General features: G+C 70.3%; 48 protein-coding genes and 1 pseudogene (1 of these 49 running past the window's edge). 33 read left to right on the forward strand and 16 right to left on the reverse strand.

Annotated elements, in window-relative coordinates; all coding sequences use genetic code 11:
* Positions 1-16: the 3' portion of a DeoR/GlpR family DNA-binding transcription regulator gene (locus tag ITI46_RS00280; RefSeq protein ID WP_209237041.1), read on the forward strand. It extends 791 nt beyond the left edge of the window; 16 of the gene's 807 nt are visible here — the last part of the coding sequence; its start codon lies beyond the left edge, outside the window; its stop codon occupies positions 14-16.
* A gap of 14 nt (positions 17-30) precedes the next feature.
* On the opposite strand, the gene ITI46_RS00285 is transcribed toward ITI46_RS00280, so the two are convergent.
* A complete protein-coding gene (locus ITI46_RS00285) occupies positions 31-921 on the reverse strand; it encodes a LysR family transcriptional regulator (protein WP_209237042.1) in 891 nt (296 codons plus the stop codon).
* 155 nt (positions 922-1076) lie between these two features.
* On the opposite strand from ITI46_RS00285, the gene ITI46_RS00290 reads away from it, so the two are divergent.
* The 5 genes from ITI46_RS00290 to ITI46_RS00310 all read left to right on the forward strand — a co-directional run bounded on the left by ITI46_RS00290 (position 1077) and on the right by ITI46_RS00310 (position 5299).
* On the forward strand, positions 1077-1526 hold the full coding sequence (locus ITI46_RS00290) for a nuclear transport factor 2 family protein (protein ID WP_209237043.1): 450 nt from the start codon (positions 1077-1079) through the stop codon (positions 1524-1526).
* A 58-nt stretch (positions 1527-1584) separates the two neighbouring features.
* Positions 1585-1959, forward strand: a complete 375-nt coding sequence (locus tag ITI46_RS00295) for a DoxX family protein (protein WP_209237044.1) — start codon at positions 1585-1587, stop codon at positions 1957-1959.
* Positions 1960-2289: 330 nt separating this feature from the next.
* Positions 2290-3594, forward strand: a complete 1305-nt coding sequence (locus ITI46_RS00300; RefSeq protein WP_209237045.1) for a cation:proton antiporter — start codon at positions 2290-2292, stop codon at positions 3592-3594.
* 133 nt (positions 3595-3727) lie between these two features.
* Positions 3728-4672, forward strand: a complete 945-nt coding sequence (locus tag ITI46_RS00305) for a LysR family transcriptional regulator (RefSeq protein ID WP_209237046.1) — start codon at positions 3728-3730, stop codon at positions 4670-4672.
* Between the two features lie 84 nt (positions 4673-4756).
* Positions 4757-5299, forward strand: coding sequence for a DapH/DapD/GlmU-related protein (locus ITI46_RS00310; protein WP_209237047.1), 543 nt, complete (start codon positions 4757-4759; stop codon positions 5297-5299).
* 132 nt (positions 5300-5431) lie between these two features.
* On the opposite strand, the gene ITI46_RS00315 is transcribed toward ITI46_RS00310, so the two are convergent.
* From ITI46_RS00315 to ITI46_RS00335, 5 genes are all read right to left on the reverse strand, one after another.
* Positions 5432-6322 carry a carbohydrate ABC transporter permease gene (locus tag ITI46_RS00315; RefSeq protein ID WP_209237048.1) on the reverse strand — a complete coding sequence of 297 codons (891 nt, stop codon included), beginning with the start codon at positions 6320-6322 and terminating at the stop codon, positions 5432-5434.
* Positions 6319-7713: an ABC transporter permease gene (locus ITI46_RS00320; RefSeq protein ID WP_209237049.1), complete on the reverse strand. Its 1395-nt coding sequence runs from the start codon at positions 7711-7713 to the stop codon at positions 6319-6321. Before ITI46_RS00320 ends, ITI46_RS00315 begins: the two co-directional genes overlap by 4 nt.
* Positions 7714-7725: 12 nt before the next feature.
* Positions 7726-9063, reverse strand: coding sequence for an ABC transporter substrate-binding protein (locus tag ITI46_RS00325; RefSeq protein WP_209237050.1), 1338 nt, complete (start codon positions 9061-9063; stop codon positions 7726-7728).
* Positions 9060-10730: a glycoside hydrolase family 13 protein gene (locus tag ITI46_RS00330; RefSeq protein ID WP_209237051.1), complete on the reverse strand. Its 1671-nt coding sequence runs from the start codon at positions 10728-10730 to the stop codon at positions 9060-9062. The genes ITI46_RS00325 and ITI46_RS00330 overlap by 4 nt, the downstream gene beginning before the upstream one ends.
* A 258-nt stretch (positions 10731-10988) precedes the next feature.
* Complete coding sequence (locus tag ITI46_RS00335) at positions 10989-12284, reverse strand: ABC transporter substrate-binding protein (protein WP_209237052.1); 1296 nt, start codon at positions 12282-12284, stop codon at positions 10989-10991.
* A 176-nt stretch (positions 12285-12460) separates the two neighbouring features.
* Here ITI46_RS00335 and ITI46_RS00340 point away from each other — a divergent pair, with 176 nt between their 5' ends.
* The 4 genes and pseudogenes from ITI46_RS00340 to ITI46_RS34455 form a co-directional block, all read left to right on the forward strand.
* Positions 12461-12985, forward strand: coding sequence for a PadR family transcriptional regulator (locus tag ITI46_RS00340; RefSeq protein ID WP_209237053.1), 525 nt, complete (start codon positions 12461-12463; stop codon positions 12983-12985).
* On the forward strand, positions 12982-13794 hold the full coding sequence (locus tag ITI46_RS00345; RefSeq protein ID WP_209237054.1) for an ABC transporter ATP-binding protein: 813 nt from the start codon (positions 12982-12984) through the stop codon (positions 13792-13794). Before ITI46_RS00340 ends, ITI46_RS00345 begins: the two co-directional genes overlap by 4 nt.
* 13 nt (positions 13795-13807) lie before the next feature.
* Positions 13808-16195: an FtsX-like permease family protein gene (locus ITI46_RS00350; RefSeq protein ID WP_247745233.1), complete on the forward strand. Its 2388-nt coding sequence runs from the start codon at positions 13808-13810 to the stop codon at positions 16193-16195.
* Between the two features lie 18 nt (positions 16196-16213).
* Positions 16214-16415 (forward strand): annotated as a pseudogene (locus ITI46_RS34455) (thioesterase family protein); the annotation flags it as partial.
* 6 nt (positions 16416-16421) lie between these two features.
* Here ITI46_RS34455 and ITI46_RS00355 read toward each other — a convergent pair.
* The 4 genes from ITI46_RS00355 to ITI46_RS00370 form a co-directional block, all read right to left on the reverse strand.
* Positions 16422-17264, reverse strand: a complete 843-nt coding sequence (locus ITI46_RS00355) for a hypothetical protein (RefSeq protein WP_209237056.1) — start codon at positions 17262-17264, stop codon at positions 16422-16424.
* Positions 17265-17548: 284 nt separating this feature from the next.
* On the reverse strand, positions 17549-18925 hold the full coding sequence (locus ITI46_RS00360; protein ID WP_247745234.1) for an MFS transporter: 1377 nt from the start codon (positions 18923-18925) through the stop codon (positions 17549-17551).
* Positions 18926-19052: 127 nt separating this feature from the next.
* Positions 19053-20489: a sensor histidine kinase gene (locus tag ITI46_RS00365; protein WP_209237057.1), complete on the reverse strand. Its 1437-nt coding sequence runs from the start codon at positions 20487-20489 to the stop codon at positions 19053-19055.
* A 2-nt stretch (positions 20490-20491) separates the two neighbouring features.
* A complete protein-coding gene (locus tag ITI46_RS00370; protein ID WP_209237058.1) occupies positions 20492-21181 on the reverse strand; it encodes a response regulator transcription factor in 690 nt (229 codons plus the stop codon).
* 175 nt (positions 21182-21356) lie between these two features.
* Between ITI46_RS00370 and ITI46_RS00375 the strand changes: the two genes are divergently transcribed.
* From ITI46_RS00375 to ITI46_RS00385, 3 genes are all read left to right on the forward strand, one after another.
* Positions 21357-22325 carry a GtrA family protein gene (locus ITI46_RS00375; protein ID WP_247745235.1) on the forward strand — a complete coding sequence of 323 codons (969 nt, stop codon included), beginning with the start codon at positions 21357-21359 and terminating at the stop codon, positions 22323-22325.
* Positions 22322-23665, forward strand: a complete 1344-nt coding sequence (locus ITI46_RS00380; protein WP_209237060.1) for a glycosyltransferase family 4 protein — start codon at positions 22322-22324, stop codon at positions 23663-23665. The genes ITI46_RS00375 and ITI46_RS00380 overlap by 4 nt, the downstream gene beginning before the upstream one ends.
* Positions 23666-23742: 77 nt before the next feature.
* Complete coding sequence (locus tag ITI46_RS00385; protein WP_247745236.1) at positions 23743-25236, forward strand: hypothetical protein; 1494 nt, start codon at positions 23743-23745, stop codon at positions 25234-25236.
* 79 nt (positions 25237-25315) lie between these two features.
* Here the strand turns inward: ITI46_RS00385 and ITI46_RS00390 are convergent, their stop codons facing one another.
* Positions 25316-25657, reverse strand: coding sequence for a hypothetical protein (locus tag ITI46_RS00390; RefSeq protein WP_209237061.1), 342 nt, complete (start codon positions 25655-25657; stop codon positions 25316-25318).
* Between the two features lie 290 nt (positions 25658-25947).
* On the opposite strand from ITI46_RS00390, the gene ITI46_RS00395 reads away from it, so the two are divergent.
* Entirely contained in the window at positions 25948-26472 is a 525-nt protein-coding gene (locus tag ITI46_RS00395; RefSeq protein WP_209237062.1) for a hypothetical protein, read from the forward strand.
* Positions 26473-26488: 16 nt separating this feature from the next.
* Positions 26489-27736 (forward strand): DUF6973 domain-containing protein, encoded by a 1248-nt coding sequence (locus ITI46_RS00400; RefSeq protein WP_209237063.1) that lies wholly within the window; start codon positions 26489-26491, stop codon positions 27734-27736.
* Between the two features lie 66 nt (positions 27737-27802).
* On the opposite strand, the gene ITI46_RS00405 is transcribed toward ITI46_RS00400, so the two are convergent.
* Positions 27803-29530, reverse strand: coding sequence for a BCCT family transporter (locus ITI46_RS00405; RefSeq protein WP_209237064.1), 1728 nt, complete (start codon positions 29528-29530; stop codon positions 27803-27805).
* A 217-nt stretch (positions 29531-29747) separates the two neighbouring features.
* Between ITI46_RS00405 and ITI46_RS00410 the strand changes: the two genes are divergently transcribed.
* The 3 genes from ITI46_RS00410 (at position 29748) to ITI46_RS00420 (ending at position 33526) form a co-directional block, all read left to right on the forward strand.
* A complete protein-coding gene (locus tag ITI46_RS00410; protein WP_209237065.1) occupies positions 29748-30116 on the forward strand; it encodes a bifunctional 3-phenylpropionate/cinnamic acid dioxygenase ferredoxin subunit in 369 nt (122 codons plus the stop codon).
* A gap of 13 nt (positions 30117-30129) precedes the next feature.
* The gene (folP, locus tag ITI46_RS00415; protein WP_307807998.1) at positions 30130-31050 is read left to right on the forward strand and encodes a dihydropteroate synthase; all 921 of its coding nucleotides are present in this window, start codon (positions 30130-30132) and stop codon (positions 31048-31050) included.
* Positions 31051-31150: 100 nt separating this feature from the next.
* Complete coding sequence (locus ITI46_RS00420) at positions 31151-33526, forward strand: FdhF/YdeP family oxidoreductase (protein WP_209237066.1); 2376 nt, start codon at positions 31151-31153, stop codon at positions 33524-33526.
* On the opposite strand, the gene ITI46_RS00425 is transcribed toward ITI46_RS00420, so the two are convergent.
* Positions 33514-34308 carry an IclR family transcriptional regulator gene (locus tag ITI46_RS00425; RefSeq protein WP_247745237.1) on the reverse strand — a complete coding sequence of 265 codons (795 nt, stop codon included), beginning with the start codon at positions 34306-34308 and terminating at the stop codon, positions 33514-33516. The genes ITI46_RS00420 and ITI46_RS00425 overlap by 13 nt on opposite strands.
* 181 nt (positions 34309-34489) lie before the next feature.
* On the reverse strand, positions 34490-35362 hold the full coding sequence (gene purU / locus ITI46_RS00430; protein WP_209237067.1) for a formyltetrahydrofolate deformylase: 873 nt from the start codon (positions 35360-35362) through the stop codon (positions 34490-34492).
* A 298-nt stretch (positions 35363-35660) separates the two neighbouring features.
* Here purU and ITI46_RS00435 point away from each other — a divergent pair, with 298 nt between their 5' ends.
* The 11 genes from ITI46_RS00435 to mshA all read left to right on the forward strand — a co-directional run bounded on the left by ITI46_RS00435 (position 35661) and on the right by mshA (position 51126).
* On the forward strand, positions 35661-38099 hold the full coding sequence (locus tag ITI46_RS00435) for a GcvT family protein (RefSeq protein WP_209237068.1): 2439 nt from the start codon (positions 35661-35663) through the stop codon (positions 38097-38099).
* A 15-nt stretch (positions 38100-38114) separates the two neighbouring features.
* A complete protein-coding gene (locus ITI46_RS00440) occupies positions 38115-38981 on the forward strand; it encodes a bifunctional methylenetetrahydrofolate dehydrogenase/methenyltetrahydrofolate cyclohydrolase (RefSeq protein ID WP_209237069.1) in 867 nt (288 codons plus the stop codon).
* Positions 38982-39154: 173 nt separating this feature from the next.
* Entirely contained in the window at positions 39155-40240 is a 1086-nt protein-coding gene (locus tag ITI46_RS00445) for an S-(hydroxymethyl)mycothiol dehydrogenase (protein ID WP_209237070.1), read from the forward strand.
* Positions 40237-40866, forward strand: a complete 630-nt coding sequence (locus tag ITI46_RS00450) for an MBL fold metallo-hydrolase (protein WP_209237071.1) — start codon at positions 40237-40239, stop codon at positions 40864-40866. Before ITI46_RS00445 ends, ITI46_RS00450 begins: the two co-directional genes overlap by 4 nt.
* An 83-nt stretch (positions 40867-40949) precedes the next feature.
* On the forward strand, positions 40950-42080 hold the full coding sequence (locus tag ITI46_RS00455; protein ID WP_209237072.1) for an aromatic ring-hydroxylating oxygenase subunit alpha: 1131 nt from the start codon (positions 40950-40952) through the stop codon (positions 42078-42080).
* Between the two features lie 145 nt (positions 42081-42225).
* Entirely contained in the window at positions 42226-45021 is a 2796-nt protein-coding gene (locus ITI46_RS00460; RefSeq protein WP_209237073.1) for a SpoIIE family protein phosphatase, read from the forward strand.
* Between the two features lie 321 nt (positions 45022-45342).
* Positions 45343-45666 carry a bifunctional 3-phenylpropionate/cinnamic acid dioxygenase ferredoxin subunit gene (locus ITI46_RS00465; RefSeq protein ID WP_209237074.1) on the forward strand — a complete coding sequence of 108 codons (324 nt, stop codon included), beginning with the start codon at positions 45343-45345 and terminating at the stop codon, positions 45664-45666.
* On the forward strand, positions 45663-46847 hold the full coding sequence (locus tag ITI46_RS00470) for an NAD(P)/FAD-dependent oxidoreductase (protein WP_209237075.1): 1185 nt from the start codon (positions 45663-45665) through the stop codon (positions 46845-46847). Before ITI46_RS00465 ends, ITI46_RS00470 begins: the two co-directional genes overlap by 4 nt.
* A gap of 58 nt (positions 46848-46905) precedes the next feature.
* Positions 46906-48165 carry a serine hydroxymethyltransferase gene (gene glyA / locus ITI46_RS00475; protein WP_209237076.1) on the forward strand — a complete coding sequence of 420 codons (1260 nt, stop codon included), beginning with the start codon at positions 46906-46908 and terminating at the stop codon, positions 48163-48165.
* 68 nt (positions 48166-48233) lie between these two features.
* Complete coding sequence (locus tag ITI46_RS00480) at positions 48234-49616, forward strand: L-serine ammonia-lyase (RefSeq protein WP_209237077.1); 1383 nt, start codon at positions 48234-48236, stop codon at positions 49614-49616.
* Positions 49617-49731: 115 nt separating this feature from the next.
* Positions 49732-51126 (forward strand): D-inositol-3-phosphate glycosyltransferase, encoded by a 1395-nt coding sequence (mshA, locus tag ITI46_RS00485; protein WP_372451818.1) that lies wholly within the window; start codon positions 49732-49734, stop codon positions 51124-51126.
* A gap of 67 nt (positions 51127-51193) precedes the next feature.
* On the opposite strand, the gene ITI46_RS00490 is transcribed toward mshA, so the two are convergent.
* Entirely contained in the window at positions 51194-52003 is an 810-nt protein-coding gene (locus ITI46_RS00490) for an AraC family transcriptional regulator (protein ID WP_209237096.1), read from the reverse strand.
* A 162-nt stretch (positions 52004-52165) separates the two neighbouring features.
* Here ITI46_RS00490 and ITI46_RS00495 point away from each other — a divergent pair, with 162 nt between their 5' ends.
* The 4 genes from ITI46_RS00495 (at position 52166) to ITI46_RS00510 (ending at position 56323) form a co-directional block, all read left to right on the forward strand.
* On the forward strand, positions 52166-53029 hold the full coding sequence (locus ITI46_RS00495) for an alpha/beta fold hydrolase (protein WP_209237078.1): 864 nt from the start codon (positions 52166-52168) through the stop codon (positions 53027-53029).
* 107 nt (positions 53030-53136) lie between these two features.
* On the forward strand, positions 53137-53838 hold the full coding sequence (locus tag ITI46_RS00500; RefSeq protein ID WP_209237079.1) for a Clp protease N-terminal domain-containing protein: 702 nt from the start codon (positions 53137-53139) through the stop codon (positions 53836-53838).
* A gap of 190 nt (positions 53839-54028) precedes the next feature.
* The gene (locus ITI46_RS00505; RefSeq protein WP_209237080.1) at positions 54029-54445 is read left to right on the forward strand and encodes a hypothetical protein; all 417 of its coding nucleotides are present in this window, start codon (positions 54029-54031) and stop codon (positions 54443-54445) included.
* Between the two features lie 228 nt (positions 54446-54673).
* Positions 54674-56323 carry a serine/threonine-protein kinase gene (locus tag ITI46_RS00510; protein WP_209237081.1) on the forward strand — a complete coding sequence of 550 codons (1650 nt, stop codon included), beginning with the start codon at positions 54674-54676 and terminating at the stop codon, positions 56321-56323.
* A gap of 318 nt (positions 56324-56641) precedes the next feature.
* Here the strand turns inward: ITI46_RS00510 and ITI46_RS00515 are convergent, their stop codons facing one another.
* A complete protein-coding gene (locus ITI46_RS00515; RefSeq protein WP_209237082.1) occupies positions 56642-56986 on the reverse strand; it encodes a hypothetical protein in 345 nt (114 codons plus the stop codon).
* Positions 56987-57671: the final 685 nt, after the last annotated feature.

Here is a 57671-nt window from a genome sequence, read left to right on the forward strand (position 1 = left end):
GGCGGCGGCAGGGTGATGCCGCGAATCGCGTCACAGCGTGATGGGGCCGAGCGCGGCGGCGGTCTGGGCCAGGGCGCGGATGAGGGGGCTGTCGGCGGTGGTCCGCCAGGTCAGGGCCCATTGGAGGGCGGGGGCGTCGTGGATGGGCAGGAAGACGATGCCGGGCGGTTTGTTGTAGCGGGCCGCGATCTCGCCCAGCGGGTGGACGCACTGCCCGGAGGCGACCAGGGGGAGGATTTCATGGAAGGTCCGCGCTGCCGGGCCGCGTGGGACGAGGCGTCCACTCGGTGTGCGTACGGGAACCATGGACGCGACCCAGTATTCGGGGGCATCGGGGCCGAGGTCGACGACGTGGTTGTCGGCGAGATCCTCCAGGGACGCGGTGCCCCGCTCGGCCAGTGGATGGTGTGCTGACACGGCCAGTACGCGCCCTCCGGTGAGCACGGTGGGGCCGACAGTGAGGTCGGGTTCGGCGACGGGCAGCCACAGGACATTGATGTCGTTGTCCCCGGTGCGCAGGGCCGTGAACGGGTCGCTGCCGTTGACTTCGTTGAACTGCACGCCGCTGCCGGGGTAGCGGGCGCGGAACGCGTCGATGAGCGGGCGCAGTTCGTGCCCCGCATGGCCGAAGACGCCCAGCCGAAGGGTCTTGCCCGCACCCGGGCCGGCTGCTTCCGCGCGGGCGAGACCCTCACGGAGGAGGTCGACGGCCTGCTGCAGGTCTTCGCGCAGCCGCCGGCCGACCGGGGTCAGGGTCACGCGTCGGCTGGTCCGCTCGAACAGGGCCACGCCCAGGCGCCGCTCCTGCTTGCCGATGGCCTGACTGACGCGGGCCTGGGACACATGGAGCCGTTCGGCGGTGCGGCCGAAGTGCAGTTCCTCGGCGAGCGTCAGGAAGATCTCGATGTCGCGCAGCTCCACGAATAACTCCCGCGTTATGGATCGGTCCCCGAAGCTTACCTTGTTACCCCGCTGACCTGCGTCGATGCTGGACACGCCAGCAGCTGACAGGCCCCACATGCGCCTGATCGGCACACCGATGAAGCAGAGACGAAGCAGATGGGGCAGGGGAGCCGATGAGTACCAGCACCATGCAGGCCGTCGCCGACCGCATCGAGATCGAGGCGCTGCGCGCGGAGATCACCGACGCGGTGATGATGCGCGATTTCGACCGCTTCGCTTCGCTGTTCACGCCCGACGGCGCGATGCGGTGGCCCCACATCGGCAAGGAGTTCATCGGCCGGGAGGAGATCCGCGCCGGGATCGAGTGGGGGCAGGGGCTCTGGGAGTTCTTCGTCCAGCAGGTCCATCAGGGCGTCATCCGGCTGGATGGCGACTCCGCGGTCGGCCGTACCCATATCCAGGAGTTCGGGCGGCTGCGCGACGGCGGCTCGCACTCCAACTACGCGCTGTATCACGACCAGTACGAGCGCACCCCCGGTGGCTGGAAATTCAGCCAGCGGGTCTATGAGGTCCGATACGCCGACTCCACCCCGCTGACGGGCGTAGGTCCTGATCACCCGTAACGGACACCGGGACCGGGACACCAATCCACCTTCGACCAATTCCTCTCAGGAGAAGCACATGGACCTCGCACTGTGGATCGCAGCGGGACTGCTGGCTGCGGTCGCCCTGCTCGGCGGTTCGACCAAGACGTTCATCCCCAAGGAGAAGCTGGCCGCGCAGCACGGTGGTGAGTGGACGCAAAATGCCGGCGTCGGATTCGTCAAGACCCTTGGGATCCTCGAACTGCTGGCCGCGGTGGGTCTGATCCTGCCCGCCGCACTCGACATCGCCCCGGTGATGGTGCCGGTGACCGCACTGTGCTGGATTCTGCTGATGGTCGGCGCGATGATCACCCACCGCCGCCTTGGCCAGTCCAAGCTCGTGCTGGTCAACTCGGTCTACCTCGCCCTCGCGGTCTTCATCGCGGGAGGACATCTCCTGGGCACCAACTAGCCTTCGTTGCTTGCACGTTGAGAAAGACAGGGGTGGACCGGCGGCGGTTCACGGATACGCTTCGAGCGCTTTCGGGCGCGCAGGGAGCAGACCTTCGAGCTGCCTCCCGGAATGGCGAACGGGGCAGCGGCAGCGAAACGATCGCGCTATTTCGAGTGACCCCGCCGGGAGGAATATCTCGGTATTTCATGGGCAAAAGGGCGAAGCGCCCGAAGCGCTGCTCTATGACATATGCGTCAGAAGTAGTCCTGTGTCACCGGCTGGCGGCGCGGGCGGGCGCGCTTACCGTCTGCGACCTGCGTGGCCGTCACGGAGGGGACTCGTACGTCCATGCTTCTCGCCCATGCGCCCTCGTCCGTCGTCGTCTTCGGGGATGTCGCTGTCATCCTGTTGTGCGGAATCGCATTCGTTCCCCTGTGCCGACGGCTGCGCCAGCCGGTCATCGTCGGCGAGATCGCCGTCGGCATCCTGCTCGGGCCCAGCGTTCTGGGACAGTTGCCCGGCGACCTGCCCGGCCTGCTCTTCCCTGACGAAGTCCGCCCCTACCTGGGGGTCATCGCCGATATCGGCATCGTCTTCTTCCTGTTCGCCGCGGGCTGGGAACTCGACCTGGGTGCCCTGCGTGGACGTGGGCGTGCCGTCGTGGCCGTCTCCGCTTCCTCCATGGGGCTGCCTCTGCTGTGCGTGGCCGCAACCGGCTATGCGGTCCAGGCCATCCACCCGGCCCTCCCCGGTCCCGGCGTCCCTCCGCTCGTCTTCTCGCTCTTCGTCGGCACCGCGCTGTCCATCACGGCCTTCTCCGTGCTCGCCCGCGTCCTGCACGAGACTGGACTGCACACCACACCGGTCGGCACAACGGCCATCGCCGCGGCGGGACTGGGCGAGATCTTCGCCTGGTGCGGCGTCACCGCCGTCACTGCCCTGGGCAGCACCGGCGGTACGGACCAGCTCGCCCGCACCGCCGCCGAACTCGTCGGCTATGTGCTCGTCATGGCCTTCCTCGTCCGCCCCCTGCTGCGCCGCCTCGCCGCACGGATGGATCTCGTCCAGCACCACTCTCTCGCTCTGGCCACCGTCTGCGCCGGGCTGTTCCTCTCCGCGAGCGCCACCGCCTGGATCGGCGTCCACGCGGCTCTGGGCGCCTTCGCCTTCGGGGTGGCCATGCCTCGCCTGGACGCCGCCACCCGGGTCGGGCTCGTCGCGCCCCTCCAGCAGCTGGGGTCCGTCCTGCTGGCCGCCTTCTTCGTGGTCACCGGCCTCTCCGCCGACCTGACAACTCTCAGCGGTGTGGGCATGCTCAGTGCGGGCCTGCTCCTGATCGCGGCCTGGGTGAGCAAGTTCGCGGGGGCAGCCCTTGCTCACCGTTGGTCCGGCGGCAGCTGGCGAGAAGCGGGAGCGGTCGGCGTTCTGCTCAACTGCCGTGGGGTGACAGAACTCGTCGTCCTGGTCATCGGCCGCCAGGCCGGCCTGATCGGCGACAAGCTGTTCACCATTCTCGTTCTGATCGCGCTCCTCACCACCGCCGCCGTGACCCCTCTCACCCGCCTGCTCAAGCCCCACGCCGACACGCGTCACCAGCCACCGACCGTCCCCGCACCCCGGTCGCGCCGCGAGCAGCCCTCCGGCTCCGCCTGAGCGGAGGGGCGGCTACTCGCAACCAACAACCGACGGTTGACCGCCTGCCCGTCCAGGCCGCACTGAAGCGCTGGTCGAACAACCGATCCTCAGCGAGCCACAACGATCGGTTGGGCACTCCTACGATGAGCCAGTGGACACCGAGGCATTGCGATCGTTCGTCCGGGCGGCCGAGCTCGGACAGTTCCAGCATGCTGCCGATGAGCTGGGCGTGACACAGCAGGCCGTATCCAAGAGGATCGCCGCCCTGGAGCGCGAGCTGGAGACCCGCCTGTTCACACGTACTGCGCGAGGGGTTGAGCCGACGCTCGACGGTCAGGCGTTTCTCTCTCACGCGCGGAGCATCGTCGCGAGTGCCGACCGTGCCGTCGCGGCGGTCAGGCCGGGCTCCCGGGCCCTGCGGATCGACGTTCTCGGCCTGCGAAGCGCACAGGCCGTCGTCATGCACGACTACTGGCGGTCGCATCCGCACATCGATCTCGACGTGGTGACGCTGAGGGTGAACGACCCACGCGCGGCGGTCGCCGCCGTCGAAGCGGGCGACGTCGATGCCTCGTTCCGTACCGTCACAGACCCGGCCGCCCTGCCGCCCGGCGTGCAAATGATCCATGCCTTCGACTCCCCGCTGGAACTACTCGTCGGCCCGGGACATCCGCTCGCCTCCGCGCGCAGCCTGACGCCACCGCAGCTGCGCAAGCACCGGATATGGGTACCGGGTATCGCGCCCCGCAGCGAATGGGGAGAGTTCTACGATCAGCTCGCCACCGAGTTCGACCTGCGCATCGACGCGGCAGGCCCGCATTTCGGAGACGAAGTGCTCCTGGAGACCCTTGCGGAGTCGGCGGACGTGGCCACATTCGTCGGGGCACGGGACCGGTACATCTGGCCTGCCAATTACGACCTGCGCCGCATCCCTGTTGCAGACCCGACTCCCGCGTACCCGCTCTCGCTCATCCTCCCCGGAACGAATCCACATCCGGAACTCCGCAAAATCATCACTCACCTCGGAACCCTGCCAAAGCTCCCCGAGCCGGCCTGGCGCCCGTCGTGGGCAATTCCCGACCCTCCCCGAAGCTGACTCGGCCGGCTGCCGGCTGCAACCGCCCTCAGCAGCCCCGCGAGTCCCGTCAATTACCGCTACACCACCAGGAAGGGTCGGGGAATGTCCAGCGACCGCCTCATGCGTATCCACAGTGCCGAGTTCCAGGCCATGGCCGAACGGGTGCTACAGGTCACCGAGCTCACCTCCCGCCTGAACGTCCTGCCTTTCGACGACGAAGCGGGCAAGGCGGAGCTCTTTGAACAGATCCTCGGCAAGCCGCTGCCGGCGAGAGTCACGATCTATCCGCCCTTCTACACGGACCACGGCCTCAACCTCGACCTCGCCGAGCGCGTATTCATCAACCAGAACTGCACGTTCCTGGACTACGCCGGAATCCGGCTCGCTGAGCGCGTGATGATCGGCCCCAAGGCCACTTTCATCACCGGCGGCCACCCGGTCGACCCCGAGGAACGGCGGCTGTACCTCACCGGCGCGCCCATCGACGTGGCGGAGAACGTATGGATCGGCGCCGGCGCCACCATCCTGCCCGGCGTCAGCATCGGCCGCGACGCCGTGATTGCCGCCGGCGCGGTCGTGGCCGACGACGTGCCGCCGGCAAGCCTGGTGACCGGCACCAAGGCAGCCGTGCACCGACGATGGTGACGCCCGTCCGACTTCGGCGCGCCGCGCTGGGCAATCAGGGCAGCCGGAAAGGCAGGCGGGGCGGGGCGCCGACCCTGAGGGTGGCGCCCCGCCCGTGTTCCTACCGTTCCGTCGGTGCGGCCGGTGGGCCGGTCACTTCACCGACCCCGCCATGACCCCCTGGACGAAGTGCCGCTGGAAGGCAAAGAAGACTGCCACCGGCACGATCAGGGACAAGAAGGCCCCGGGCGCCAGCACGCCGATGTTGCTGCCGAACTGCCGCATCTCCGACTGCAGGGCCACCGTCAGCGGCTGCGCCTGGCTGTCGGCGAAGATCAAGGACACCAGCATGTCGTTCCACACCCACAGGAACTGGAAGATCGCGAGGGAGGCGATCGCCGGCCGCCCCAGCGGAAGCACCAGCCGCAGGAAGATCCGCCATTCGCTGCCGCCGTCCATCCGGGCGGCCTCCAGCATCTCGCGGGGGATCTCCGCGAAGTAGTTCCGCAGCAGGAAGACCGCGAACGGCAGCCCGTACGCGACGTGGAAGAGGACCACTCCGGGGATCGTGCCGAAGAGACCGACCGCGCCGAACATCTTGGCCACCGGCAGCAGCCCGACCTGGACGGGAACCACGAGCATGCCCACCACGATCAGGAAGATCCAGTCGCGGCCGGGGAACTCCAGCCAGGCGAAGGCGTATCCGGCCAGGGCCGCGATCACGACGACGGCCACCGTGGCGGGCACCGAGATCAGTACCGTGTTCCAGAAGGCGTCCACCATGCCCGAGTTGTCCAGCAGCGCTGTGTAGCTGTCGAAGGACAGGCTCCCGGGGTTGGTGAGCCCCTTCCACCAGCCGGTCGCCGCGTTGTCCTCGTCGGGCCGCAGCGAGCCGATGAACAGCCCGAAGGCGGGGGTGAGCCACAGCAGTCCGACGACCACGAGGCCGAGCTGCACCACGCTGCGGCTCAGCTGCCGCAACAGCCAGGTGACGCGTCGCGGCCCCCCGTTCTTGGGGGAGGCCGTGCTGGGGAGGGCGGTCATGACTGGCTCCTGCGGAAGCGTCGGATGTTGAAGATCATGGCCGGGACCACCAGGAGCAGCAGCAGGACTCCGAGCGCGCTGCCCAGACCCTGGTTGTTGCCCCCGCCGAAGGACACCAGCCACATCTGCAGTGCCAGGACGTTGGCGTCCTGCTGGACAGGGCCGGGCGCGATGACGAAGACGAGGTCGAAGACCTTCATCACATTGATCACCTGGGTCACGAAGACCACCCCGAGGACCGGGGCCAGCAGCGGGACGGTGATCCTGCGGAAGATCTGCCACTCGTTCGCGCCGTCGATCTTGGCCGCTTCGATCACGTCCCGTGGCATGGCCGAGAGCCCGGCGCCGATCAGCACCAGCGCGAAGCCGGTCCAGATCCACAGGTAGGCGCCGATGATCGCCGGAGTGATGAGCGCGGGCCCGAGCCACTCCACGCCCCCGTACGGCTCGGCGAAGTTCTTCGCGGGCAGGCGTAGGGAGTAGTCACCGGCCGGCAACTTGCCGAAGCTGTACGAGCCGTCGGATGCGGTGGTCGTCTCGGCCACGGCTTTTCCGTGCGAGTCGACCGCCTCCACCACGAGCTTCGGCAGGCCCTTCTCCTTCGGGTCGACCTGTCCCGACTTTCCGCCGCCGCCGAGGGTGAAGTCCACCCAGGCCACACCGCGCAGCTCGGAGCCACCCGGCTTGACGGCCGCGGCCTTGTGGGCGGGCTTGGCGTCCTTCGGCAGGTCCTTGGGCGGGACGCCGACCAGGCCGAGGTTGACCGTGTTGCCGGGGGAGGCCTTGTCCTTCGTGGTGTACGAGCCGTCCGAGCCCTTGGCCAGCGCGGTGCTGTCCTTGGGGCGCGCCGTCGGATAGCCGGCGCTGTCGTCGAAGGCATTGTGCACCCCGACGGCGACCGCGTTCAGCACGCCCCGGTCGGGGTCCTGCTCGTAGACGACGCGGAAGATGATGCCCGCGGCGAGAAAGGAGATCGCCATCGGCATGAACAGCACCAGCTTGAACGCGGTGGCCCAGCGGATCTTCTCGGTCAGCACGGCGAGGATCAGCCCGAGACCGGTCAGCAGCAGCGGCGCGACCACGACCCAGATGGTGGTGTTGCGGATCGCCTTCAGCGTCGCCGGGTCGCGGAACATCTCCGCGTAGTTCTCCACGCCGACGAAGCGCGTGCCCGAGGCGTCGAAGAGGCTGCGCCCGACCGTGAAGAGGATCGGGTACGCGACCAGCGCGCCGAGCAGCAGCAGTGCGGGGAGCAGGAAGAGCAGGGCTATCAGGCGCCGGCGGCGTGCGGCCCGACGGCGCGGGCTGTTCCGGTGGTCGCCGGCGCCCGGCCCCGCCCCGCCCGGCTGAGGCGCCGGGCGGGCAGGGGCCTGCACAGTAGTGGCTGGCATCGGGTACGTTCCTCAGTCCTTGTACGCCTTGGCCGCGGCGGCCTCGAGCTTGCGAGCCGTGGCCTTGGGGTCGGACGGGTCGCGCAGGAAGTCCTGCAGCAGCTTCCACTCGCCGGCGCCCTGGGTGCCGCCGAAGGCGGCCGGGGCCTGGTCGGACATGTCGAACCGGACGGAGTTCCCGGCGTCGATCAGCGACTTGGCGGTCTTGCGGGTGACGTCGTCCTGGTACGCCTTGGGGTCGACGCTCTTGTTGGGGGAGAGGAAGCCCCCGGCGCCGGCCCAGATCTCGGCCGCTTCCGGCGTCGCCAGGAACTCGAGCAGCTTCATCCCGGCCTTGCGGTTCTTTCCTGCCTTGAGGACGGTGGCCGCGTCACCGCCGCCGACCACCGGGTTCTTCCCGTCCCCGACGGCGGGGAAGGGGAAGAACTTCGCGTCTTCGCCGACCTTCTTCTTCAGGTCGCCGGAGATGGTGGCGCCCACGAAGTCGCCCTCGTAGACCATTCCGGCCTTGGGGTCGTTGCCGAAGACCTGCTCGACGGACTCGGGGAAGGTGGTGCGCAGGGCGCCCTTGCCGCCGCCGGAGATCAGCTTCTTGTCCTTGAAGAGCTCGGAGAGCGTCGTCAGGGCCTTGACCACGCTCGGGTCGGTCCAGGGGATCTTGTGGGAGGCGAGCTTGTCGTAGTTCTCGGGTCCGGCCTGGGAGAGGTAGATGTTCTCGAACCAGTCGGTGAGGGTCCAGCCGTCCTCGCCCGCGACCGAGAAGGCCGGCAGCCCGGAGTCGGAGACCGTCTTGCCCGTCTTCAGCATCTCGTCCCACTTCTTCGGGGGCTTGACCCCGGCCTGGGAGAGGGCGTCCGGGCTGTACCAGACGGTCGACTTGTTGGAGGCCTTGAAGTACAGGCCGTAGTAGGTGCCCTTGACGGTGCCGTAGTCCTGCCACACCGGCGCGAAGTTGCTCTTGGCCTTCGCCTGGACCTTGGAGGACAGCGGCTGCAGCCAGCCCTTGGCGGTGAACTGCTTGAGCACACCGGGCTGCGGCACCATCACCACGTCGGGCGCGTTGCCGCCCTCGATCTTGCTGCCGACGACGGTGGAGACGTTGTCGCCGGTGGAGATGAACTTGGTGGTGGCGCCGGTCTTCTCGGAGAAGGCGTCCAGTACCTTCTTGAAGTTCTTCTGCTCGACGCCGGTCCACACCCCGGCGACCGTGACCGTCTGGCCCTTGAGCTCCTGCGAGCCGGAGCTCGCGGTGCCGTCGGTGTTTCCGCAGGCGGTCGCCGTGAGGGTGAGGCCGAGGGTGAGCGCGGTGGTGGCCGTCGCTGTCCGGCGTCTGATGCGGGTGCGGCTCATGGTGTGTTTCCCTTCGGGGAGTTGGCGGAGTGGATGGGCAGATCGCTGATCCACCAGGCGGCGGTGGAGCCGGGAAGGACGCCTGGCGGGCAGTCCCGACTGGCGAGCAGCGGGGTACCGGCGACCGGCGCCGGTACCGGGTCGAGGCCGAAGTTGACGGCGCAGACCAGGCCGTCGCCGCGGACGAAGGCCAGGACCTGGGGCGGGGTCTCCAGCCAGCGCAGATCTCCCTCGCCCAGCTGCGGGAGGTTGCGCCGCAGCTGGAGCCCGTCGCGGTAGAGGTGCCAGAAGGAGCGGGTGTCGGCCAGCGCCCGCTCGGTGGCGTGCTCGGCGAACCATTCCGGCTGCGGCAGCCACGGCCGGGCCGTGCTGTCGGCGGCGGTGAAGCCGAACGGGGAGGCGTGTCCTGACCACGGCAGCGGCACCCGGCAGCCGTCCCGGATGCGGCTGCGGCTGCCGGTCCTGCGGAAGATCGGGTCGGTGAGCACCTCGTCGGGCAGGTCGACCACCTCGGGCAGGCCCAGTTCCTCGCCCTGGTAGACGTACGCGGCGCCGGGCAGCGCCAGCATCAGCAGCGCAGCGGCCCGGGCGCGGTCGGGACCCACGGTGGTGCTCTCCCCGGCGTACCGGGTGACCGTCCTGACCTGGTCGTGGTTGTTGAGCACCCAGGTGACGGTGGAGCCGGTGCCGGCGATGTCGGTGAGCGCCTCGGAGATGGCCTTCCGGAAGGCGTCCACGTCCCACTCGGCGCTGAGCAGGTCGAAGAAGAACGCCTGGTGCAGCTCGTCGGCGCGTACGTACTCGGCGTGCTCGCGGGCGGTCGGCACGGAGACCTCGCCGACCAGCAGCCGGTCGACGCCGTCGCGCGCGGCGTACTCGTCGCACACCGCCCGCCAGTCGCGCCACACCTGGTGCACCTCGGGCTGGTTCCAGGCCAGCGGGTTGACCGAGTCCCGGGCGCGCTCGTCGGCCTCCGGGTCGGGCGAGTCGGGAAGCTCGGGGTGCTTGAAGAGCCCCGCTGCGACATCGATGCGGAAGCCGTCGACGCCGCGGTCGAGCCAGAAGCGCAGCACGTCGGTGAACTCGCCGCCGACCGCCGGGTCGCGCCAGTTGAGGTCGGGCTGGTCGGGGGTGAACAGGTGGAGGTACCACTGGCCTGGCGTGCCGTCCGGCTCGGTGACCCGGGACCAGGCGGGGCCGCCGAACATGGCCCGCCAGTTGTTGGGCGGCAGTTCGCCCTCCGGCCCCCGCCCGTCGGCGAAGTGGAACCGGGAGCGGGCCGGGCCGCCGGGGCGGTCCGCCAGCGCGGCGTGGAACCACCGGTGCTGGCTGGAGCAGTGGTTCGGGACGATGTCGATGACGACCTTCACGCCGAGCCGGTGGGCGTCAGCGACCAGGAGGTCGAACTCCCGCAGGTCGCCGAAGAGCGGGTCCACGTCGCAGTAGTCGGCGACGTCGTAGCCGTGGTCGTGGTGCGGCGAGGGATAGAAGGGGCTGAGCCAGATCCCGTCCACGCCCAGCTTCTTGAGATAGGGGAGCCCGGCACGGACCCCGGCCAGGTCGCCGACGCCGTCCCCGGTGCTGTCGAGGAAGCTGCGGACGTACACCTGGTAGATCACCGCATCGCGCCACCAACGCCGGGTGGTGGTGGCCGTGGCTATGTGCATGCGTGGAGCCTGTTCTCGTGGATCGCGCGTTTTGCATGCATGTTATGTAGCGGTGAAGAACAGATGTCAATGGATCGCGCCAAGATCAGCTGCCAGCTACGGTCTATTGTCCCGATTTACGGGGGATTCTGACGGCCGCACACGGCGATAGAAGGCCGCAGCCCGACTGAGGAATACTTAACGAGTAAGTAGAGGAGGGAGGGAGTGAGTGGGTGAGCGAGGGCGGCGCGAGACGGCCGCCGGTTCGTGCGGGTACGCTCAGCCGCGGCGGACGATCGCCTGGAGCTCCCGCGCCAGCCGGTCCACCGCCCGCTTCGGCGTCACCCGCTGTGCCATCGCGTCGTGCACGACGGCCTGTACGGCCAGATTCACCTGCTCGTACCGCGGGCTCTTGGGCCGCGGCTTGGCCGCGAGCACACTCTCCCGGAGCGTGGGCAGATACGGATAGCGGCGCACCATCGCAGGATCGGTGTAGATGCCGGCCCACACCGGCGGCAGTGCCCCCTCGGTGAGCACCCGCCGCTGGACCCGTTCACTGGTCAGATAGGCGAGCAGATCCGCAGCCGACTGCTTGTGCCTGGACTGCGCGTTGACAGCGAGGTTCGAGCCGCCCAGCACCCCGGCGGCCGGCCCGTCCGGACCGGGCAGTGGCACCACGCCGAACTTCCCCGCGACCTTCGAGCCGCTTCCGCTCGCCGTCGCGTGCACATAAGGCCAGTTGCGCAGAAAGAGCAGCTTCCCGTCCTCGAAGGCGCGGCGGGACTCCTCCTCCTTGTAGGTGAGGGCCTCCTTCGGGATCCAGTCCTCCCGCACGCCCCGGGCGAGAAAGCCGATGCCCTTCCGCGCAGCGGCGGAGTCCACGGTCACCCGCGCCCCCTCGTCCGCGAGGACGGAACCGCCCGCGGACTGCACCGCCTCCACCGCGTTGACGGTGAGCCCCTCGTACGGCAGGAACTGCCCCGCGTAGCCGTCCATTCCGTACTTCGGGGCCACCGTCTTGGCGAGCCGCTCCAGCTCGGCCCAGGTGCGCGGCGGCGACTCGCCCTCCCGGTCCAGCACGTCCTTGCGGTAGTACAGCAGGCCCGCGTTGGTGACGTACGGCAGCGCGTGCAGGCGGCCGCCGAAGGTGGCGGTGTCCACGACGGGCGACAGGAAACGCTTGATGGGGAAGCGGTCGGCCTGCAGCGGGGCGATCCAGCCGGCGGCGGCGAACTCGGAGGTCCAGGCGACGTCGATGTTCAGCACGTCGTAGCGGTCGCTCCCGGACCGCAGGCTGCTCTCCATCTGCGCGCGGACCTCGTCCGCGCCTTCCGGCAGCTCGACCAGGGTGACCTTTTCGGCCGGGTGCTCGCGGTTCCAGTCGTCCAGGACCCCGCTCAGGTAGCCGGTCAGGTCCCCGCCCGTCACCAGGGTCAGCGGGCCACGGCCCGTCCCGGATCCGGCGCGGGAGGCACCGACCGCCGCCTCGCCTGCCTGGACACCCGTCCCGGTGTAGCCGACGAGGATCAGCACCGCGGCCAGGAACCCTCTACCCGCGGCCCGCGTCCACCGCATAGGTTCCTCCCGGGCACCACTGGCGCCGGCCTGTCCTCGCCGGCGTCCGCGCCCCTGTATACCTGTTAGGCATGCGCGATACTAGAGGCCGCGAACATATGCGGGAGCGATCCGGCTCACAGCCAGGGGGCGGACAGCTGACGAGAAGGTAACGGCGACCAGGGAGGAGGGCATGCGTGCGTCTGCCCCTACTGGCGCTGCTCGCCAGGGGCCCGGCCCACGGATACGAACTCAAGCAGGCTCTTGAGAAGCTTCTGGGCGCCGCGTACCCTCAGCCCAACATCGGGCAGGTCTACGTCACCCTCGGCAGGCTCGAAAAGGCCGGACTCATCGAAGGCGAGGACATCGCACAGTCGAGTCGGCCGAACAAGCGCACCTACCAGCTCACGGACGCAGGTCGGGAAGCGGTGGCCGCGTGGTTCGACGAACCGACCGACGAACCCCGGGTGCGGGACGAGTTCTTCATGAAGCTCGCCGTCGCCCCCGGCACCGGGATGACCGACCAGGTCGCCCTCATCAACAAGCAGCGTCGTCACTACCTCAACGCCATGCGTGACCTGTCCAGGCTGGCCGCGGCCGAGGACCGGGACAACCGGGTCGCACAGCTGCTCATCGAGGGGGCGATGCTGCACCTTCAGGCGGATCTCGACTGGCTCGAGCGCTGTCAGGAGGAGCTGGAACAGCTGGAGGAGCTGGAATGAGCCGCGAGCACCGCGAGGGGCGTGCCGCCGACGGCGGAGGCATACCGGCCGACGCCGAGACCCCCGTCGTCGTGGCCGAGGCCCTGGTCAAAATGCACCGCACCGAGGCCGGTACCCCCGTCAAGGCCGTACGAGGTGTGGATCTGCGCATCGAGCGCGGCGAGTTCGTGGCGATCACCGGCCCCTCGGGAGCCGGCAAGTCCACCCTGCTGCACCTGCTGGGCGGGCTGCACACGCCGGACAGCGGCCGCATCTGGCTGGAGGGTGAGCGGGTCGACACGTACAGCGAAGCGCGCTGGGCAGTGCTGCGCCGCCGCCGCATCGGCATCGTCTTCCAGTTCTTCAACCTCATCTCCCACCTGACCGTGGCCGACAACGTCGAGCTGCCCGCGCTGCTCGCCGGGAGCACCCCGCGCCAGGCCCGTGACAGGCGCGCCGAACTGCTGGCCGATCTCGGCCTGGAGGGCAAGGAGAACAGCACGCCCGGCGAGCTCTCGGGCGGTGAGCAACAGCGCGTCGCGCTCGCCCGTGCGCTGGTCAACCGCTCCAGCCTGCTGCTGGCCGACGAACCGGCCGGCAGCCTGGACAGCAAGGGCACCCGCGAGGTGCTGAAGCTGCTGTCCCGCTACCACGCGCGGGGGCAGACCATCGTGCTGGTCACCCACGACGCCCGGGTGGCCAGCGCAGCGGACCGGGTGATCAGCCTCTTCGACGGCCGGATCGTCGACGACGCGGCGCTGGGCGGCGGCGGAGCCCCGTCGAGCCGTCCCGGAGGCGGCGTGTCCGGCACGCTCGAACTGAAGGGCTGACGCGGTGCGGGCAATGGGCCGCTGGATGCGGGCCGATCTGCGGGCGCACCGGGGCGAGGCGCTGTTCCTGGTGCTCGCCACGGCCGGGATCATCGTTTCGCTGCTGCTGTCGGGCGCCTTCCTCGCGTACGGGGCGAGCCCCTGGCAGCGGGTGTTCACCGAGTCCAACGGCGCTCACGTGTGGATCCAGACCACGGCCGACGCCGACGCGGGGGCACTGGCCGGACTCGACGGGGTCGAGTCCGCCTCCCGCCCCTTCAGCACCGCATCCGCCAGCGTGGAACTCGACGGCACCAGGGCCAGGATCCAGCTCCGCGGTGCGGGACCGACGCCACCGGAGGTGGCCCGTCCCCTCGTGACCGACGGCCGCTGGCTGAAGGACGACGACTCGGCCGGCGCGGCGGTCGGCGCTGCCGCTGGGAAGGGTCGGGCCTCCGCGGGCACTTCCGGCGAGCACCGGGCGGGCGCGAAAGCCGCCGACGGCGTCGTACTGGAGAGCTCGGTCGCCCGGGCGCTGTGGGCCGAGCCCGGCGACGTGCTGCACGTCTCCGGGCCCGACGGGAGCGTCCACAACCTCCGCGTCACCGGTGTCGCGGAGACGGCCGAGGAGCACTACAGCCCGGGCCGCACCCCCGGCGTCGGCTGGGTGCTGCCGAAGGCTCTGCAACGTGTCGCGCCGGAGTCCGACCAGCTCGAGCAGATCATCGGGCTGCGGCTCGACGACCCGGAGGACACTGACTTCGCGGTCCAGCGCGCTGTCACCGAGCTCGGCGACGACCAGATCGTCACCGTCTCCACCTGGCAGCAGGCGCGGCACGACGCCGAGGGCGGCGGCCGGCTCCTCGGGCTGCTCCTCGGCCTCTTCGGACTCAGCGCGCTGCTCGCCGCCTCGCTCGCGGTGGCCGGGGCCATCAGCACCCGGATCCGGGGCCACCTGCGGGACATCGCGATCCTCAAGGCCATCGGCTTCACCCCCGGCCAGCTCATCCGCACCTTCCTCCTCGAACACACGGCGCTCGGCCTGCTCGGCGTGGCCTGCGGCGCCCTGCTCACCGAGACCCTCGGCCCGCGGATGCCGGGCCGGCTCGGGGAGGCGATGCGGCTGTGGCAGGCGCTCCCGGCCCACGCCTGGGTGCCGCTGGCGATCCCGCTCGGCGCGCTGCTCCTGATCACCGGCACGACGGCGCTGGCCGCCTGGCGGGTCGGCCGCGTATCGCCGGTGCCGGTCGCCCGCCCCGCGACGCCCGCCGTGCGCCGGATGCCCGGAACGGTACGGCGCGCCCTCGGGCTGCGGCTGCCGCCCGCGCTCGTACTCGGCTGGAGGGGAGCCTTCCACTCCCGTGCGCGGTCCTGCGCGGCGGTCGCGCGGCTGGCCGTGCCCCTGCTGCTGATCACCGTCGTCCTCGGCGCGTGGACCACCCTGGACCGGCTGGAGCACAACCCGGAGAAGGCGGGCATCCCCGCCGCACTCACCGTACGCGGCGACGGGCTGGACGACGACGCCGTACGGCGGATGCTCACCGACCGGCCGGAGGTCTCAGCGGCCTACCCGGGAGCCGAGGCCAAGGCCCTGGTGCCCGGCCAGACCAGCACGATCACGCTGCGCGGCCTCGGCAAGGACCGGGACCCCTACCCCCTCACCATCCCCGAGGGACGCGCCCCCCACCGGTCCCACGAGGCGGTCGCCGGGCAGGGGCTGCTCGATCTGCTGCATGTGAAGGTCGGCGACTGGGTGCGGGTGACGGTCGGCGGCGACCCGCAGGTGCTGCACATCGTCGGGCGCAGCATCGAGCCCGAGGACGACGGCAGGGTGCTCTCGACCACCCTGGACACGCTGCGCGATGGCGGTGTCGCACCGCACCCCGGCTTCTACCACCTCGTCCTGGACGAGGACGCCGACCCCGCCGCCGTCGCCGCCGGGCTCTCGTCGGCAGCCGATGGACGGCTGGACGTCAGGGAGATCCCCAACCCGGTGCACGAACTGTCCGCCGTACGCGGGGTGCTGGGCGGGCTGGTCACCGTGCTGGCGCTGATCGGGCTGGCCGAGCTGTCCACGACGATCGCCGCCGGGGTACGGGACCGCCGCCGGGACCTGCTGGCCCTCAAAGCCATCGGACTGACGCCGCGGCAGATCATCGCCGTGATCGTGGCCGGGACCGGCTTCACCGCACTGGCCGCAGCGCTGGTCGGAACCCCCGTCGGCGTCCTCGTGTCGGGGTGGCTGATCGACCTGCAGGGCCGCTCCAGCGGCATCGGCGCCGGAATCGCCCAACAGCCCCCGCTCACGGCGCTGTTCGTCCTGGTCGGCGCCGTGGTGCTGGGCGCGGTCGCCGTCTCCTTGCTCCCGGCCTCCCGCGCCGTACGGCAGCGACTCGCCGACACCCTCGGCGACTCGCTCTGACGGGGCTGTGGCTGCTGGCCGGTCGCACCGCCACAGCCGGGCCGCGCGACCGCGCGGCTCACCACCGACCTGCACCTGGTCGCCGGTGAGCCGGTCGGCCCGCTCGCCTCATACGTCGAGCTCCTGGAGACCGCCAACGACATCGCCGTACGACAGCCGCCGACCGCCTGGATGTTCCCGGAACGTGGACCTGACCATGCACCTGCTGCTGTTCCCCGAGGCCCGATCAGAGCGCTCCGGCTCGAACAGGTACCGGCAGCGGTGAGTTGCATGTGGGGCACTTGTGGTGGATCTGGCGGAGCAGCCGGGTGAGACTCTCGATTCCTGGCGGGCCGAAGGAGACTGTCATCGCGATCTCGGCGCTGAGCCGGTAGGAGTCCTCGTTGCGGACATCCGTGAACCACCACAACACCGGGGCCAGTGTGCCGAGTTGGGCCGGAAGCTCCTGCTCGTGCTGCATGGCCCAGCGGTAGAGGTCGGTCAGCTGTTTGAAGCGCTGTTCCGAAGGGGTGGGTCGCAGGCCGAACTCCGCCCGGGCTACCCGGTCGCCGTGATCCAGGGAGGTCTGCTCCGCCGTGCTCCATTCCTTGTCGTGCCGGGGGCGTGCGGCGAGGCGGCCGGCCGCCAGATCCGTCAGATAGGTGGACCAGCGCACGGCACCGGGGTTGCCGTACACATCCGCTTCCGGGTCGCGGCCACGAGCCAGCCCCCGCTCCATCGCCTCCATCAGGCCCGCGTTCGTCACCGACATCCACGTGCCCGAACCGCCGAGCCCCCGGTCCCGCGCGGCTGACATCACTCCCGCGATCGCCGCCCAGCGCCGGAAGCCGGGCTCGAACGCGGGGCCGTGCTGCCGTTGCAGTTCGCGGACCATCTCCACCCGGTCCGCCATGGACAGACGCTCCAGCTCGGCCAGGTCGCAGCGCAGCGTTGTCGCGCAGTCCGCTGCCGGGGCCTTGAGCCGGGCGGCGGAGGCGGACGGCACGGGTCCGGCGAGCATGGCCAGCAACGCCAGCGCCACCACGACGGCCCGAGCCGGTGCCGACCACAGCAGCTGACTCCTGTGCATGGGGCTCCCCTCTTCAGGGGCCGCCGTTGCAGAGCCCCGCGTAACAGGTTCCAGCAGATTTCAGCACTTTGTGCCTCAACTGCCCAGAGCGCACGTCTGTTCGGCTGACGAGGACACCCGCCGGGCGCACACGGTCGGGTGCTGCGCGGGCCGGTGGACGCCCGACGTGACCGCTCTCCGGGCCACCGGGCGCGCGGAGGCAGACCTGGAGCCGTACCGGCCCGCACGGCTCCTCGGGGGGTGGACGGGGGGCGGACGCACCAGCGCGCCCGCCCGCCCGCCGGTCACCGCTCCAACTCCTCCTTGGCCCGCTCCGGCAGCCGCAGATACACCAGCGCGGACAGCAGGCACAGCACGGCCACGTACCACGGGAAGGCGTCCGGCAGCTCCAGCTCCTCGAAGAGGGTGCCGACGTAGGGTGCGGTGCCGCCGAAGAGGGCCACGGCCAGCGAGTAGGGGAAGCCGATGCCGGCGGCCCGCACCCGGGCGGGGAAGACCTCGGCGTTCACCGCGGCGGCGATCGCCGTGTAGCCCGTGAGCAGCACCATCCCGGCGCACTGCACCAGCAGCAGCGAGACGAAGGAATCGCTGACCGCGCGCAGCAGCGGGACGACCAGGACGGCGAACCCGATCGCGAAGGCCAGCAGCAGCGGCTTGCGGCCCACCCGGTCGGACAGCAGCCCGCCCAGCGGCTGGAGCAGCATGAAGAACACCAGCGAGATCGTCCCGGCAACGAGCGCATCGCCCTTGTCGAGACCGGCGCTGACCTGCGCGTACGTCGGCAGGTACGAGGTCCAGACGTAGTAGGCGATGGTGCCGCCGGCTGTGATCCCCACGATCAGCAGGGACTCGCGGGGGTGGCTGCGCAGCGCGTCGAAGAGGCCGGGACGCGGTCCGCCGGCGTGCTTCTCGCTCCGTGTCTCCTGCGCCCCGCGCCGCACCCAGAAGCCGACCAGGCTCAACAGTGCGCCGATCACGAACGGGGCCCGCCAGCCCCACTGGTGCATCTGGCCGTCGTCCAGCGTGGAGACGAACAGCGCGGCGATGCCGGAGGCGACCAACTGGCCCGCAGTCGTCGACACGTACTGGAAGCTGGAGAACAGCCCGCGCCTGCCCGGTCCCGCCGACTCCACCAGGAAGGTCGTGGAGGCGGCGAACTCCCCGCCCACGGACAGCCCTTGCACGAGCCTGGCCACCACCAGCACCACCGGCCCGAACACTCCGGCGACCGCGTAGGTCGGGGTGACCGCCACCAGCAGGCTGCTGCCGCCCATGAGCAGAATCGTCAGCGTCAGCGCGGCCCGTCGCCCGGCCCGGTCGGCGACCGCCCCCAACAGCAGTCCGCCCACCGGCCGCATGAAGAAGCCGACGGCGAAGACGGCGAAGGTGGACAGCAGCGGAACCAGCGAACTGCCCGCACCCTTCGGGAAGATCTCATCCGCGATGTAGACGGCGAGGAACGAGTAGGCGAACCAGTCGTACCACTCCACGCCGTTTCCGATGGAGGCCGCCACCAACTGCCGCCCCCGGCCCCGGTGCCACCGGCCGCTCTCCCCGAACCGCCGTCCCGGCTCCGGCTCCTGGGCTCTCTCCTGGTCCCGGTCCCCGGACTTTCCGGCCTCCCGGGCCGTCTCCTGCGGCTGCTCCCTCGACTGCGTCATCGATCGGTGTCCTCTCCGGCGCTCTTGCTGTGCCACCGGGTAACCCGACGCAACTGCACCTCCATTCCTGCACACCGGCCCCGTCCCGCCATGCGGACACGGTGCCGGCCCGCCGACCGGAGGGCGGCTAAGCGCGGGGGGCTGTCGCCCCGCCGGGGCCCTGCACCGGTGTGCCGAGGGAGAAGCCGATGACGGCGCCGCCGCCGGGGCGGTTGCGGGCGTAGGTGGTGCCGTCGTGCGCGGTGGCGACGGCTTGGACGATGGCCAGGCCGAGGCCGGATCCGGGCAGGCTGCGGGCGGCCTCGGCACGGTAGAACCGGTCGAAGATGCGCGGCAGGTCGGCCTCCGCGAGGCCGGGGCCGCGGTCGCGTACCTCGACGCTCGGGCCGGCCACCACGGCCTCGATGGGCTCGTCGCCGCCCTGGTCGAACTTGGCGGCGTTCTCCAGCAGGTTGGAGACGGCGCGGTGCAGCGCGGCGGGGCGGGCCCGGACCACGGTGTCGTCCGCGTGTACGACGATGTCGCGGCCGGTGCGGCGGCGGGCGAGAGCAGCGGCCTTCTCGACCGCCTCGGCCAGCGGCACCTCGACGGGTTCCTCGCTGTCGCGGTGGCCGACGGCCAGCTCGATCAGCTCATTGACGAGGTCGGTCAGCTCGCGGGTCTCGCTCTGCATGTCGCTGATGAGGGTGGCCCTCGCCGCTTCCGGCAGGTCGTCGATGCGGTCGAGCAGCTCGGCGTTGGTCCGCAGCGACGTCAGCGGGGTGCGCAGCTCGTGTCCGGCATCCTGGACCAGCCGGCGCTGGAGCTCTTCGGAGTCGGCCAGCCGGCCGAGCATGTCGTCGAACGCACGGCCCAGCCGGCCGACTTCGTCCTTGCCTGCGGCGGGGACGTGTACGTCGAGCCTGCGGCTCGCGGCGACGCCCTCGGCGACCCCGGTGAGCCGTACCAGCCGCCGGGTGATGCGGCGGGCGAGCCACCACCCCAGGATCCCGGAGCCGCTGATGACCGCTGCGGCCAGCAGCGTGGTGCGCTGCTGCAGGTTGTCGAGGAGGTCTTCGGTGTCGCTGAACTGCTGGGCGACCTGCACAGCGCCGCGGCCGTCGCCGAGTGCGACGGTGGCCACGCGGAAGTGTTCGCCGGCGATCGTGGCCTGGTGGCGCACGGTGCGGCCCGGCTTGATGTCGGTTGCGGCCCGGCGGTCCTGGTGGGTCACCGGCAGCGCTGGGCTGCCCCGGTCGGCGACCGTGCCGCCGGGGCCGAGGACCTGGACGTCGGTGCGCATGCGGCGGGTCAGCTCATCGCGGGGGCCGTCGTGGTCGGGGTCGGAGCTGTAGTAGTCGTGCGGCGACAGGTGTTGCTGCTCGACCTGGTGGACGAGGTCACCGACGACGCCGTGGAAGATGCGGTCCTGGTCGACACGGACCATGCGGGCCGCGGCGTCGTAGCTGAGAAAGCCGACCAGCATGGTCACGAGCGAGGCGATGGCGGCGAAGGACAGCGCGAAGACGGTCCGCAGGCTGCGGCGTGGTCGCAGCCGTGCGAGGCGGGGCCCTGCAGCCGTCATGGTCATGTCTCCCGGAGGGTGTAGCCGACGCCGCGGACGGAGTGGATCAGGTCCGGCTGTCCCGGCTGGTCGAGCTTGCGGCGGAGATAGCCGATGTAGACAGCCAGGTTCTTGGAGCCGGGACCGAAGTCGTAGCCCCAGATGCGGTCGTAGATGGTGCCGTGCTCCAGGACCCGGCCGGCGTTGCGGACCAGCAGCTCCAGCAGGTTGAACTCGGTGCGGGTCAGCTCAAGCTCCCGCCCGCCGCGCCAGGCACGGCGGGCATGCACATCCAGGCGGATCCCGGCCGCCTCGATGATCCCGTCGTCTGCTTCGGGGCCCGCCGGGGTGGCGCGGCGGAGCAGCGCCCGCAGCCGGGCGAAGACCTCTCCGGCGTCGAACGGCTTGGGCACGTAGTCGTCGGCACCGGCGTCCAGCCCGGCGATCCGGTCACTGGTCTCCACCCGGGCGGTGAGCATCAGGACCGGAGTGCGGTCGCCCGCCTCGCGCAGCACCCGGCACACCTGCAGGCCGTCGATGCCGGGCATCATCACATCGAGCACCACCACGTCCGGGCGTTCCCTGTGCACGGCCGCCAGCGCCTGCACCCCGTCCGGCACGGCCGTGACCTGGTAGCCCTCCAGCGCCAGGGCCCGCTCCAGGGCCTGGCGGATGGCGCGGTCGTCCTCGGCGAGCAGCACGGTCTTGGTCACCTGGCAAGTGTGCCGGTGCCCGCCGCCTCGCGGCAGCGCAGCACGAGCCGTGGCAGCTGCTTCTTACCGAGCTCTCACCTGGTTTCTCACCGCCGTCTCACCCTCACCACGGGGGCGGCTTACCCGGTGTGGCCAGCGTGGTCGCATGCCGCCACCACATGAGGAGCCCGCGAGGATGCCGTTCCGGGAAGCCGGCCACGGCGCCGTCTGCACGAACGACCGCATCACCGCTGCGCCGCCCGGCCGGGCTGGGCCGCTGCGCCGCCTCAGCGCGCCGGGCGGCGCCCGGCTCCGCTGCGAGGTGACCTTCGCCGGTGACGCGACGGGCGGCACGGGCGGCACGGGTGGTACCCCATGGGTCACGGACGGCATCCCGCAGGCCCTCCGCGCTGCTGCCGCGGGCTGCCGCCCGTACCCGGCGGCCGTCCCGTACCGCGCGACTCCGGCCCACGATCCGGGCAGCGCGGTGCCGGAAGGGCTGCGGCTGCCGGGGCGCCTGGTGCGCTGCGCGCCACGCGGGGTCGCGGACCTGCCGTGCGCCTCCCGAAGGAGGTACGCGGACCGGTCGAAGCCGGCGGTGCGCGAGAGGCTCCGCTTCCTGCGGCGTCCGGCTGCCCTGCGCAGGGCCCGGCCGGCCGTGCGGATGGTGGCCTTCGCGCTGATCGGCCTGTCGGGCCTCGCACCCAACCTGGTAGTGCTGCACCTGCTGGTGGGTGCGGGTACGCCGTACCTGCCGGCCGAAGCGGTGGCCAACCAGTTCGGCGTCGCCTGGAACTTCCTGCTCATCGAGGCACTGCTCTTCCCGCACCGCCGCAGCCACCGGCACTGGGCCGACCGCGCCGGCCGCTTCGCCCTGCTGGCCAACGCGGACCTGCTGCTGCGCATCCCGCTGAGCGCCCTCCTGGTGCAGCAGCTGGGACTTGCCGTCCTCCCGGCCACCGCGCTGGCGCTCGCGGTGACGTGCGCCCTGCGGTTCGCCGCCACGGAGGTACTCGTCTACCTGCCCCGCAGCCGACGCCCTCCGGCCCCCGGACGGCAGCCGCTCTCCGCCAGGCCCTCTCAACCCGCCAGGCTCTCTCCGCTTTGCAAGTCCTCTCTGCTCCGCAAGCGCCCCTCGCCGCTGACGAAAGGGGAAAACCGATGAAGACCGCCCTTCTGCTGCACAACGCGTACGGCATCGGCGGCACCATCCGCACCACCTTCAACCTCGCCGCCGCGCTCGCCGACCGCGGCCACGAGGTGGAGATCGTCTCCATGATGCGGCACCGCAGACTGCCACGCCTGGCACTGGACGGGAGGGTGCGGCTGGTACCGCTCGTGGACACCCGTGAGGCGGGTCCGGACGCGGCCGAGCCGTCGTTCGCCGAACCGGCCCGCGTCTTCCCGGCCGCCGAGCAGCGCTACCGCCAGTACAGCCGGCTGATCGACCAGCGGGCCGAGGCGTATCTGCGCTCGTCGGACGCCGACGTGCTGATCGGTACCCGCCCGGGGCTGAACGTCTACCTCGCCCGTTTCGGCCGCCGTCGTGCGCTGCGCATCGGCCAGGAGCACCTCACCCTGAGCGCCCACAGCACTCGGCTGCGCGCCGAGCTGGCCGAGCACTACCGGCACCTGGACGCGTTGATCACCACGACCGAGGCGGACGCCGCCGACTACCGCCGCCGGATGCCGCTGCCGGGCGTCGCGGTGCTGGCCGTCCCCAACAGCGTCCCCGACCCCCTTCCCGCACTCGTGGCCGCGCCGGCCGACGGCACCGCCAAGGTCGTGGCCGCGGCCGGGCGGCTGACAAAGGGCAAACGGTTCGACCTGCTGATCGCATCGTTCGCGCAGGTCGCGGCCGAGCACCCGGACTGGCGGCTGCGGATCTACGGCGGAGGGCCCGAGCGCGAAGCCCTGCAGCGGCTCATCGACAGCCTCGAGCTGTCCGGCCGGGTACGGCTGATGGGCTCGCGTTCCCCGATCGAGCCGGAGCTGACGCAAGCGTCGATCCTGGCGCTGTCCTCGGACGCCGAGTCCTTCGGAATGATCGTCGTCGAGGCGATGCGCTGCGGTGTGCCCGCGGTGGCCACCAACTGCCCGCACGGGCCCGGCGAGATCATCCGCGACGGAGTCGACGGCCGTCTGGTGCCCGTCGGCGACCGCCGGGCGCTCGCCGACGCGCTGTGCGAGCTGATCGAGGACGAGCCGCGCCGCCACCGTATGGCCGCTGCCGCGGTGCACAGCGCCGCCCGCTTCACGCCCGCGCTCATCGCCTCCCGGTACGAGGAACTGTTCACCCAGCTCGCCGCCACCCGGGCGCACCGCAACCGGGAACGGGTGCGCGCCGCGATCCGGGCCCGGCTTCGCGGGGCGGCGCGCCACAGCGGCCTGCTCCCGCTCGTACGCCTCACCCGCCGTGCGCTGTCGCAGCCACGCACACCGGCGCAGCACACCCGTGACACCCGTACCGACGGGCGGCCCGTCGCCGCACGCCGTACGAGCTGAGCCACTTCCGCCACAGCCCGGCAGCGGGTCGTCGACCGAACACGCCGACCGCGCAACGGGCGCCCGAAGGGGAGGGCATGACCGCGACCATCACCACCGCCAGGCCCCGGCAGCCCCAGCCGCCCCAACCCTCACCGCAGCAGCCCGAAGACCGCCGCCGCCTGCCGTGGCTCGCGCTCGTCGCCGCAGCGTACGCCGCTGCGCAGCTGTTCCTCGTCGCCGGCGGGCACCTGGGGCTCGGCTGGGACGAGGCGGTCTACCTCTCCCAGACCGACCCGCGCACCCCGGCCGCGTTCTTCAGTGCCCCGCGCTCCCGCGGCATCAGCTACCTCGTCGCGCCGATTCTGGCTGTCACCGGCTCGGCCACGGCGCTGCGCACCGTGCTCGCGCTGACCTCCGCCCTCGCCCTGTACGCCGCCTTCCGCGTCTGGCAGCCGCTGCTCGGCCGGGCCGCGACCGCCCTGGCCGCCCTGCTCTTCGCCACCTTGTGGGTGACGGTGCTCTACGGGCCGCAGGCCATGCCGAACCTGTGGGTGGCCCTGGCGGCGGTGGCCGCCACCGGCTGGTACCTGCGCGCCGCCGGGCCCGGTGTGCCGCGCCGCGCGTACGTCCTGCTGACGTCCTGTCTGGCCGGCGCAGCCCTCTTCCGGTTCTCCGACGGCATCTGGCTGGCGCTGCCGCTGCTCACCGCCCCACTGCTGGTGGGAGCCTGGCGCCGGCCCGCGCTGGTGCTCGCGGTGCTCACCGGGCCGGCGCTCGGCAGCCTTCCGTGGATCGTCGAGGCGTACGCCCGCTTCGGCGGTGTTCTGGCTCGGCTTCATGTCGCGGGCCGCACCGAGGGCGGCATGCACCCGCACTGGAACGGCGGCACCGCGTGGCGCGGCCTCACCGGCCCGCTGCTGTGCCGGCCCTGCACGGTGCAGGCAGCCCAGCCCGCGCACCATCTGTGGTGGGCGGCGCTGCCGGTACTGGCCGCGTGCGCGTGCGCGGTGGCCGTACGCAACCGGCGTCCCTCGAGCACGCTGCTGCCGGTGGCCTGCGCGGTGGCGCTGAGCGTGCCGTACCTGCTGCTGATCGACTACTTCGCGCCGCGGTTCCTGCTGCCCAGCTACGCCCTGCTCTCCCTGCCGATCGCCGCCCTGCTCGTCCGCCTGCTGCACGCCTTCCACCCCGGCGCCCCACGCGCCTTCGCCCTCTGCGCCCTCGCCCTCCTCTTCGCCGCGCACACCACCACCCAGTACGCCGACCTGCGCACCAACCTCACCCACGCCCGCGCCGCCAACGCCCGCTACCAGGTGGCCGCCGACGAACTGCACCGCCTGGGGCTGCGCCCGCCCTGTCTGATAACCGGCAAACACGCCCCGCCCATCGCCTACGACACCGGCTGCGCCTCCGCCAACGTCTCCGGAAACAACCGCAACACCACGCCCACAGCGCTACGTCGCCGTGCGGCCCACACCCCCACCGCAGCACTGACCCGCAAGCACCATGCCCCCTTCTACGCCGGCCATTGGACCGCCCACCCCCTCCGGGGCACCGGACTGACGGCGTATCTGCCGCCACAGCCGTAGCCCGCGCCCTCGTTCAGGTCGATGCGAGCTGTGTCTCTCCAGCCCCTGGGCTGACTGGAGCCTGATCCGGCGGGTCGGCTCAGGCCCTGTGGTGGTTCTGTGGCTCTGCGGCCGGGGCCTTCGGGCGGCGCCGGCCGCGGCGTATGTGCATGACGGTGGCGAGTGCGGCGGTAGCGGTTCCTGCTGCCAGGAACAGCACGGTCCAGTCCAGTCGGGCGTCCCGGGCCGGTCCGCACACGTGTGAGTGCCACTCGGCCGACTGACCGGGGCGGGCCTTGTCGCCCGAGACGAGGGACCCGCACCGCTCCAGGACACTCGCCGTCGGGTCGGCGGGATCCTCTTGCGCCTGGATTTCGGCCAGCGCCAAGAAGGCCGAGGTGAGGAGCAACACAACCGAGGCGGACCACACGGCAGCACCCATTGCCAGCCTCAGCCAACGCTGGGGCATCCACCCCGCCCCGGCTTGCGCCATCCCCCGGTCCCTCTCTGTTGGACGTTTCCTCAGCTGATGCTCAGCGCCTACAGGGAGGACTGTATGCGGGGCGGTTCGGCGGTGCCGGTGTTTCGCAGTGGTCGGCGGGCAAGGTTGAAGGTCTCTTCGAGAAGGCTCGTGTAGAGCTTCCGTGACGCAGGCGGAACCATGTGTTCATGTGGCTCGGCCCGGCTCGGGGATACCATTCCGGCTACAGAAAGTGAGCTAGGGGGGTCACGTTGGACTCGTTCCGGGCCGAGTGGGGCGCGCTGGTCTCGCGGGCGCAGGAGGGGCAGGACGCGCGGATGCAGCTCAATTCCGCGTCTGCGGCGGGCGGTGGTGGCACCGGGCCCGGCGGGACGGACCGGCTGGCCACGGACCCTGCGGCGAAGAAGGCATCGGCGGGATACATCACCGAGGAACTGCTGCCGCACCTGCGCAGCGCGGGCCGCATGGCCAAGGAGCCGTTCGAGGACCCGGCGCCAGGGATGCTGGGCAGCGAGCGCGCCCAGCCGAGCGGCACCCTGCAGAACTGGGAGGCATGGCAGGGCGTCGAGCATGTTCTGCGGAAGTGGGGCAAGCAGGTCCGCAACCTCGAGCAGCGGCTTCAGGGCGAACGTGACGCGCTGCAAGGGGCAAAGGTGCTCTTCCAGACTCGGGACGGACTCGTGCACAGCGCCATCACCGCCATTGCGCCCGGGTCCGATCCCTACGACCCCACCCTTCCGGGCAACGCGCCCACGGGGCTGCGGCCGGCCCGCTGACGCTGGACGGCTCCGGATGATGGGACTCACTTTCCGCGACATCATGGCCGCCGATGTCACCGAACTCGATGACGCCGCCGCGGCGTTCAGACGCATGAGCAAGCGCTTCGGTGAGCTCCGTGCCGACTACGACTCGCGTGTGCGCGGCTGTCTGTCCCGCAGTTACTGGGCGGGCGTCGCGAAGGTGCAGTACGACGAGGTGGCCCGGGTCTCCTCGGGGCAGTTCGGCGATGCCAAGGAGCAGGCGCAGAACATCGCCGCGCTGCTGACCAAGGCGTGCGACGACCTGGCGGACCGGAAGGGATCCCTCGTCAAGCAGGTTAAGGCCGCCGAGGACGACAAGATGAGCGTGGACGCCGATGGCCGGGTCACGCTCGACACCACCAAGCTGAACGAGGGCGAGCGACTGGCGAGGGGCCACGATCCCACCTACGCTGCGATCCTCGACGAAGAGGTCGCCAAGTGGCAGTCCCGGATCGACAGGGCCGTCGAGGCCGTCAACCACGCGGACGCCGCGATCAGGAGCACTCTGGTGCGAGCGGTCGAGCCGCCCGACGACCGCGCTGCCGGAGCGAACGGCTTCAACCCCGACAAGGTCGAGTACACGCCCCCGGGATTCAAGGAGGCCCGGATTCTCCGCGACTACCAGGTCGACCCGGACCCGGGCGGCACGGTCGGGTACCCCCGGAACTGGGTACTGCATGCAGGCGCTCTGATCACGGGTTCGGCACAGAGTGTCACTGAGCGGGAAGCCGACATGCTCGATGAGATGGGGATCAACGGCCTGCTGGATTTCAAGGGCATCAAGGACACGGCTTTCGCCGCTGCCAACGACCGGTTCACGCCCGGCGACAAGAACGACAACCACAACGACGCGTTCCGCCACGCCTACTGGAACGCGCTGATGACGAAGAAGTACGGCACGGAGTGGACCGAGAAATTCGCCACGGCCCACGAGGCGCGCCCCGGAAACCCCCCGGAGCGCGAGGCAATGGACCTGTACAACAACGAGGTCGGCAGGCGGATCGCCCAGGAGCACCCCGGCGCGAGCGAGGAAGAACTGGCCGACCAGGTGGAGAAGGCTGTGCGGAAGGGGGAGATGGTGGTGATCCCCAAGGGCGGCGGCCGTCTCGCCTTCAGCGACGACATCACCTCTGACGAGACGGGTGACCCGACACTCCCGGCCCCTGAGGACGAGCGAGGCGACGGGTCGGGCTATGCGGACAGCGGCGGCTCGGTGGTCGGAGAGGGGAGTGGGAGCTGAGACGTGGCCTGCTCGCGGCACTGGCCCATTGGCAGGCGCACGTCCGCCCCCCACCGCTCAGCGACGCTAACTGGTACGTGTGTCGACCGGGTCGTGCTCAGTCGTCTCCGTGGGCAGCGCCCCGTCCCCCAGATGCTCCAGACCTTCCTCGAACGCCGTGACGGCCTGGTTGATGAGCCGCTGCTCCTGCTTCTTCCGGCGGGCGGCCAGATATGCCTGGCGCTCTCGGCGGAAGGATCTGACGGTGGCGACGCTCAGGCCGACCATGACCAGACTGAACGGCAGCGCCGTGATGATCGCCGCGGTCTGCAGGGTGGTCAGCGAGGCGGTTCCGCTGCCGCTGGCGACCAGGAGCGCGATGGCCACGGCCCCCTCGGAGCCCGCCCAGAACACCCGGCTCCACACCGGTGGCTCGGGGTTGCCGCCGGAGGCCAGCATGTCGACCACGAAGCTCCCGGAGTCGGAGGAGGTGACGAAGAACAGCACGATCAGCAGCAGCGCCGCCCCGGCGACGAGCGCGCCGCCCGGCAGGGTGTCCAGCAGCTGGAAGAACGCGCTGTTCGTACCGACCTTGCCGTCCTCTCCCACCAGTCCGCCGCCGCCCAGCGTCTCGCGGTGCAGCGCCGACCCGCCGAAGACCGCGAACCATACGAAGGTCAGCAGTGTGGGTATCAGCAGCACGCCGGTGACGAACTCGCGAACCGTGCGTCCGCGGGAGATACGGGCGATGAAGATGCCCACGAACGGCGCCCAGGAGATCCACCAGCCCCAGTAGAAGACCGTCCAGGTGCTGACCCAGGCGGTGCCGTCATCACCTTCAGCGGCGCCGGTGTTGAAGCTCAGCGTGACGATGTTCTGCAGATACGCGCCGATGTCCTCGACGAACGTGTTGAGGATGAAGAGCGTCGGGCCCGCGACGAGTACGAACAGCAACAGTGCGCCGGCCAGTCCCATGTTGATGTTCGACAGCCACTTGATGCCCTTGCCCAGGCCCGTGACCACCGAGGCGGTGGCCAGCATGGTGATGCCGATGATGAGGCCGACCTGCAGCGGCTTGCCGGAATCGGACACCCACCCATGGGACTCCAGCCCCGAGGAGATCTGTATGACGCCGAAGCCGAGCGAGGTGGCCACGCCGAACAGGGTGCCCACCAGGGCGATCACATCGACGGCGTCGCCCCAGTAACCCTTGATCCTGTCGCCGAGGACCGGCTCCAGGGCCCAGCGGATCGAGACGGGACGCCCCTTGCGGTGCACGGCGTAGGCGACGGCGAGGCCTACCACGATGTAGATGGCCCACGGGTGGACGCCCCAGTGCAGAAACGTCTGCACCATGGCGAACTCGCTCCGCTCGGCCTCCGCTTTGCCGACGCCCGGCCTGGGGGTGACGAAGTGGGTCAACGGCTCGGCGACGCCCCAGAAGACCAGCCCGATGCCCATGCCTGCGGCGAACAGCATCGCCAGCCATGAGCCCATGCCGAACTCGGGTTCGTCGTCGTCCTTGCCGAGCTTGATGTCCCCGAAGCGGCCGATGCCGACCCAGAGGGCGAAGACGACGAAGAGCGACACGAGGGCGGTGTAGTACCAGCCGAGACCGCCGACGATGTCTTCCTGCACGGTGCTGATGACCTCTTGGGCCGAGGTCCTGAAGATCGTCGCGTACAGCACGAAGGCCAGGACGATGATCGCGGACGGCCAGAAGACGCGCGGTGCGATGGATGATGCGTGGGCCGGGGGGCCCGCTGTCTCTTCCCCGGGATCGTCGCCTGGCGATTTCGCCGTGTGGACAGCCATCTGCGACTCCTTCTGTCGGTCGGCCAGGGCTCGGGCGTGCTCGGTCGGATGGTGGCTCGTGTTGTGTAATAAGAAACACGTCTCTTTGGGCGCAACAGGGAACACGTCTTGCATCCCGGCGTCAAGGGCTCGTCCGAGGCTTGACACGGCGTAGGGGGGACTTCAAACTTGCGTTGCGTCTTACGCAATCAGTTTCGTATTGTGCATCAAGGTGGTCATGATGATTCCTGTGTGCCGTCTCGCCGACCTGCCGCGAGGCGAGGCTTGCCGCTTCGAGGGCGATCCGCCCATCGCCGTGTTCCACACCGAGGACGGCGAGGTCTACGCCATCGACGACACATGCACGCATCAGGACGCCTCGCTCTCCGACGGCTGGCTGGAAGGGTGCGAGGTGGAGTGCCCGCTGCACGCCTCGAAGTTCGACCTGCGCACCGGCAAGCCGGATGGGGCGCCGGCCCGGCGGCCCGTGCGCACCCACGAAGTCGTGATCGAGGACGGCGTCGTCCATGTACGGCTGTCCGACGCGATCCCCAACCTCCCGGCGGCCTGCGCAGCCCGCCGCCTTGCCGTCGAAGGCGCCGTATGAGGGCCGGTTTCCCGTGACTGCCACGGTTCGTGCCACGGCCCTGCCGTCCCCTGGCAGGCCGGTGCTCCACCCGTACGGGCTTCCGCGGCCCGGCCGGGCGCTGGTCATGGGCGTTGTGAACGTCACGCCCGACTCCTTCTCCGATGGCGGGCTGTCCTTCGCCCCGGAGGCGGCCGTTGCGCACGGACTCACGCTGTTCGCGCAGGGTGCGGACATCGTGGACGTGGGCGGAGAATCCACCCGCCCCGGGGCGGCGCGCCCACCGGTGGAGGAGGAACTGCGGCGTGTTCTGCCCGTCGTCCGTGAACTGGCCGCGGCAGGCGGGACCGTCAGCGTCGACACCATGCGGGCCGAGGTCGCCGCTCGTGCGCTCGACGCAGGGGCCGCGCTCGTCAACGATGTCTCGGGCGGCCTCGCGGACCCCGCGATGCTGCCGCTGATGGCCCGGGCCGGAACCCCGTATGTGGTGATGCACTGGCGCGGGCACGCCGCCGGCATGCAGGCGAACGCGGTGTACGGCGACGTCGTCTCCGAGGTGGCCGACGAGCTGCGTTCGAGGGTGGCGGCCGCGTTGCGGGCAGGGATGCGGCCCGACTGCCTGGTCGTGGATCCCGGGCTGGGCTTCGCCAAGACGCCCGAGCACAACTGGGAGTTGCTTGGCCGTCTCGGCGAGATCACCGCGCTGCGGTGTCCCGTCCTCGTGGGCGCCTCCCGCAAGTCGTTCCTGGGAACTCTGCTGGCGGACCCGGCGACGGGACAATCGCGCCCGGCGCAGTCGAGGGACACCGCGACCGCCGCCGTGTCCGTCCTCGCCGCCGCGCAGGGAGCCTGGTGCCTGCGCGTGCACGATGTGGCCTCGACCCTCGACGCGGTACGGGTGACCGCCCGCTGGGGCGATGACGCGGCAACCCCGGGACCGGTTCCGCCGAACTGAAGGCCCGCTCACCCTTCACCGACGACCAGGCCGGGCAGGTGGTGCCGCCGGCCCGATGGAACAGCTGGGCGCCGGCAACTCGACGAAGAGAGGCAATCACATGGCACGCAAGGCGCCGGGCGAGGAGCCTCGTGACGACGCGCTGGAAGTGGGGGCGCCCAAGCGCTGGGCCGCAGGACTGCCTGCCGTGACCCATGCGCTGCGCATGGGCTACGACCAGATGGGCGTGCGGCGCACCGCGCTGACGCTGCTCAAGGTCAACCAGAAAGAGGGGTTCGACTGTCCCGGCTGTGCCTGGCCGGAAGGAGAGCACCGCAGCCGGGCCGAGTTCTGCGAGAACGGTGCCAAGGCCGTCGCCGAGGAGGCAACCGTCCGCCGGGTGACGCCCGCGTTCTTCGCCGCGCATCCGGTGGGCGAGCTCGCGGGCCGCAGCGACTACTGGCTGGGCCAGCAGGGCCGGCTCACCGAGCCGATGTACAAGGCCGCGGACTCGGAGCACTACGAGCCGGTCACCTGGGAGCGGGCATTCAGCATCGTTTCCCGGGAACTGCGGGCGCTGCAAAGCCCCGACGAGGCAGCCTTCTACACCTCCGGCCGCACCTCCAACGAAGCGGCTTACCTCTACCAGCTTCTGGTACGGCAATTCGGCACCAACAACCTGCCGGACTGCTCGAACATGTGCCACGAGTCGAGCGGCTCGGCCCTCACGGAGACCATCGGAGTCGGTAAGGGGAGCGTGCGGCTCGACGATCTGCACAGCGCCGACCTCATCTTCGTCGTCGGTCAGAACCCCGGCACCAACCATCCGCGGATGCTGTCGGCGCTGGAGAAGGCCAAGCGGCGCGGTGCGCGTATCGTCGCGGTGAACCCGCTGCCCGAGGCCGGGCTGCTGCGCTTCAAGAATCCGCAGAACGCCCGCGGTGTCGCAGGCACTGGCACCACCCTCGCCGACCTGTTCCTGCAGATACGCCTCGGCGGTGACCTGGCGCTCTTCCAGGCGCTGTCGCGGCTGCTGATCGAGGCCGAGGACACCGCGCCCGGCACCGTACTCGACCACGACTTCATCGCCGAGCACACCGACGGCTTCCAGGACTACGCCGAGCACGTGCGCAAGCTCGACTGGGGCGACGTCCTGGAGGCCACCGGCCTCACGCGGGACGTCATCGAGACCACCGCGCGCGACGTCATGGCCGCCCGGTCGGTCGTGGTGTGCTGGGCCATGGGGCTCACCCAGCACAAGCACTCCGTGCCCACCATCCGCGAGGTGGTGAACTTCCTGCTGCTGCGCGGCAATCTGGGGCGCCCCGGAGCCGGCGTGTGCCCGGTGCGGGGCCACTCCAACGTCCAGGGCGACCGCACGATGGGCATCCATGAGAAGCCGGACCCGGAGTTCCTCGCCGCGCTGGGCAGGGAGTTCGGGTTCGACCCGCCCCGCCGCCATGGCTGTGACGCGGTGGAGGCGATCCGTGCGATGGCCGCCGGGGAGGTGAAGGTGTTCTTCGCCATGGGCGGGAACTTCGTCTCCGCCGCCCCGGACACCTCCGCCACCGAGCGAGCCCTGCGGAGCTGCCGTCTCACCGTGCAGGTCTCCACCAAGCTCAACCGCTCGCACGCCGTCTGCGGCCGGGAAGCCCTCATCCTCCCCACTTTGGGCCGCACCGAGCGCGACCGGGGTCCGGGCGGGGAAGACCGGTTCGTCACCGTCGAGGACTCGATGGGGATGGTGCACGCCTCACGCGGGGCGCTGCCACCCGCCTCGCCGCATCTGCTGCCGGAGCCGGTCATCGTCTGCCGGCTGGCACACAGCCTCTTCGAAAGCAGCCTCTTCGAAACCGGCGGGGGAGGAGGCGCCGCCGACGCCGACGTGCCCTGGGCGGCCTTCGAGACGGACTACGACGCCGTCCGCGACAGCATCGCCCGGGTGGTGCCCGGCTTCGCCGGCTTCAACGCCCGGGTACGGCAGCCCGGCGGCTTCGCACTGCCGCACGCCCCCCGCGACGAGCGGCGCTTCCCCACCCGCACGGGCAAGGCCAACTTCACGGTGAACGACCTCGAGGTGATGCGCGTCCCGCCCGGCCGCATGCTGCTGCAGACGCTGCGCAGCCACGACCAGTACAACACCACCATCTACGGGCTCGACGACCGCTACCGCGGCATCCACCGGGGACGCAGAGTGGTCTTCGCCCACCCGGACGACCTCGCCGAGCGCGGGATCACCGACGGTGACCTCGTGGACCTCGTCAGCGAGTGGACCGACGGCCTGGAGCGGCGTGCCGCCTCATTCCGGGCCGTCGCCTACGACACCCCCAGGGGCTGCTGCGCGGCCTACTTCCCGGAGGCCAACGCGCTCGTCCCGCTCGACTCGGTGGCCGACACCTCCAACACGCCGACCTCCAAGAGCATCGTCGTACGCCTGGAGCGCTGTGACCCGCCCTCCCGCGGGTCCGCAGGACGGGGGGAGGCTCAGCCCAGATAACCCATCCGGTGGCTGATCTCCTCCGCGCCCTCGACGAGCACCGAGGCGATCTCCAGCATGTGTTCCTCGGTGAAGCGGTAGGCCGGCCCTGATGCGCTGATCGCGGCGACGACCTCGCCGTCCCGGGAGCGGATCGGGGCCGCCACCGCGTTCAGCCCGAGCTCCAGCTCCTCCAGCGCCAGCGCGTACCCCTGCTCCCGGACCTCGGCGAGGCACTTCTCCAGCTTCGTCTTGGCGGTGATGGTGTGGGGGGTCTGCTTCCTCATCCCGGAAGCGAGCAGTTCGGCGCGCTCCTTTGCCGACAGGTGAGCCAGCAGGACCTTGCCGCTGGAGGTGGCGTACGGCGGGGTCAGCCGCCCGACCCAGTTGTGGGCGCCGACCGCGCCCGGGCCGCGCACCTGGTAGAGGTTGACCGCGTAGTGCTCCTGCAGCACACCGATGTTGACCGTCTCGCCGATCTCCCCGGCCAGCCGCTCGCAGACCGGCCGGCCCTGCTGGGTGATGTCGATGCGGCCGGTGACCGCGCTGGCCAGGCGTACGATCCCGAAGTCGAGACGGTACTTCCCGCGCTCGGCGGTCTGCTCGACGAGACCTCGGGCCTCCAGCGCTCCGAGCAGGCGGAACGCTGTCGACTTGTGGACCTCGATCTCCGCGGCGACCTCACTGACGCCGGCCTCGCCGCGCTGGGCGAGGATCTCCAGAACACTGACGGCACGGTCGACGGACTGCACTCCGCTGCCTACGGGACCTGCCGTTCTGTTCTGTGCCGTGTAGTTGCTCATAGCGCAACTATACCTACTGGCGGGAAACAATCACGAAGACCACGGTGAGGGCCACGGCGAGGCCACCCAAGTCCACGGTGGCAGCGACGGTGACCGGCTCTCGGAGGGCCTCACCGGTCACCGTGGCGAAGCATGGGACAAGCCCCTCAGTGGCCCACCACCTCCCGCCTTCCGCCTCCCGTCAGCGGAAGACGACTGTTCGATTCCCGTTGACCAGCACCCGGCTCTTGCAGTGCCACTCCACGGCGCGGGCCAGCACCTGGGCCTCGACGTCGCGGCCGATGGTGACCAGCTCGTCCGGGTCGTGCGAGTGGTCCACGCGGACGACGTCCTGCTCGATGATCGGCCCCTCGTCCAGGTCCGGGGTGACGTAGTGGGCCGTGGCTCCCACGAGCTTGACGCCGCGCACGTGCGCCTGGACGTACGGACGTGCCCCCTTGAAGCTCGGCAGGAAGGAGTGGTGGATGTTGATCGCCCGGCCGTCGAGCTGCTTGCACAGGTCGTCCGAGAGGATCTGCATATAGCGGGCCAGCACGACCAGGTCGACGCCGAGTTCGTCGACAAGTTCCAGCAGTCGTGCCTCAGCCGCAGGCTTGGTCTGCGGCGTCACGGGGATGTGGTGGAACGGGATGCCGTAGTTCTGCGCCAGTGGTTCGAGGTCGCGGTGGTTGGAGACGATCGCCGGGATCTCGATGTTGAGGGCGCCCGTGGACCTGCGGAAGAGCATGTCGTTCAGGCAGTGGCCGAACTTCGACACCATGATGAGGGTGCGGGTCGGCGTCGAGGCGTCGTGCAGCTGCCAGGTGATCTGGGACGCCTCGGCCACCGGGCCGAAGCCGGAGCGCAGGTCCTCCAGCGATACCTCCGGGTCCGAGACCTCGAAGTGCACCCGCATGAAGAAGCGGTCCTGCGACCGGTCCTCGAACTGCTGGCTCTCCAGGATGTTGCCGGAGTGGCCGACGAGATACGTGGTCACAGCGTGGGCGAGGCCCGCCCGGTCGGGGCACGAGAGCGTGAGGACGAACTCGCGGCCGGGCTGCGGTCGAGGAGACATTGACATCCTCCATTGATGCGCATTACGCAACACGATGAGTAATGCGCAACATGGTCCAGGGTGGGGCCCGGCTGGTCAAGGGGTGGCGGATCGGCCGTCCCCGCGTTCTCCGAATCCCTCCGCCAGGAGCCTCGTGGTGCGGGCTCGGCGGTCGGGGATTTTCTTCATGTGCAACATGCTGCACGGTACGCAACGACACCAACCCACAAGACACCCCTTGACAGCGCTCAAGAGGGCCCGGCACCGTGAGTTGCATAATGCGAAGCGCGTTGCGTAAACAGCAACTGGAGGTTGTGCGATGGCGGGACCACGCGTGGTCATCATCGGAGCGGGCGTCGTGGGTGCGGCACTGGCCGACGAACTGTCCGTCCGGGGCTGGACCGAGGTCACGGTCGTCGACCAGGGCCCGTTGCCCGCCACCGGCGGGTCGACGTCCCACGCCCCGGGCCTGGTGTTCCAGACCAACTCCTCGAAGACCATGACCGAACTGGCCCGCTACACCGTGGAGAAGTTCAGCTCCCTCGATGTGGACGGGCAGCCCTGCTACCTCCCGGTCGGCGGCCTGGAGGTCGCCACCTCCCCCGAGCGCCTCGCCGAACTACAGCGCAGGCACGGCTGGTTGACCTCGTGGGGCGTCGAATCCCGGCTGATCGGCCCGGACGAGTGCGTCGAACTGCACCCCCTGGTGCACCGCGAGCGGATACGGGGCGGGCTGTTCATCCCCACCGACGGCCTGGCCAAGGCCGTCCTCGCTGTCGAGGCACAGCTCGAGGCCGCCCGGGGCCGGGGCGTGCGGACCCTCGCCCACCATGAGGTCCTCGACATCCGCACCGAGGACGGCCGCGTCAGCGCCGTCGTCACCGACCAGGGAGAGCTCCCCGCGGATATCGTCGTCTGCTGCGCCGGAATCTGGGGTCCCAAGATCGCCCGTATGGTTGGGATGAACCTGCCGCTGACGCCGCTTGCACACCAGCTCGCCTGGACTGGCCCCGTGCCGGCGCTCGCCGGGCAGACGGAGGAAGCCGTCCGCCCGATCCTGCGCCACCAGGATGCCGACCTCTACTACCGCGACCGCTTCGACGGGCTCGGCATTGGTTACTACGGCCACCGCCCCATGCCCGTCGACGTCGACGACATCCTCTCCGTCGAGGCCGCAGACCAGATGCCTTCCGTGCTCCGCTTCACCGAGGACGACTTCGCCGACGCGTGGACCGAGACCCAGGACCTGCTGCCCGCCACCAAGGAGGCCAAGGTCGAGGAGGGCCTCAACGGGCTCTTCTCCTTCACCACCGACGGGCTGCCCCTGCTCGGCGAGTCCCCCGACGTGAAGGGCTTCTGGGTCGCCGAAGCGGTATGGGTCACCCACTCCGCCGGAGTCGGCCGCGCCGTGGCCGAGTGGCTGGTCGACGGCCACTGCTCCTCCTTCGACCTGCACGAGTGCGACGTCAACCGCTTCGAGGCGCACCAACTCGCTCCCGAGTACGTGCTCGCGCGCGACTGCCAGAACTTCGTGGAGGTCTACGACATCCTCCACCCCCTCCAGCCTGCCGGGGCGCCCCGCCCCCTGCGGACCAGCCCGTTCCACGCCCGTCAGCAGGAGCTCGGCGGATACTTCCTGGAGGCACACGGCTGGGAGCGGCCCCAGTGGTACGCCGCCAACGAACCCCTGCTGGAAGGCCGGGACATCCCCACGCCCAACGACTGGGCAGCCCGCTACTGGTCGCCGATCGTCGGCGCCGAGGCCCAGGCCACCCGCGAATCCGTGGCCATGTACGACATGACGGCCCTCAAGCGCCTGGAAGTGACCGGGCCCGGCGCAGCCGGCTTCCTCCAGCGCATGACCACGGCCAATGTCGACAAGTCCGTGGGCTCGGTCACCTACACCCTCATGCTGGACCACGACGGCGGCATCCGCAGCGATGTCACCGTCGCCCGCCTCGGCCGCGACCGCTTCCAGGTCGGCGCCAACGGCAACCTGGACCTCGACTGGTTCGCCCGTCATTTGCCCGAGGACGGTTCGGTCCAGGTCCGCGACATCACGGCCGGCACCTGCTGCATCGGCCTGTGGGGGCCCAACGCGCGCGAGGTGCTCCAGCCGCTCGCCGACAGGGACTTCTCCAGCAAGGGGCTGCGCTACTTCCGCGCCCAGCAGGCCCATATCGGCTCGGTGCCCGTCACCGCGATGCGGCTGTCCTATGTCGGGGAACTGGGCTGGGAGCTGTACACCACCGCCGACATGGGGCTGAAGCTGTGGGACACGCTCTGGGAGGCGACCCGGCCCTACGGCGGTATCGCGGCGGGCCGCGGAGCGTTCAACAGCCTGCGCCTGGAGAAGGGGTACCGGGCCTTCGGCACCGACATGACCTACGAGCACGATCCGTACGAGGCCGGCGTCGGCTTCGCGGTGAAGACGGACAAGGGCCACTTCATCGGCCGCCCCGCGCTGGAGCGGCGCGCGGCCGAGGTGCGCCGCCGCCTGACCTGCCTGACCATCGATGACCCGCAGGCCGTGGTGATGGGCAAGGAGCCCGTGTACGACGGCGGCCGGCCGGTGGGCTACGTCACCAGCGCCGCCTTCGGCTACACGATCGGCAAGGGCATCGCCTATGCCTGGCTGCCCGCTGAACTCGCCGTCACCGGACGCGCACTCACCATCGGCTACTTCGACCAGCGCGTACCCGCGGTTGTCGCCGAGGAGCCCCTGTTCGACCCGAAGATGCAGCGCCTGCGCGGCTGACGAAAGGAAAGCGCTGTGACCGCAACGACCCTCGACGGCCGACGCACCGCGGCCGCCATCCGCGCCGAACTCGCAGACCGCGTCGCAGCACTGGCCGGACGCGGTGCCACACCGGGGCTCGGCACCGTACTCGTCGGCGATGACCCGGGCAGCAGTGCCTACGTCGCCGGCAAGCACCGCGACTGCGCCCAGGTCGGCATCACCTCGATCCGCCGCGAGCTCCCAGCCGACGCCACACAGGCCCAGGTCGAAGCCGTCGTGGACGAGCTCAACGCCGACCCCGCCTGCACCGGGTACATCGTCCAACTGCCTCTCCCGCGCGGGCTCGACGCCAACGCCGTACTGGAGCGGATGGACCCGGCGAAGGACGCCGACGGCCTGCACCCGGTCAACCTCGGCCGGCTGGTGCTCGGTGTCGCGGGCCCGCTGCCCTGCACCCCGCGCGGCATCGTCGAACTGCTGCGGCGCCACGACGTCCCGCTCGCCGGTGCCCGCGTCTGTGTGATCGGCCGCGGCGTCACGGTCGGACGGCCCATCGGCCTGCTGCTGACCCGCAGGTCGGAGAACGCGACCGTGACGCTGTGCCATACCGGCACCAAGGGCCTCTCCTGGCACGTACGCGAAGCGGACGTGGTCGTCGCGGCGGCCGGATCACCCGGTCTCATCACGCCGGAGATGGTCCGGCCCGGCGCCGCCGTGCTCGACGTCGGCATCACGCGCACCGAGAACGGACTGCTCGGTGACGTCCACCCGGACGTGGCCAGGACCGCCGGCTGGCTGGCCCCGATGCCCGGCGGTGTGGGCCCGATGACGAGGGCGATGCTGCTGGCGAACGTGGTCGAGGCGGCGGAGGCCGCCTCGTTCGCTGAGACGGTCTCTTGACAGGGTCCCCTCCGAAAGACAGATTGTTGCTCATTACGAAGCAAGATGCGTAATCCGCAACATTCGGCAGTTCCCTCAACTTCCGGCGCAGGACCGCTCCGGCCGACCGGACCGGTCGTGCGCACCACCACAGAACATCCGGCCGCAAGGCGGCCCGAGCGAGGAGCTCGACAGTGACACATGAGGTACGCGCCGTTGTCGCCCGGGAGAAGGGCGCTCCGGTTTCGGTGGAGACCATCCTGGTGCCCGACCCCGGTCCGGGAGAGGCGCTGGTGGAGGTGCAGGCGTGCGGCGTCTGCCACACCGACCTGCACTACCGGGAGGGCGGCATCAACGATGAGTTCCCCTTCCTGCTCGGCCATGAGGCCGCCGGTGTTGTCGAGGCGGTCGGCGAGGGGGTCACCGGCGTCGCGCCCGGCGACTTCGTCGTCCTCAACTGGCGTGCCGTCTGCGGCCAGTGCCGCGCGTGCAGCCGCGGGCGGCCGTGGTACTGCTTCGACACGCACAATGCCACCCAGCCCATGACGATGCTCGACGGCACTCCGCTGTCTCCGGCGCTGGGCATCGGCGCCTTCGCGGAGAAGACCCTCGTCGCCGCCGGCCAGTGCACCAAGGTCAGTCCGAGCGCCTCGGCCGCCGCCGCGGGGCTGCTCGGCTGCGGTGTGATGGCCGGCTTCGGTGCCGCGGTCAACACCGGGGGAGTGGGCCGGGGCGACTCGATCGCGGTGATCGGCTGCGGCGGAGTGGGCATGGCCGCCATCGCAGGCGCCAAGGTGGTCGGCGCCTCGAAGATCATCGCCGTCGACGTGGACGAGCGGAAGCTGGAGTGGGCCGGCAGGTTCGGCGCTACCGCCACCGTCAACTCCGCCAAGACCGACCCCGTCGAGGCCATCCGTGAGCTGACGGCCGGTTTCGGCGCCGATGTCGTCGTGGACGCGGTGGGCCGCCCCGAGACCTACGAGCAGGCCTTCTACGCCCGCGACTTGGCCGGTACCGTCGTCCTGGTCGGCGTCCCCACCCCGGAGCCGGCCATCGAGCTGCCGCTGCTGGACGTGTTCGGCCGCGGTGGGGCGCTGAAGTCGTCCTGGTACGGCGACTGCCTGCCCGCCCGCGACTTCCCGGCACTGGTCGACCTCTACCTCCAGGGCCGCTTCGACCTGGACGCCTTCGTCAGCGAGAAGATCGCCCTGGACGATGTGGAGGCGGCGTTCGAGAAGATGCACCGCGGCGATGTGCTGCGCTCGGTGGTGGTCCTGTGAGCGCCCGCATCGAACACGTCGTCACCAGCGGCACTTTCGAACTGGACGGCGGCAGCTGGGAGGTGGACAACAACGTCTGGCTGGTCGGCGACGACCGCGAGGTCCTGGTGATCGACGCGGCGCACGACGACGCGGCGATTGCCGCCGCCGTCGGCAGCCGGCGCCTGACCGGCATCGTGTGCACCCACGGCCACAACGATCACATCAACGCAGCGCCTGCGCTGGCAGCGAGCACCGGTGCCCGCATCATGCTGCACCCGGCCGACACGGTGCTGTGGAAGGCCACGCACCCGGGCACCACTCCCGACGAGTCGCTGGCGGACGGCGATGTGCTCACCGTCGCCGGTACCGACCTGCACGTGCTGCACACACCCGGACACGCTCCCGGTGCGGTCTGCCTGTACGCGCCCGAGCTGGGCGCCCTGTTCTCCGGCGACACCCTTTTCCAGGGCGGTCCCGGAGCCACCGGCCGCTCCTACTCCGACTTTCCCACCATCATCGCCTCCATTCGCGACCGACTGCTCACTCTCCCCACCGACACCACCGTTTACACCGGCCACGGCAGCAACACCTCGATCGCGGCTGAAGCGCCCCAGCTCGATGCCTGGATCGCCCGAGGGCACTGACGAGACCGTCAGCACCTCGAACACCCCCATTCCCCTTTCCGACCCTCGCTTTGTGGGTGTCCGACGTCTTCCGAAGGTGACCGATGACCGTGACAAACCTGTCCCCGAGTCTGATTTCCACGCTGCCCGGGGAGCACTACACCGATCCTGAGGTCTTCCGGCTGGAACAGGAGCGGATTTTCGAGGCCATGTGGTTCTGCGTGGCCCGCGCATCGGAGCTGGCCCGGCCGGGCAGTTACCGCACGTGCCAGGTGGGGCGGGAGAGCGTGCTGATCTCCCGTGCCCGGGACGGCTCCGTCAAAGCGTTCCTCAACATCTGCCGGCACCGCGGCGCCAAGCTGTGCACCCAGGAGACAGGCGAGGTGAAGCGGGCATTCCAATGCCCTTACCACGCCTGGACGTACGGACTGGACGGCAAACTGGTCGCCGCCCCGAACCTCACCTCGATGCCCGACATCGACCGGACCGAGTACGGGCTGGTCACCGTGCATGTACGCGAGTGGCTGGGCTATGTGTGGGTCTGCCTGGCCGAGACACCCCCGTCCTTCGAGGACGAGGTGATGGGAGCGGTCGCCCAGCGGCTGGGCAGCACCGAGGCGATCGCGAATTACGGCATCGAGGGACTGGAAGTCGGCCGGCGGATCACCTATGACGTGCAGGCCAACTGGAAGCTCATCATCGAGAATTTCATGGAGTGCTATCACTGCGCCACGATCCATCCCGAACTGACCGAGGTCCTTCCGGAGTTCGCCGACGGTTTCGCGGCACAGTACTACGTGGGCCACGGTGCCGCGTTCGGAGAGGACGTGGAGGGATTCACGCTCGGCGGGGGCGAAGGGCTCGACCGTATCCCCGGTGTGGACGAGGAACAGGACCGCCGCTACTACGCGATAACGGTCAGACCGCAGGTTTTCATCAACCTCGTCCCGGATCACGTGATTTTCCACCGGATGTTTCCCATGGCGCATGACCGGACCCTGGTGGAGTGCGACTGGCTCTACCTTCCCCATGTGACGGAGAACGGCAAGGACGTCGAGCATTCGGTGGAGCTGTTCCACCGCGTGAACCAGCAGGATTTCGACGCGTGTGAGCGTACGCAGCCCGCGATGAGTTCCCGTGCCTATGCCAAGGGCGGCGTACTGGTGCCCAGCGAGCACCACATCGGCGAATTCCACACCTGGCACCAGAACCGACTGGCTCACCGCGCCCACTGACCCGCGCCCACCCTGGTACAACCGTCCTCCCGCCGTGCGGCCCCTCCGGCGGGAGGACGGTCGCCGCGGGCGGCCGCGGGCCCTACACAGAAAGGCGGGTCCCACCACTCCACATCGAGGCGTGAGGAGCTCTAATAATGTGACCATGCGCATTCCCGGAGCCCGCCGATTCCCCGTATCGCATTCTTCGCGGCCGGAAGGCGAGCGGAAGCCCCGGTACCGGTGGGCGGCGCGGCGACCGCACTCGCTGCTCAGCGTGCGCACTGCGGCGGGGCAAGTGTTCGTGCTCCAGGTCGTGCTGGTGGTGCTGCTCGCATGCGCAGCCGTGATCGCGCTCGTCGTGCAGGCCCGCGGGGCGAGTCTGCAGGAGGCCCGCAACCGCTCGCTCGTCGGCGCACAGACCTTCGCACAGGCCCCGGGCACGCTGAGCGCCATGAAATCCTCCGACCCCAGCGCACTGCTTCAGCCGCGTGCGGAGGCGGCCCGGAAGGCGTCCGGCGTCAGCTACATCATCGCGTTCGACACCTCCGGTTACCGCTGGACGCACCCGGACCCGGACCTGATCGGCAAACACGTCGTCGGCTCGTACGCCGAAGCGCGCGCTGGGGGAGTGCACCAGGAGACCTACGACACGCCGGGTGTAGGCCGCGCCGTGGACTCCATGGTTCCCGTCTTCGACAAAGACGGTTCGGTTGTCGGGCTGGTATCCGTCGGGATCAAGGTCAAGAGCGTGAACGCGGCGGTGGTGGCGCAACTGCCGACGATCCTGGGGGCCGCGGGCGGCGCCCTGCTGGTGGCCATGGCCGGGTCGGCACTGGTGAGCCGGAGACTCCTGCGCCAGACCCACGGCCTGGGCCCCTCGGAGATGACCCGCATGTACGAGCACCACGACGCGGTGCTGCACTCGGTGCGGGAGGGCGTGCTCATCCTCGACGAGGAGGCTCGGCTGCTGCTGGCCAACGACGAGGCGCGCCAACTGCTCGACCTGCCCGAAGACGCGGAGGGCAAGCGGATCACCGACCTCGGACTGGCCCCGGGCACCGCCGGGCTGCTGGCGTCCGGCCGCACGGCCGACGACGAGGTGCACCTGGCCGGGGACCGGCTGCTCGCCGTCAACCTGCGCCCCGTCGACAGCTACGGCGGAGGGCCCGGCAGCGTGGCCACGCTGCGGGACTCCACCGAGCTGCGGACCTTGGCCGGCCGGGCCGAGGTGGCGCGCGAACGCCTGCAGCTGCTCTACGACGCCGGGGTGCGGATCGGCTCCACGCTGGACATGGTGCGCACCACCGAGGAACTGGCCGAGATCGCGGTGCCGCAGTTCGCCGACTTCGCCACAGTCGAGCTGCTGGACGCGGTGCAGCGGGGTGAGGAGCCGGAGGGCGCGAGTCTGACCATGCACCGCACAGCGCTGCGCGGCATCAGGAACGACCACCCGCTGTACCCGGTGGGCGAGAAGATCACCTTTCTGCCGACCATGCCGCAGGCGCGGGGGCTGCGCGACGGTTATGGGGTGCTGGAGCCCGACCTGGGCGCGGCGCAGGACTGGCAGGCACTCGACCCCGAACGCGCCGGGCGCATCGTGGACTTCGGTATCCGCTCGCTGATCAGCGTGCCGTTGCAGGCACGCGGTGTGGTAGTGGGGATGGTCGGCTTCTGGCGCTCGGAGAAGGAACCCTTCACGGAGGATGATCTCTCCTTCGCCGAGGAACTGGCCGCCCGCGCGGCGGTGTGCATCGACAACGCACGCCGCTACGCCCGGGAGCACGCCACGGCGGTCACCCTGCAGCGCAGCCTGCTGCCCCGTACGCTGCCCGAGCAGTCCGCGCTGGAGGTGGCCTACCGCTATCTGCCTGCTCAGGCCGGAGTGGGCGGTGACTGGTTCGACGTCATACCCCTGCCCGGAGCCCGCGTCGCACTGGTCGTCGGTGACGTCGTCGGGCACGGCCTGCATGCGGCGGTCACCATGGGCCGGCTGCGCACCGCCGTCCACAACTTCTGCGCCCTCGACCTGCCCCCCGACGAGCTCCTGCGGCACCTGGACGAGCTGGTCGCCCGTATCGACCAGGGAGAGCCCGGCGACGGCGAGGGCGCGGGGATGACCGGCGCCACATGCCTGTTCGCGATCTACGATCCCGTCTCCGGAGACTGCTCCGTGGCCCGGGCCGGTCATCCAGGCCCCGCCCTCGTCCACCCAGACGGCACGGTCACCTTCCCCGACGTCCCCGTCTCGCCACCGCTCGGCCTCAGCGCCGGACTGCCGATCGAGACCGCCGAACTGCACCTGCCCGAGGGAACCCAACTGGCCCTGTACACCGACGGACTCGTCGAAGACCGCCGCCGCGACATCGACACCGGTCTGGAGCTCCTGCGGGACGCTCTGGCACACCCCGGCCGGACCCCGGAGCAGACCTGTCAGGCGGTACTGGACGCCATGCTGCCCGCCCGTCCCGGCGACGACATCGCCCTCCTGGCAGCCAGGACCCGGCTGCTGGCCGCCGACCAGGTGGCCGACTGGGAGGTGCCCTCCGATCCGGCCGCTGTCGGCCGCATCCGCGCCGCCTGCGTCCGCCGGCTGGAGACCTGGGGCCTGGACAAGGTCACCTTCAGCACCGAACTCATCCTCAGCGAACTGGTCACCAACGCCATCCGCTACGGCACCGGCCCCATCCGGCTCCGGCTGCTGCACGATGGCGACAACCTGATCTGCGAAGTCGCCGACGGCAGCAGTACCTCCCCGCATCTGCGCCGCGCCCGGACCACGGACGAGGGTGGCCGCGGTCTGTTCCTCGTCGCCCGGCTCGCCCAGCGCTGGGGCACCCGGTACACCGCCCACGGCAAGGTCATCTGGACGGAGCAGTCCGTGCACGAGGCCGGAGCGGGAGCCGGTGGAGCCGTGGGGGACTTTCTGCTGGACCAGTGGGACGACGAGCTTGAGCTGTGACCGCGCCTGAGGTGTGACCGCGCCTGAGCGGTGACCGAGGCCGTCGCCCCCTGCGGACGACGGCCGGTCGAAGCCTGCGCACCGCCTGCGCACCGCCTGCACATCGACCCGTTTTCAGCGTGGCGGAAAAGTGCTGTCGAGAGCTGCTCCCGATACCTCTTGACAAGCCCCCTGCGCGCCCGAAAGCATGTTGCGTATAGCGAATCGCGTTGTGTTATTCGAGACAACGCTCTTCTCCTTCCTCCGTCCCGAGGTTGGGCGCGTGGCCGTCCGCCGAGGGCAGCCCATCCCTGTCGGGCCCCCGTAACCTGGAGGTTCCCCATGATCACGGTGTGCCGGATCGAAGATCTGCCGCCCGGCGAGTCCATCCGTGTGACCGACGGCGTCCCCGCCCCCGTCGCGGTGTTCCACACCGAGGACGGTGAGGTCTACGCCATCGACGACACCTGCACCCACCAGGACGCCTCGCTGGCCGACGGCTGGCTGGAGGGCTGCTTCGTCGAATGCCCCCTGCACACGGCCTTCTTCGATCTGCGGACCGGTCGCCCGACCTGCCCGCCGGCGAAGTACGCGGTACGCACCCACCAGGTCTCCGTCGAGAACGGTCAGGTCCTGCTCCGCATCGGCGTCGCGGAGCCGGCATGAGGAGCATCACCGTCATCGGGGCCTCGCTGGCCGGCCTGTACGCCGCGCGCGCACTGCGCACCCAGGGCTTCGACGGGCGACTGGTGATCGTCGGCGATGAACACCACCAGCCCTACGACCGGCCCCCGCTCTCCAAAGACTTCCTCACCGGCGCCTGCGACCAGGGACAACTCGCCCTGACCGACGCCGACGACACCGCCGAGCTCTACGCCGAGTGGTATCTGGGAACCAGGGCCACCGGCCTGGACACCGGCAGCGGCACGGTACTTCTCGACGGCGACCGGTCGCTGGACACCGACGCCGTGGTCATCGCCACCGGCGCCGCCCCGCGCCACCTCCCCGGGCAGGTACCCGCCGACCCGGCGGAGACCGGAGTGCACACCCTGCGCACCCTCGACGACGCCCAGGCGCTGCGCGACGATCTGGCCCGCGGCCCGGCCCGGGTCGTGGTCATCGGCGGCGGTTTCATCGGCGCCGAAGTCGCCTCCTCCTGTGCCGTTCTCGGCCATGACGTCACCGTGGTCGAGGCCGCCCCGCTCCCGCTCGTACCGCAGCTCGGCGAGGAGATGGCCCAGGTCTGCGCCGGTCTGCACGCGGACCACGGCGTCACCCTGGTCACCGGCACGGGCGTGGCCGGGCTGCAGGGCGGCGCCACGGAGGGGCGCGTCACCGGAGTGCAGCTGGGCGACGGGCGGCTGCTGCCCGCCGATGTGGTCGTGGTCGGCATCGGCGTGCGGCCCAACACCAGCTGGCTGGAGGGCTCAGGGCTGCCGCTGGAGGACGGCGTGGTGTGCGACGCGGGCTGTGTCACCGCGCTGCCGAACGTCGTGGCCGTCGGGGACGTCGCCAGGCTGGACGGCCGCCGCGCCGAGCACTGGACCAGCGCCACCGAACAGGCCACCGTCGCCGCCCGGAACCTGCTCGCCGGCAGCACGGTCGCCGCCCATCAAAGCCTGCCGTACTTCTGGTCCGACCAGTACGGGGTCCGTATCCAGTTCGCCGGCCGGCGGCTGCCCACCGACACCCCGCGGATCGTCGAAGGCTCCGTCGACGACCGCAGCTTCCTCGCCTGCTACGAGCGCGAGGGGCAGACCACCGCCGTCTTCGCCGTCAACCGCCCCCGCCCCTTCATGCGGCAGCGCCGCGAGCTCATGCGCGCCACTCAGCCGGTCACGGCCTGAGCCGGCCAAGGCCCGCGCCCCGCAGGGCCCCAGGACCTCCGCCAGGAAGGCACCGCTCATGTCGCTTCTCAGCAGCCCCCTCCACGAGCTCGACCCCGACATCGCCGCCGCCGTCGATGACGAACTCCGCCGCCAGCAGCGCACGTTGGAGATGATCGCCTCGGAGAACTTCGCTCCGGTCGCGGTGATGGAGGCGCAGGGCTCGGTCCTCACCAACAAGTACGCCGAGGGCTACCCGGGCCGCCGCTACTACGGCGGCTGCGCACACGTCGATGTGGTCGAACAGCTCGCCATCGACCGCGTCAGGGCCCTCTTCGGCGCCGAGGCCGCCAACGTGCAGCCCCACTCCGGCGCCCAGGCCAACGCCGCCGCGATGTTCGCCCTCCTCAAGCCGGGCGACACCATCCTGGGGCTCGATCTCGCACACGGCGGGCACCTGACCCACGGTATGAAGATCAACTTCTCCGGCAAGCTCTACAACGTCGCCGCTTACCACGTCGACCCCGGCACCGGCCAGGTCGACATGGCCGAGGTCGAGCGGCTGGCCAAGGAGCAGCGGCCCAAGCTGATCATGGCGGGCTGGTCCGCCTACCCGCGCCAGCTGGACTTCGCCGCCTTCCGCCGGATCGCCGACGAGGTCGGCGCGTACCTCATGGTCGACATGGCGCACTTCGCAGGCCTGGTCGCGGCCGGCCTGCACCCCTCGCCGGTCCCGTACGCGCACGTCGTGACCACCACCACCCACAAGACGCTGGGCGGCCCGCGCGGCGGCGTCATCCTCTGCACCCAGGAGATCGCCAAGAAGATCAACTCCGCGGTCTTCCCCGGCCAGCAGGGCGGCCCGCTGGAGCATGTGATCGCCGCCAAGGCGGTCGCCTTCAAGATCGCCGCCGGCGACGAATTCAAAGAGCGCCAGCAGCGCACCCTGGAGGGCGCCGAGATCCTCGCCGAGCGCCTCGGCCGGCCCGACGTCCAGCAGCACGGCGTCGCCGTCCTCTCCGGCGGCACCGACGTCCATCTCGTCCTCGTCGACCTCCGCGACTCCGAACTCGACGGGCAGCAGGCCGAGGACCGGCTCCACGACGTCGGCATCACCGTCAACCGCAACGCCATCCCGAACGACCCGCGCCCGCCGATGGTCACCTCGGGCCTGCGGATCGGCACCCCGGCGCTGGCCACCCGGGGCTTCACGGCAGAGGACTTCGGCGAGGTCGCCGACATCATCGCCGAAACCCTCAAGCCCGGCTGCGACGCCGACGCGCTGCAGGCCCGGGTCACCGCCCTCGCCGACAAGCACCCGCTCTACCCGGGCCGGTAACCGACAACACTCCTACGGGGCGTGCCCGGGACAGCCGGGCACGCCCCTTCGACCCCACGGAGCGTGGCGTGGCAATCAGCGTCTTCGACCTGTTCTCCATCGGCATCGGCCCGTCCAGCTCGCACACGGTCGGCCCGATGCGGGCCGCCCGCATGTTCGCTGTTCGGCTGAAGGAGGACGGGCTGCTCGCCCAGACGGCGTCCGTCCGCGCCGAGCTGTTCGGCTCCCTCGGTGCGACCGGACACGGCCACGGCACCCCCAAGGCCGTGCTGCTCGGCCTGGAGGGCAACGAGGCACACACCGTCGACGTCGCCGGGGCCGAGCTGGACGTCGAGCGCATCCGCACCACCGGCCGGCTGCGCCTCCTCGGTACGGAGATCGGCCCGTCCTGCGAGATCGACTTCGACGCCGACACCCAGCTGATCATGCACCGGCGCCGCACGCTGCCGTACCACGCCAACGGCATGACCCTCTGCGCGTACGACACCCACGGCGCGCCGCTGCTGGAGAAGACCTACTACTCGGTGGGCGGCGGCTTCGTGGTCGACGAGAGCGCGGTCGGCGCCGACCGCGTCACCCTCGACGACACCGTCCTGAAACACCCCTTCCGCACCGGCGACGCACTGCTCCGTCTCGCCCGCGAGACCGGCCTGTCCATCTCAGCCCTCATGCTGGAGAACGAAACGGCGTGGCGTACCGAGGACGGCATCCGCACCGGCCTGCTGGAGATCTGGCGGGTCATGGAGCAGTGCGTCGCGGACGGCCTGTCCCACGAGGGCATACTGCCCGGCGGGCTGAAAGTACGCCGCAGGGCCGCCGCCTCGGCGCGGCAGCTGCGCGCCAAGGGCGACCTGGCAGGCCGCGCCATGGAGTGGGTCACCCTCTACGCGATGGCCGTCAATGAGGAGAACGCGGCAGGCGGCAGGGTGGTGACCGCACCGACCAACGGTGCGGCCGGCATCATCCCCGCAGTGCTGCACTACTACAGGAACTTCGTGCCGAGCGCCGACGAAGAGGGCATCGTCCGCTTCCTGCTGGCCGCGGGGGCGATCGGCCTGCTCTTCAAGGAGAACGCCTCGATCTCGGGCGCCGAGGTCGGCTGCCAGGGTGAAGTGGGCTCGGCGTGCTCCATGGCCGCCGGCGGCCTCGCCGAAGTCCTCGGCGGCAGCCCCGAACAGGTGGAGAACGCCGCCGAGATCGGCATGGAGCACAACCTCGGCCTGACCTGCGACCCCGTCGGCGGGCTGGTTCAGGTCCCGTGCATCGAGCGCAACGGCATGGCCGCGGTCAAGGCCATCACCGCCGCGAGGATGGCGCTGCGCGGCGACGGCCGTCACCACGTCTCCCTCGACAAAGTCATCAAGACCATGCGGGACACCGGCGCCGATATGAGCGTCAAGTACAAGGAGACGGCGCGGGGCGGCCTCGCGGTCAACATCATCGAGTGCTGAAAACCGGGGCGGAGCGGGCACATCGAGCGGGGCTCGCACGCCCGGCGTGTGTGTGCCGGTGAGCAGCGCCCGGCGTTGCCGGTGGAGCGCGGTGGTCGAAGGGAGGTCTCTCACGGTGAGCCAGTACGTGAACCGGCCTGACGGAATCCGCGACCGCACGCGGCCAGGCTGCACACTCACCGGGCTGCCCCGGCTCCGGTTCCCCGGCGCCTCCTGCCGCCCGCGGCGCATCGCGATGCTCACCGTTCACACCTCGCCGCTGCATCAGCCCGGCACCGGAGACGCCGGCGGAATGAACGTCTACATCCTGGAGCTGGCCAAGCGCCTCGCCGCGATCGACATCGAAGTGGAGATCTTCACCCGCGCAACCTCCGCTGCGCTGCCGCCTCTTGTCGAGCCGGCGCCCGGCGTCCTCGTGCGGCACGTGGAGGCGGGTCCGTACGAAGGGCTGGCGAAGGAGGACATGCCCGGTCAGCTGTGCGCCTTCACGCACGGGCTGATGCGGGCCTGGGCGGACCACGGTCCCGGCCACTACGACCTGGTGCACTCGCACTACTGGCTGTCCGGCCGCGTCGGCCGACTGGCCGCCGCGCGGTGGGGCGTCCCGCTGGTGCACGCCATGCACACCATGGCCAAGGTCAAGAACGCCGCCCTCGCCGGGGGTGACACGCCCGAGCCGGCGGCCCGCGTGATCGGGGAGACGCAGGTCTCACAGGCCGCCGACCTGCTCATCGCGAACACCGGCAAGGAGGCGGACGAGCTGGTCCGCCACTACGGCGCCGACCCCGCGCGGGTCGCCGTCGTCCACCCGGGCGTTGACCTGGACCGTTTCCGGCCCGGCCCTTCCGGGATCGTGGCCGGACGAGCCGAGGCCCGCGCTCGCCTCGGGCTGCCCCAGAACGCGCTCATTCCGCTCTTCGCCGGCCGGATACAGCCGCTGAAGGCGCCGGACCTCGTCCTGCACGCTGTCGCCCGGCTGCTGGAGGAGCGGCCTACGCTGCGCGAGCGGATCGTCGTGCCGGTCGTCGGCGGCCCGAGCGGCAGCGGCCTTGCCGAGCCGAAGGGCCTGCAGAATCTGGCCGCTCAGCTCGGAATCTCGGATGTGACCCTCTTCCATCCGCCGGCCGGCCAGGAGCAGTTGGCCGACTGGTACCGCGCGGCCAGCGTTCTGGTGATGCCCTCGTACAGCGAGTCGTTCGGGATGGTCGCCATCGAGGCCCAAGCCTGCGGCACACCGGTGATCGCGGCCGAGGTCGGTGGCCTGCCGGTGGCCGTCTGTGACGGAGTGAGCGGCGTGCTCGTGCCGGGACACGATCCGGCGAACTACGCGCGGGCGCTGCGCAGTTTCGCCGACGACCCTGCGCGCTCCGCCCGCATGGGCGCTGCCGCGGCCCGGCACGCCCGCACGTTCAGCTGGGACAGGGCCGCCGCCTCGACGGCCGCGGCCTACGCGGCGGCGCTGCGTGACCGGTGGGGCGTGCACGCTTCGTACGTGGCGGCTCGCATCTGACCACGTGGCTTTCCCCCAATCTCAGCGGCAGGTCGGACTCCCCCAAGCTTCCCGTGAAGCGGCATCGCTACCGACGCTCGAGCGTCGGCTCCCTGGAAGCGAGGCCCCGGTCGGGTGTTGCCGAGACCGGCCACGCGCGGTCGTCCACCGTCAGAAACGGCTCGTCCACCACGGCCGACGGCGTTGCGCCGGTGAACTCCATGATGTCGCGGTGCAGATGGGACTGGTCGCAGTAGCCGCCGTCCGCCGCGACTCGGGCTGCGCCGTCACCCGCGACCATGCGGTGCACCGCATGGTCGAAGCGGACCAGTTTCGCGGCGCGTTTGGGCGGGATGCCGAGGTGCGAGTGGAACCGGGACCACAGACGCCTGCGGCTCCAGCCGAGCTCGGCCGCCAGGTGGTCGACCCGGAGGAGACCCCCGCTGCCGACGATCCGCCGCCAGGCCCAGGCCACCGCCGGGTCCACCGGCGACCGCGCCTCACACCGGCGGGCGAGCAGCGCGTCCGTCAGCGCGAAGCGCTCCTGCCACGAGGACGTCTCGCTCAGTCGCTCCCGAATCAGTGACACCTCCCGGCCCCACAGGTCGTCGAGCGACACCATGGCACCGGCCAGATCCGCCGGACCGGCACCCAGAACTCTGCCCGCGACCGCTGGAGACAGCCGCACCTGCACGCACTCGACGTCCTCACCCCACGCCCGTACCCCGCCTCCGGAGCCGAACCCCGGCCCGGCGACGACACTTCCCCGATGCTGCCGCCCGGCGCCGTCGTCCACGGTGGGCGTGCTCGTCCCGAACTCCAGGATCAGCATCACGGCCGGGTGCGGAACCATCCGCAGGCCGCCGACGAGTGAGCCCGGTACGCGGAAACCGGCCATGTCGACACCAGCCACCCGGCTGGGCCGTTGCGGACGTGCGACGTCCCACTCAGCAGGATCGTCACGTTCACTCGTGGTGGACCCCATCGTCCAATGCTATGCGGACCGGGGCGGGAACATTTGTCCAAGCCAGCGGGGTCCACTGCAAGCCACGGTGGTCCCATGACTCCTCCCGACAGGAACCCCCATGCGAACGGCGACGCCGGCGCCACCGAGGACGCGATCCTCCACCTGGAGAACGGCGACCTCCACGTCTGCCAGGACGGCCCTCGCGACGCCCCCGCTCTTCTCCTCGTTCACGGATCCGCCACCTCGAGCCGTTCATGGGACGCGCTGGTTCCATTGCTGACCGCCTCCCATCACGTCATCCGGATCGACCTGCCGGGCCACGGCCGTTCGGCCGAACCGGTCGGCCGCGGCTACGACACCTCCGAGCAGGCGCGCACCCTCGGTACGGCACTGGACCGGCTGCACGCCGAGCACGTCGTGGTCGTCGGCCATTCCAGCGGCGGCTATGCCGCCACTGCTCTCGCCGAGCAGCGGCCCGGCCTGGTGACCGCGCTCGCACTCATCAACACCGGCCCCGGCATGGACGCTTTCCTCGCGAGGGAGACCACCGCGCTCGACCCCGCGCAGTGGCCGCCGACCGACGAGCAGATCCGCCAGTTCGCGAGCACCGGATTCCGCGCGGGCTACCAGGTCCCACAAGAACTCGTCGACGAACTGCGCGGTATGAGCTTCCACGCGGTCACCGCTGCGATGCAGGCATCCGTCGCCTATCTGACCCAGCAGGCACTTCCGGACCGGCTGAAGGCCCTCGGCAAGCCCCTGCAGGTGATCTTCGGCGACCAGGACCGCAGATGGCGGCCGTCGTCCGCTGCGGACTACCGCGTGGTTCCGGGCGCGAAGGTCGAGTTCCTGCCCGGCGTTGGACACACACCCATCCTGGAGGAACCGCTGCGGACCGCCGCACTCCTGCTGCCCTTCACCGAGAAGCAGGCCACTCGTGCGCCCAAGGCCACGTGAGGATCTCTCGACCTGACGGCACGTCCGTCTGCGAAGAGAACCGCCCGCGGCAGGCAGTCGTCAATTTCTAATTGACGCCCGTGGAGGCGTCAAGCTACGGTTGACGCATGAGTCCACTCGACATCAACCTCGCTGACCTGATCGCCCGCCTCGACGCGGAGTTCCCCGACGCCGACCACCTGGCGCGGGTCAGCGAGGCGCAGCTGCGTAATCGGACACTGGCCGACCTCGGTGACCAACTCGTCGACCACTACGTCGGCAAGGCCAAGCAGGCCGGCGCGTCCTGGAGCGAGATCGGCGACGCCATCGGGGTGTCCAAGCAGGCCGCCCAGCAACGCCACACGCCCGCCCCGTTCGAGCGGTTCACCGAGCTGAACCGGCACAGCATCGTGCTGGCACAGGAGGCCGCCCGAACCCACAAGCACGACTCCATCGGCACCGAACACCTCCTGCTCGGCCTGCTCGGCGAACCACAGGGCCTGGCATACGAGGTGCTGACATCGAAAGCCGGGCCGGAGCAACGCATCCGCGACGCGATCGAGGAAGCGATGCCGCCGGCCGGGCAGAAGGCGCTGCGGGGACATATCGCATTCCGGCCGGAGAGCCAGCAGGCCATCCAGGAGGCGTCCCGCGCGTCGGCCGACCTCGGCCACGACTGGGTCGGCACGGAACACTCGCTGCTGGGCCTGATCCGCGCCGAGGCGAGCCCGGCCGCGCAGATCCTGCGCACCCTCGGCTTCACCTCGGAGGGACTGCACGAGACGGTCAAGGCCGGGATCGCCGAACGGCCTGCCAAGGGAGACAAGTAGCTACGCAACGATCAGCGAGCGGGAGGGCGATGCTGCCGGGGCCAAGGTCCCCGGCAGCCTCACCCTCCGCCCGTGGGAGATCCGCGACGACACATCCGCCGAGCTGTCCAGAGTCCTTGGGCCCTGGACAGCGGCGCACCTGCGGCATAGGTTCCTCCCACCTCGAAGTCCTGCTCGGAAAAGGGAAGTTGTGAAGCTGAGAAGACTGATACCCGCCGCGCTGGCCGTCCCCGCGATCGCCCTCGCCCTCCCCGCACCGGCCGCCCATGCGGACGCGGCCGCGCGGACAAGGGTGAAGTCAGGGCCGGTCGTCGTGGCGACCATCGAGACCAGCACCCTGTGGTGGGGAGAGGGCGCCTTCCACCCCAACGGGGACCTGCTGAAGGTCAACGACGGCACCAACCGCGGCGGCTGGCGGATCCACGCGAACGTCGAGAAGTTCTACCGGGGCGAGTGGGTCTACGTCTTCGGCTGCACCGCGGCCGACGGAGCGGGGACGAACTGCTGGAAGAACATCCCCGAAGGGACCCTGGTCAGGGTGCACGCATACGCATTCAAGGGGAGCGAGACCAAATACCACCGCTACAGCGCACAGACCCGCGCGTAGGCGGCGACCGGGGCTTGGGCAGCCCGGTCTGAAGCATGTTTTTCCGAATACAGCACGCTATGCCCTCCGTCCACGCGCTACAGGTTGTTATGGATCGATGAAGCTGGTGCACGGGATCGATGGAGGTGGTGCACGAATGGGTCATCTTGTGAGCGCGTGGCTCTAGCCTTCTCGAGGGGCTGATGGTGTCTTGATGTTGGGCCCTCGGATCGATGGTGGAGGGCTTGGGTGGATCCTCTGCAGCCCGGCGACCCCCGGCGCGTCGGTAAATACCGGCTGGTGGGGCGGCTTGGTGAAGGTGGCATGGGGCGGGTGTTCTTCGGCCGTTCCCCCGGAGGGCGTCCGGTCGCGGTGAAACTGATCCGCTACGAATACGCTCAACGTGATCGATTCCGCGCCCGGTTCGCGCGTGAGGTCGAGGCCGCCCGCAGGGTCGGGGGGTTCCATACCGCATTGGTCATCGACGCCGACCCCGAAGCCGACCCGCCGTGGATGGTCACCGCCTACATCCCCGGCCCCTCCCTGCACGGAGCCGTCACCGCACACGGCCCCCTCGACGGGCAGGCCGTACGCATTCTGGGGGCCGGGCTCGCCGAGGGGCTGGCCGCCATCCACGCGTGTGGGCTGGTGCACCGGGATCTCAAGCCCGGCAACGTGGTCCTGGCCGCCGACGGTCCCAGAATCATCGACTTCGGCATCGCCGGCACGCAGGACGCCGGCAAGCTGACCGCGACCGGTGCCGTCTTGGGGACCTACGCCTACATGTCCCCGGAACAGGTGAACGGGCATCGGCCGGAAGCCGCCGGTGACGTGTTCGCCCTTGGCGCGGTCCTGGGATTCGCGGCCACCGGCCACAGCCCCTTCCACGGTGAGACAACCGCCGCCATTCTGCACCGCATCACCAGCGAACCACCCGACCTGCGCGGTCTCGCTGTGGAACACGACCTCGGCGACCTGATCGTCGCGTGCCTGGCCAAGGATCCCGCTGACCGGCCCCCTCTCACCGACGTTCTCGCCCGGCTGGCCGGACCCTGGCCGACTGCCGGCTGGCTGCCTCCCGCCGTCATGGACATGATCGCCTCCAGGGAGTCCGCGTCAGCTGGAGCTCTGGCCTCGGAGGCCGCGGAACCAGACCATCCGCTGCACGGGCAGCCTACGGTGGACCCCCCTCCGGAACGCCGTGTCCGGCGCCGAGCCGCCCTGCTCACAGGGCTCGTGGCATCCCTGGGCGCCGTTGGCGCCATTGCGGCCGGGGCGATGTTCCTCCTTCCCCCGGAGTCCGCGAAGCCGTCGGCAGCTCCCCAAGAATCGGCCGAGCCGTCCCCGGCTCTCCCGGATCCCGCCAAGTCATCGTCAGCTTCTCCGGAGTCCGCCAAGCCGACGGTTCTCCCCGAGTCCGCCGAACCCTCGGCAACACGCGGCCGCGTCGTCACCGACGACGGGCGTGCATTCGGGCCCGGCGGATGGAGCCAGTTCACCGTGACCGTCGATCCGTCCAACGACGGCGTGCGGCTGACACGCCGCCTCGACTCCAGTGTCTTCGGGCAGAGCGCGACCCTCTCCGTGAACGGCAAGAAGGCCGGACGCTGGGTACCTATGGCAGGCGCCCTCACCGTCTGGGTGGATCAGACTGTCGAGCTGCCGAGGTCGGCCACGAAGGGCCGGAAGGTTCTCACCGTCCGGAACACGTTTGAATCATCGACAAAGGATTTCAACGAGTTCACCTACTTCGTGGACCAGAAAGTCGACGGCCTCTGGCGCCGTGCCGACGTAGTCGACATCGGGCCCAGCAATCTCGCCGAGGAAAAGGCGCACAGATACCGCATCGAAGAGAAGACCTGGGAAGGTACGCGAACCTTCAGGTACCGGGGTACATAACTGGGCGCTCGGTGCTCCGGCGCAGGGTCCGTTGGCCCGCGCTTCCCGCGCTTCCCGCGCTTCATCGGTTACCGGCGAGTTGGGACCGGTCCCGGGCGGGGTCCCCTACCGTCACCGCGGAACTGGAGACCGGGACTTGTCGCGCCATGCCCAGCGGTGAACGGGCTGGTCGGCTTCGTCCAGCCGTTGAGGAGGCGCCCGTATGAATCTTCGGAGAGCTGGGGATCCACCTGGCCGTCCCCCGCGAGCGCAGGCACGTTCCGGTGACCCGGAGCAGCACCGCCCGACGCATGCCTTTCTGGTCCTGGTCAGAAACTTTCAGCTGGCCAACTCCGTCGCCGTGGGCATGAGATCGCGGCTGGCCGAATCCGGCGCCGACCTGCCGGTGCTCGTACCGCCGATGTACGAGGACCAGTTCGCCGCGCCGGACGCCGCGTGGCGGCTGCAGGCCTGGTGGGACCGGCAACATACCGGTGTGGAGCTGTCCGCGGCCGTGGTGTTGATCGTCGACGTCGAGGAACTCGCGGGCCTCGGACGGGTCTCGTACATGGCGATGCAGCCGGGGGAGGCGACGAGGCCCCGTTCGTACCAGCGCGGCCGTGCGGTGGTCGAGGTGCCGGTGACCACGGTGGGGGAGCTGACGGACGCCGTGGTGGCGGGCACGCTCGGTGCCGACCAGCCCGGTGCGGCGGCGAAGGTGGCGCGGCCGGCGTTCGCGTCGCCCCATTCGGAGCGGCACGCGAAGCCGCTGTGGGACCGGCAGAAGGTTCGTACCGCAATGCTGAGCGGAGCGCTGGGGTTCAGTGCCTGGCTGATGTCGGCGGTCTCGCAGCCGAGCCTGGCGCAGGCCGCGCCCGCCTCGAACTCTCACCAGCAGCAGCCGCAGCAGCCCGACGCTGTCGCCGAGGCCCCCCGCGACCAGCCGCCCGGCCCGTCCTCACCGGGTGAGCCTCCGGCGACTGCTGCCCCGGAACCCGAGGGTGACGCTCAGTCAAGTGAACCGGGCGGCGTCAGCTCGCGCGTGGACGAGCCCGCTCCCACTGACTGGAGCTGGGGCGACTTTCTGGGGCGCACGATCGACGGTGGCTACACCGGCTTCGTCACGCCTGATCAGCTCGCGGGTGCCATCGAGAATTACAAGGACCCGGAAAACGCCCGCAAGCTTCCCGAGCCAGAGGGCGAAGACACGGCGAAGAAGGAACCGAAAGGGATTCTCAAGCGGGTTCCACTTGTCACCTCTGCCCTGGGCGCAATGTGGAACGCGAGTGCTTACTTCAACGAGCACGCCTCGGCCGAGTACAAGAGGGCCCTACGTGACATGAACGGCGGGATCCCCCCGGACCCGTCG

Origin of the sequence: Streptomyces oryzae, assembly GCF_017676365.1 — a bacterium.
GTDB lineage: Bacteria > Actinomycetota > Actinomycetes > Streptomycetales > Streptomycetaceae > Streptomyces > Streptomyces oryzae.

Coding starts and splice junctions, on each gene's coding strand:
- ITI46_RS00290 (WP_209237043.1), top strand. CDS start 1,077: ATGAGTACCAGCACCATGCAGGCCGTCGCCGACCGCATCGAGATCGAG.
- ITI46_RS00295 (WP_209237044.1), top strand. CDS start 1,585: ATGGACCTCGCACTGTGGATCGCAGCGGGACTGCTGGCTGCGGTCGCC.
- ITI46_RS00300 (WP_209237045.1), top strand. CDS start 2,290: ATGCTTCTCGCCCATGCGCCCTCGTCCGTCGTCGTCTTCGGGGATGTC.
- ITI46_RS00310 (WP_209237047.1), top strand. CDS start 4,757: ATGTCCAGCGACCGCCTCATGCGTATCCACAGTGCCGAGTTCCAGGCC.
- ITI46_RS00315 (WP_209237048.1), bottom strand. CDS start 6,322: ATGACCGCCCTCCCCAGCACGGCCTCCCCCAAGAACGGGGGGCCGCGA.
- ITI46_RS00320 (WP_209237049.1), bottom strand. CDS start 7,713: ATGCCAGCCACTACTGTGCAGGCCCCTGCCCGCCCGGCGCCTCAGCCG.
- ITI46_RS00325 (WP_209237050.1), bottom strand. CDS start 9,063: ATGAGCCGCACCCGCATCAGACGCCGGACAGCGACGGCCACCACCGCG.
- ITI46_RS00330 (WP_209237051.1), bottom strand. CDS start 10,730: ATGCACATAGCCACGGCCACCACCACCCGGCGTTGGTGGCGCGATGCG.
- ITI46_RS00335 (WP_209237052.1), bottom strand. CDS start 12,284: ATGCGGTGGACGCGGGCCGCGGGTAGAGGGTTCCTGGCCGCGGTGCTG.
- ITI46_RS00345 (WP_209237054.1), top strand. CDS start 12,982: ATGAGCCGCGAGCACCGCGAGGGGCGTGCCGCCGACGGCGGAGGCATA.
- ITI46_RS00350 (WP_247745233.1), top strand. CDS start 13,808: ATGGGCCGCTGGATGCGGGCCGATCTGCGGGCGCACCGGGGCGAGGCG.
- ITI46_RS00355 (WP_209237056.1), bottom strand. CDS start 17,264: ATGCACAGGAGTCAGCTGCTGTGGTCGGCACCGGCTCGGGCCGTCGTG.
- ITI46_RS00360 (WP_247745234.1), bottom strand. CDS start 18,925: ATGACGCAGTCGAGGGAGCAGCCGCAGGAGACGGCCCGGGAGGCCGGA.
- ITI46_RS00365 (WP_209237057.1), bottom strand. CDS start 20,489: ATGACGGCTGCAGGGCCCCGCCTCGCACGGCTGCGACCACGCCGCAGC.
- ITI46_RS00375 (WP_247745235.1), top strand. CDS start 21,357: ATGCCGTTCCGGGAAGCCGGCCACGGCGCCGTCTGCACGAACGACCGC.
- ITI46_RS00380 (WP_209237060.1), top strand. CDS start 22,322: ATGAAGACCGCCCTTCTGCTGCACAACGCGTACGGCATCGGCGGCACC.
- ITI46_RS00385 (WP_247745236.1), top strand. CDS start 23,743: ATGACCGCGACCATCACCACCGCCAGGCCCCGGCAGCCCCAGCCGCCC.
- ITI46_RS00390 (WP_209237061.1), bottom strand. CDS start 25,657: ATGGGTGCTGCCGTGTGGTCCGCCTCGGTTGTGTTGCTCCTCACCTCG.
- ITI46_RS00400 (WP_209237063.1), top strand. CDS start 26,489: ATGATGGGACTCACTTTCCGCGACATCATGGCCGCCGATGTCACCGAA.
- ITI46_RS00405 (WP_209237064.1), bottom strand. CDS start 29,530: ATGGCTGTCCACACGGCGAAATCGCCAGGCGACGATCCCGGGGAAGAG.
- ITI46_RS00410 (WP_209237065.1), top strand. CDS start 29,748: ATGATGATTCCTGTGTGCCGTCTCGCCGACCTGCCGCGAGGCGAGGCT.
- ITI46_RS00420 (WP_209237066.1), top strand. CDS start 31,151: ATGGCACGCAAGGCGCCGGGCGAGGAGCCTCGTGACGACGCGCTGGAA.
- ITI46_RS00425 (WP_247745237.1), bottom strand. CDS start 34,308: ATGAGCAACTACACGGCACAGAACAGAACGGCAGGTCCCGTAGGCAGC.
- purU (WP_209237067.1), bottom strand. CDS start 35,362: ATGTCTCCTCGACCGCAGCCCGGCCGCGAGTTCGTCCTCACGCTCTCG.
- ITI46_RS00435 (WP_209237068.1), top strand. CDS start 35,661: ATGGCGGGACCACGCGTGGTCATCATCGGAGCGGGCGTCGTGGGTGCG.
- ITI46_RS00455 (WP_209237072.1), top strand. CDS start 40,950: ATGACCGTGACAAACCTGTCCCCGAGTCTGATTTCCACGCTGCCCGGG.
- ITI46_RS00460 (WP_209237073.1), top strand. CDS start 42,226: ATGCGCATTCCCGGAGCCCGCCGATTCCCCGTATCGCATTCTTCGCGG.
- ITI46_RS00465 (WP_209237074.1), top strand. CDS start 45,343: ATGATCACGGTGTGCCGGATCGAAGATCTGCCGCCCGGCGAGTCCATC.
- ITI46_RS00470 (WP_209237075.1), top strand. CDS start 45,663: ATGAGGAGCATCACCGTCATCGGGGCCTCGCTGGCCGGCCTGTACGCC.
- glyA (WP_209237076.1), top strand. CDS start 46,906: ATGTCGCTTCTCAGCAGCCCCCTCCACGAGCTCGACCCCGACATCGCC.
- ITI46_RS00490 (WP_209237096.1), bottom strand. CDS start 52,003: ATGGCCGGTTTCCGCGTACCGGGCTCACTCGTCGGCGGCCTGCGGATG.
- ITI46_RS00495 (WP_209237078.1), top strand. CDS start 52,166: ATGACTCCTCCCGACAGGAACCCCCATGCGAACGGCGACGCCGGCGCC.
- ITI46_RS00500 (WP_209237079.1), top strand. CDS start 53,137: ATGAGTCCACTCGACATCAACCTCGCTGACCTGATCGCCCGCCTCGAC.